This is a genomic window from Arcicella lustrica (assembly GCF_034930985.1).
GTDB classification, from domain to species: domain Bacteria; phylum Bacteroidota; class Bacteroidia; order Cytophagales; family Spirosomataceae; genus Arcicella; species Arcicella lustrica.
Genome location: NZ_JAYGIM010000025.1, coordinates 1 through 45,407, shown reverse-complemented (window position 1 = coordinate 45,407; position 45,407 = coordinate 1). Strand labels below are relative to the sequence as shown.

General features: G+C 35.0%; 41 protein-coding genes. 21 read left to right on the top strand and 20 right to left on the bottom strand.

Annotated features, from left to right (window positions below; translation table 11 throughout):
- Positions 1-189: 189 nt before the first annotated feature.
- Positions 190-1,296, bottom strand: a complete 1,107-nt coding sequence (locus tag VB798_RS23945; RefSeq protein WP_323689766.1) for a DUF2911 domain-containing protein — start codon at positions 1,294-1,296, stop codon at positions 190-192.
- Positions 1,297-1,507: 211 nt separating this feature from the next.
- Here VB798_RS23945 and VB798_RS23940 point away from each other — a divergent pair, with 211 nt between their 5' ends.
- The 3 genes from VB798_RS23940 to VB798_RS23930 all read left to right on the top strand — a co-directional run bounded on the left by VB798_RS23940 (position 1,508) and on the right by VB798_RS23930 (position 3,277).
- Positions 1,508-2,065 (top strand): hypothetical protein, encoded by a 558-nt coding sequence (locus tag VB798_RS23940; RefSeq protein WP_323689765.1) that lies wholly within the window; start codon positions 1,508-1,510, stop codon positions 2,063-2,065.
- Between the two features lie 161 nt (positions 2,066-2,226).
- Positions 2,227-2,736, top strand: a complete 510-nt coding sequence (locus VB798_RS23935) for a gamma carbonic anhydrase family protein (protein ID WP_323689764.1) — start codon at positions 2,227-2,229, stop codon at positions 2,734-2,736.
- Between the two features lie 148 nt (positions 2,737-2,884).
- Positions 2,885-3,277 (top strand): HIT family protein, encoded by a 393-nt coding sequence (locus tag VB798_RS23930; protein WP_323689763.1) that lies wholly within the window; start codon positions 2,885-2,887, stop codon positions 3,275-3,277.
- 75 nt (positions 3,278-3,352) lie between these two features.
- Here VB798_RS23930 and VB798_RS23925 read toward each other — a convergent pair whose 3' ends face one another.
- The 3 genes from VB798_RS23925 to VB798_RS23915 all read right to left on the bottom strand — a co-directional run bounded on the left by VB798_RS23925 (position 3,353) and on the right by VB798_RS23915 (position 7,199).
- The gene (locus VB798_RS23925) at positions 3,353-4,378 is read right to left on the bottom strand and encodes an NAD(P)H-dependent glycerol-3-phosphate dehydrogenase (protein WP_323327001.1); all 1,026 of its coding nucleotides are present in this window, start codon (positions 4,376-4,378) and stop codon (positions 3,353-3,355) included.
- Between the two features lie 756 nt (positions 4,379-5,134).
- A complete protein-coding gene (locus VB798_RS23920) occupies positions 5,135-5,512 on the bottom strand; it encodes a DUF779 domain-containing protein (protein WP_323689762.1) in 378 nt (125 codons plus the stop codon).
- A 136-nt stretch (positions 5,513-5,648) separates the two neighbouring features.
- A complete protein-coding gene (locus VB798_RS23915) occupies positions 5,649-7,199 on the bottom strand; it encodes an aldehyde dehydrogenase family protein (protein ID WP_323689761.1) in 1,551 nt (516 codons plus the stop codon).
- A 280-nt stretch (positions 7,200-7,479) separates the two neighbouring features.
- On the opposite strand from VB798_RS23915, the gene VB798_RS23910 reads away from it, so the two are divergent.
- Positions 7,480-8,433 carry an AraC family transcriptional regulator gene (locus tag VB798_RS23910; protein ID WP_323689760.1) on the top strand — a complete coding sequence of 318 codons (954 nt, stop codon included), beginning with the start codon at positions 7,480-7,482 and terminating at the stop codon, positions 8,431-8,433.
- 80 nt (positions 8,434-8,513) lie between these two features.
- On the opposite strand, the gene fusA is transcribed toward VB798_RS23910, so the two are convergent.
- The 3 genes from fusA to VB798_RS23895 all read right to left on the bottom strand — a co-directional run bounded on the left by fusA (position 8,514) and on the right by VB798_RS23895 (position 12,694).
- A complete protein-coding gene (gene fusA / locus VB798_RS23905; protein WP_323689759.1) occupies positions 8,514-10,607 on the bottom strand; it encodes an elongation factor G in 2,094 nt (697 codons plus the stop codon).
- A gap of 296 nt (positions 10,608-10,903) precedes the next feature.
- Entirely contained in the window at positions 10,904-11,449 is a 546-nt protein-coding gene (locus VB798_RS23900) for a hypothetical protein (protein WP_323689758.1), read from the bottom strand.
- Between the two features lie 291 nt (positions 11,450-11,740).
- Positions 11,741-12,694, bottom strand: a complete 954-nt coding sequence (locus VB798_RS23895; protein WP_323689757.1) for a N(4)-(beta-N-acetylglucosaminyl)-L-asparaginase — start codon at positions 12,692-12,694, stop codon at positions 11,741-11,743.
- A 343-nt stretch (positions 12,695-13,037) separates the two neighbouring features.
- On the opposite strand from VB798_RS23895, the gene VB798_RS23890 reads away from it, so the two are divergent.
- On the top strand, positions 13,038-14,294 hold the full coding sequence (locus tag VB798_RS23890; RefSeq protein WP_323689756.1) for a T9SS type A sorting domain-containing protein: 1,257 nt from the start codon (positions 13,038-13,040) through the stop codon (positions 14,292-14,294).
- A 46-nt stretch (positions 14,295-14,340) separates the two neighbouring features.
- On the opposite strand, the gene VB798_RS23885 is transcribed toward VB798_RS23890, so the two are convergent.
- Together VB798_RS23885 and VB798_RS23880 are read right to left on the bottom strand one after the other, a co-directional pair.
- Positions 14,341-15,483, bottom strand: a complete 1,143-nt coding sequence (locus tag VB798_RS23885; RefSeq protein ID WP_323689755.1) for an FAD-dependent monooxygenase — start codon at positions 15,481-15,483, stop codon at positions 14,341-14,343.
- Between the two features lie 5 nt (positions 15,484-15,488).
- Positions 15,489-15,914 (bottom strand): DUF3995 domain-containing protein, encoded by a 426-nt coding sequence (locus tag VB798_RS23880; protein ID WP_323689754.1) that lies wholly within the window; start codon positions 15,912-15,914, stop codon positions 15,489-15,491.
- Positions 15,915-16,069: 155 nt separating this feature from the next.
- On the opposite strand from VB798_RS23880, the gene VB798_RS23875 reads away from it, so the two are divergent.
- Complete coding sequence (locus tag VB798_RS23875) at positions 16,070-16,306, top strand: hypothetical protein (protein ID WP_323689753.1); 237 nt, start codon at positions 16,070-16,072, stop codon at positions 16,304-16,306.
- A gap of 60 nt (positions 16,307-16,366) precedes the next feature.
- Here VB798_RS23875 and VB798_RS23870 read toward each other — a convergent pair whose 3' ends face one another.
- The 5 genes from VB798_RS23870 to VB798_RS23850 all read right to left on the bottom strand — a co-directional run bounded on the left by VB798_RS23870 (position 16,367) and on the right by VB798_RS23850 (position 23,997).
- Positions 16,367-19,720 carry an efflux RND transporter permease subunit gene (locus VB798_RS23870; protein ID WP_323689767.1) on the bottom strand — a complete coding sequence of 1,118 codons (3,354 nt, stop codon included), beginning with the start codon at positions 19,718-19,720 and terminating at the stop codon, positions 16,367-16,369.
- Positions 19,721-19,838: 118 nt separating this feature from the next.
- Entirely contained in the window at positions 19,839-21,002 is a 1,164-nt protein-coding gene (locus VB798_RS23865) for an efflux RND transporter periplasmic adaptor subunit (RefSeq protein ID WP_323689752.1), read from the bottom strand.
- A gap of 57 nt (positions 21,003-21,059) precedes the next feature.
- Complete coding sequence (locus tag VB798_RS23860; protein ID WP_323689751.1) at positions 21,060-22,409, bottom strand: TolC family protein; 1,350 nt, start codon at positions 22,407-22,409, stop codon at positions 21,060-21,062.
- Between the two features lie 7 nt (positions 22,410-22,416).
- Positions 22,417-23,019 (bottom strand): TetR/AcrR family transcriptional regulator, encoded by a 603-nt coding sequence (locus VB798_RS23855; protein ID WP_323689750.1) that lies wholly within the window; start codon positions 23,017-23,019, stop codon positions 22,417-22,419.
- A gap of 456 nt (positions 23,020-23,475) precedes the next feature.
- Complete coding sequence (locus VB798_RS23850) at positions 23,476-23,997, bottom strand: cupin domain-containing protein (protein ID WP_323689749.1); 522 nt, start codon at positions 23,995-23,997, stop codon at positions 23,476-23,478.
- 146 nt (positions 23,998-24,143) lie between these two features.
- On the opposite strand from VB798_RS23850, the gene VB798_RS23845 reads away from it, so the two are divergent.
- Positions 24,144-24,629 carry an ElyC/SanA/YdcF family protein gene (locus tag VB798_RS23845; protein ID WP_323689748.1) on the top strand — a complete coding sequence of 162 codons (486 nt, stop codon included), beginning with the start codon at positions 24,144-24,146 and terminating at the stop codon, positions 24,627-24,629.
- 53 nt (positions 24,630-24,682) lie between these two features.
- On the opposite strand, the gene VB798_RS23840 is transcribed toward VB798_RS23845, so the two are convergent.
- The gene (locus VB798_RS23840; protein ID WP_323689747.1) at positions 24,683-26,758 is read right to left on the bottom strand and encodes a protein-disulfide reductase DsbD family protein; all 2,076 of its coding nucleotides are present in this window, start codon (positions 26,756-26,758) and stop codon (positions 24,683-24,685) included.
- 227 nt (positions 26,759-26,985) lie between these two features.
- Positions 26,986-27,552 (bottom strand): peptide-methionine (S)-S-oxide reductase MsrA, encoded by a 567-nt coding sequence (gene msrA / locus VB798_RS23835; RefSeq protein WP_407654188.1) that lies wholly within the window; start codon positions 27,550-27,552, stop codon positions 26,986-26,988.
- 237 nt (positions 27,553-27,789) lie between these two features.
- Here msrA and VB798_RS23830 point away from each other — a divergent pair, with 237 nt between their 5' ends.
- The gene (locus VB798_RS23830; RefSeq protein WP_323689745.1) at positions 27,790-28,548 is read left to right on the top strand and encodes a phosphatase PAP2-related protein; all 759 of its coding nucleotides are present in this window, start codon (positions 27,790-27,792) and stop codon (positions 28,546-28,548) included.
- A gap of 409 nt (positions 28,549-28,957) precedes the next feature.
- Complete coding sequence (locus VB798_RS23825; protein WP_323327086.1) at positions 28,958-29,773, top strand: phytanoyl-CoA dioxygenase family protein; 816 nt, start codon at positions 28,958-28,960, stop codon at positions 29,771-29,773.
- An 81-nt stretch (positions 29,774-29,854) separates the two neighbouring features.
- Here VB798_RS23825 and VB798_RS23820 read toward each other — a convergent pair whose 3' ends face one another.
- Both VB798_RS23820 and VB798_RS23815 read right to left on the bottom strand, forming a co-directional pair.
- Positions 29,855-30,496, bottom strand: a complete 642-nt coding sequence (locus VB798_RS23820) for a VTT domain-containing protein (protein WP_323689744.1) — start codon at positions 30,494-30,496, stop codon at positions 29,855-29,857.
- A 117-nt stretch (positions 30,497-30,613) separates the two neighbouring features.
- Positions 30,614-31,375, bottom strand: coding sequence for a phosphosulfolactate synthase (locus tag VB798_RS23815; protein ID WP_323326963.1), 762 nt, complete (start codon positions 31,373-31,375; stop codon positions 30,614-30,616).
- Positions 31,376-31,696: 321 nt separating this feature from the next.
- Between VB798_RS23815 and VB798_RS23810 the strand changes: the two genes are divergently transcribed.
- The 8 genes from VB798_RS23810 (at position 31,697) to VB798_RS23775 (ending at position 39,932) form a co-directional block, all read left to right on the top strand.
- Complete coding sequence (locus tag VB798_RS23810) at positions 31,697-32,119, top strand: DUF2147 domain-containing protein (protein WP_323689743.1); 423 nt, start codon at positions 31,697-31,699, stop codon at positions 32,117-32,119.
- 43 nt (positions 32,120-32,162) lie between these two features.
- Complete coding sequence (locus VB798_RS23805; RefSeq protein WP_323689742.1) at positions 32,163-32,777, top strand: TetR/AcrR family transcriptional regulator; 615 nt, start codon at positions 32,163-32,165, stop codon at positions 32,775-32,777.
- Positions 32,770-33,216, top strand: coding sequence for a PaaI family thioesterase (locus tag VB798_RS23800; RefSeq protein WP_323689741.1), 447 nt, complete (start codon positions 32,770-32,772; stop codon positions 33,214-33,216). Before VB798_RS23805 ends, VB798_RS23800 begins: the two co-directional genes overlap by 8 nt.
- Before the next feature lie 93 nt (positions 33,217-33,309).
- Positions 33,310-34,719 (top strand): TolC family protein, encoded by a 1,410-nt coding sequence (locus VB798_RS23795; RefSeq protein ID WP_323689740.1) that lies wholly within the window; start codon positions 33,310-33,312, stop codon positions 34,717-34,719.
- Positions 34,720-34,737: 18 nt separating this feature from the next.
- Positions 34,738-35,301 carry a glutathione peroxidase gene (locus VB798_RS23790; protein WP_323689739.1) on the top strand — a complete coding sequence of 188 codons (564 nt, stop codon included), beginning with the start codon at positions 34,738-34,740 and terminating at the stop codon, positions 35,299-35,301.
- Between the two features lie 32 nt (positions 35,302-35,333).
- On the top strand, positions 35,334-36,383 hold the full coding sequence (locus VB798_RS23785; protein WP_323689738.1) for an efflux RND transporter periplasmic adaptor subunit: 1,050 nt from the start codon (positions 35,334-35,336) through the stop codon (positions 36,381-36,383).
- A 145-nt stretch (positions 36,384-36,528) separates the two neighbouring features.
- Positions 36,529-39,591: an efflux RND transporter permease subunit gene (locus VB798_RS23780; protein ID WP_323689737.1), complete on the top strand. Its 3,063-nt coding sequence runs from the start codon at positions 36,529-36,531 to the stop codon at positions 39,589-39,591.
- Positions 39,592-39,683: 92 nt separating this feature from the next.
- A complete protein-coding gene (locus VB798_RS23775; RefSeq protein WP_184135108.1) occupies positions 39,684-39,932 on the top strand; it encodes an acyl carrier protein in 249 nt (82 codons plus the stop codon).
- Between the two features lie 131 nt (positions 39,933-40,063).
- On the opposite strand, the gene VB798_RS23770 is transcribed toward VB798_RS23775, so the two are convergent.
- Positions 40,064-41,335, bottom strand: a complete 1,272-nt coding sequence (locus VB798_RS23770) for an aminotransferase class V-fold PLP-dependent enzyme (RefSeq protein WP_323689736.1) — start codon at positions 41,333-41,335, stop codon at positions 40,064-40,066.
- 312 nt (positions 41,336-41,647) lie between these two features.
- On the opposite strand from VB798_RS23770, the gene VB798_RS23765 reads away from it, so the two are divergent.
- Positions 41,648-42,358, top strand: coding sequence for a pseudouridine synthase (locus tag VB798_RS23765; protein ID WP_323689735.1), 711 nt, complete (start codon positions 41,648-41,650; stop codon positions 42,356-42,358).
- A 7-nt stretch (positions 42,359-42,365) separates the two neighbouring features.
- Here VB798_RS23765 and VB798_RS23760 read toward each other — a convergent pair whose 3' ends face one another.
- Positions 42,366-43,073, bottom strand: a complete 708-nt coding sequence (locus VB798_RS23760; protein ID WP_323689734.1) for a hypothetical protein — start codon at positions 43,071-43,073, stop codon at positions 42,366-42,368.
- 230 nt (positions 43,074-43,303) lie between these two features.
- Between VB798_RS23760 and VB798_RS23755 the strand changes: the two genes are divergently transcribed.
- From VB798_RS23755 to rpsJ, 3 genes are all read left to right on the top strand, one after another.
- Positions 43,304-44,137: a helix-turn-helix domain-containing protein gene (locus VB798_RS23755; RefSeq protein WP_323689733.1), complete on the top strand. Its 834-nt coding sequence runs from the start codon at positions 43,304-43,306 to the stop codon at positions 44,135-44,137.
- Positions 44,138-44,221: 84 nt separating this feature from the next.
- Positions 44,222-44,725, top strand: coding sequence for an SgcJ/EcaC family oxidoreductase (locus tag VB798_RS23750; protein WP_323689732.1), 504 nt, complete (start codon positions 44,222-44,224; stop codon positions 44,723-44,725).
- 121 nt (positions 44,726-44,846) lie between these two features.
- Positions 44,847-45,152, top strand: coding sequence for a 30S ribosomal protein S10 (gene rpsJ / locus VB798_RS23745; RefSeq protein WP_184135098.1), 306 nt, complete (start codon positions 44,847-44,849; stop codon positions 45,150-45,152).
- Positions 45,153-45,407 lie beyond the last annotated feature (255 nt).

Sequence of the window (45,407 nt, the reverse complement as noted above, 5' to 3'; positions counted from 1 at the left end):
AAATGGATTGTTTAGACAAGAATCTCCTCTCATCACACAAATGCTAATTTCGGAATTTAATCTATTTGAACATGATTTTTAGTAAGACAAACATACGAGAAAAGAAAAGTAAGGACGAGGATAAATCCAAAGAACTTTGAAATCTCTTAAAACTTACTTTTAAAAACCTGAATTCGGGATAAATCATGTTCAATTAATATCTTTCCCTTCGCTAAGTGTTTTAATCATTTTGGCAACATTATCTTTTTCTACATCACTTGGTGCAATGGCTATGGCTAATTTTGCTTGTTTCAAAGCATTTTTATAATCTCCCAAAGCCGAATACCCTCTTGCTAAACCAACCAAAGGAGTGTATTCATTTGGATTTTTACTTGCATTGAGTTTAAATGCCTCAAAAGCTTCTTGTGTTTTTTTCTCTTTCAATAATGCTCTGGCATATTGATGGATTTCTAGCATATTTCCTTTGGGTAAAGCTTCTTTCATGACTGTTTCGGCTTCGGCTGTTCTGCCCAATAGTTTCAATATTTCAGCTTTTGTACTTAATGTGGTAAAATTAGCTTCGCCAATATACCGCTCTTTGATTGAGCGTTCTGCCCAAGATAATCCTTCTTCCAAATTTACTTTATTGGTTAAACAATAGTTGGCTGCTTGGTTAAATGCTCTCCAATCAAACACTTTCTCTCCTCTGACTTCATTTCTCATAGAAGCAAAAACGGTTTCGTGCAAATCTACTTCTACTTTAAAAGGAATTTTCCATTTTTCCCAAAGCAAGGCAATCGTTGCAGAAGCTTCTGTTTGGTCTAAAAATTCAAATTTCAATCTTTCTACCAAGGTTTGCTCTTTTTGTGGCTTTACTTTTACTCTTAAAGCATCTTCTTTTTCATCATAATAATAGCTTCCCCAAGAAGTAGTATTTTTAGTGAATATCACCGTAACTTCATTTTCTTGCACAGCCATCATCAAACCATACTTTCCTGCTGGCAAAGCTTGTCCTTCAATTTTCACTGGTGTTGAAAAACTTATCGTCGTGTTTTCATTAGCGCCTGCTCGCCAAGGTGCCGCCAGCGAAGTACCAAAACCCAAATCTGCAAAACCATAATGCACTAATTGTCCCCAAATTTTACCTTCACGCCCTTTTACTCCCGGACGATGATAATTAATTGTTACATCTGTTAAACCAATTCGTTCACTTACCGATGCCATTTTGTTGCCACCATTCGGCGGTACGGTCAATTGAGCAGTGATGTCAAACATCAAAAATGTTGACAAGAGAAATGATAAGAAGACTTTTTTCATGTTTTCTAGCTTTAAATTTTTCGACAAAAAAAGAGAATATTTGAGACTGAAATTTTTATTTATGATAGATGGTACCGACCAAACATATTTTACGTAGGTATTTGGGTTGAGAATCTTATTTTTAAAATAATTTAAAATAAATTTCTTAGATTAATACATTTTAATTAAAGATTATTTATAAATTCGTAGCGATAGATTAAATCGTTCATTTATGAGAACAAATCGTTACCTAATCATTCTGCTTACATTAGTATCACTCCTTAGCTGCGAGATGAACGATTATGTACAGCCAGAAGCATTACCAGCGGTTACTCAGATTGGCAAGCAAACTTTTGGTGCAAAAATTAATGGTACTATCTGGACGCCCTTCCAACGATATAAAGCTAATCCGAATTTCAAGCCTGTTCCTGTAGTGTGGGGAAAATATCAAAACGCTACGCTCAGGTTGTCTGTAACTAATCAGAATACTTTGGAGTCGATGAGCTTTATGATTAATAATGTGAAGGATACTGGCAGATACCAATTCATGCGATATTTCCCTAAAAATGCTGTTGAATTTACTCCTTTTGCGAGCGTCTATCAAAAATGTATTAACGGCAATTGCTCGCAATACGCTATTTGCCAAACCTGTGAAAACGAAGTGAACATTACCCGTTTTGATCCTGTTTCAAAAATTTATTCGGGTACTTTTAGCGTAACTTTTCAGAACAAAGAAAAGCCTCCTGAAATTTTGGCTTTGAAAGATGGTCGGTTTGACATCAAGGAGTAATCTAAAAATGTATTATTTTCAATCAAAAACAATTTATATTTTACGTTCATGCTAGGTTGTTCGGTGTTTCACTGAACAACCTTTTTTTATTGTCAAAGGGTTTTCGTTTGTATATTTGTCGCATCTTAAAGTTTTAAAATTTACGTTTAATCATTCAAAAAATGCCTTTAATAAAACCTGTAAAAGGAGTATCGCCTACTTTAGGTGAAAATTGTTGGCTGGCAGAAAACGCCACTGTCGTCGGAGATGTGAAGTTTGGGAAAAACTGTACCGTTTGGTTTAATGCTGTGGTAAGAGGCGACGTAAATTCAGTAATCATTGGTGATAATTCGAATATTCAAGACGGAGCAATTATTCATTGTACTTATCAAAAAACGAAAACAACTATCGGCAATTATGTTTCTATCGCACACAATGCCATCGTTCACGGTTGTACGATTGAGGACAAAGTATTAATTGGGATGGGTGCTATCGTAATGGATGGTGCTGTGATAGAAACAGGCTCAATCATTGCTGCTGGCGCTATTGTTACTCAAAATACTCGTGTTCCTGCTGGGACAATATATGCGGGAAATCCTGCTAAATTCTTGAAAAATGTTTCTCCAGATGCCGCTGAGGTATTTATGAGAACAGCCAATAATTATATCATGTATGCCGAATGGTTTAAATAGCTTTTTAGCTATTAGCTTTGAGCCGTGAGCTTTGAGCTTTTCTAAATTGCTATAAAGATTCGTTATTACAAAATATCATATATTATTCATTAAAAATCTCAAAGCTAGTGGCTCAAAGCTGATAGCTGATACCTAAACAAATTTTTCCATGCCAACTATATTCACAAAAATTGTTAATGGCGAAATTCCTTGCCATAAAATTGCAGAAGACGAAAACTATCTTGCTTTCTTAGATATTACGCCACTTGCCGAAGGACATACTTTGGTGATTCCGAAAAAAGAAATTGATTATATCTTTGATTTAGATGATGATTTATTGGCTGGACTAATGATTTTCGCTAAGAAAATTGCTCCAGCTTTACAACAAGCGGTGCCTTGTAGAAGAATCGGTGTTTCGGTAATTGGTTTGGAAGTACCGCACACACATGTTCATTTAATTCCTTTGAATTCTATGAATGATATTAACTTTACAAGAGAAAAGATGAAGGTTAGTCAAGAAGAATTGAAGGCAACAGCGGAGAAAATTACGAGCTTTTTATAATTTGAAAATTGGTTGATTTGAAGATTTGAAAATGAAAGAATTGTTAATCATTTTCAAATCTTCAAACTTTCAAATCTACTTCAAATGTGTCTTCAATATATTGATTTCGGCTACTGGGGCAGCTTTTTCGTATAAAATTCTATAAACGGCATCAATGATTGGCATATCTACGCCATATTTTTCATTGATTTGATGAATACTTTTTACAGCATAATATCCTTCTGCCACCATATTCATTTCTATTTGCGCTGATTTTACTGAATAACCACGCCCAATCATATTTCCGAAAGTACGGTTTCTTGAAAATTGTGAGTAAGCCGTCACTAATAAATCACCTAAGTATCCAGAATTATTCAAATCACGAGATGCCTGTGGATAAGCGTAATCTAAAAAACGCTTGATTTCCTGCATTGCATTTGAAACCATTACCGCTTGAAAGTTATCCCCAAAACCCAAACCATGCGTAATCCCGCAAGCCATTGCTACGATATTTTTAATAACAGCACAGTATTCCACGCCATATAAATCGGCAATTGGGTTCGCTTGAATGTATCTACAACTTAATAAATTCGAAAATTCTTGGGCTAAATTAATGTTGGGCGAGCCAATCGTTAAATATGACTGCTTTTCTAAGGCAACTTCTTCGGCATGACAAGGACCAGCAATCACACACATCTGTGTTAATGGCACGCCAAATACCTTTTCCATCCAGTCGGTCACCAACATGTTTTCATCAGGAATCATCCCTTTGATAGCCGATACTACTTTCTTTCCTGCAAAATGGTTACGAGTAAGATTCTTCAAAGCATCAGGCACAAAAGCCGCTGGCACAGCCAAAATCACATAATCTACCCCATAAAGCGCATCATACATTTTGTAATATGCCTTTACTTTTCTTGGATTCAGTAATGCGTCTGTCAGATAACTAGGATTATGATTATACTTTTTGATAAAATCTACATCCGATTTACGGCGAAGCCACCACTTCACTTTAACATTATTTTCAGTTAAAATTTTAATGATAGCCGTTGCCCAACTACCACCGCCCAATACAGCAATTTGTGTGGGTAAACCTTTTTTGAAAGCAGGTATTTCTGTCATATTAAATTTAAGGGAAGAAAAACTCTTCAAAATACTTTTACTAAGACAATTAGCGCAAGTATCAATTATTATTCTTTTTATCTAGGTCGATGTTGGCAAACATCTGATTGAGATGCAAAGGTTGATTTACAAATCTAACAAGGCTCTGAGCAAAAAGAAAACAAAAGCAAACAATATTTTGAAGAGTTTAGCCTAATAGGCTTGTAAAGCGTTTAATCTTCTCAAAGATTCTACAGATTTTTCGATACTCTTTCCTTCTTGAAATGTACACAATCCTAAAATAATTTTCCGCAATGGCTATTTCATCTTCCGCAATTCAATTTGAAAAGTACACAATCCTAAAATAATTTTCCGCAATGGCTATTTCATCTTCCGCAATTCAATTTGAAAAGCACACAATCCTAAAATAATTTTCCGCAATGGCTATTTCATCTTCCACAATTCAGTTTGAAAGTGCACAATACTAAAATAATTTTCCGCAATGACTATTTCATCTTCCGCAATTCAATTTGAAAAGCACACAATCCTAAAATAATTTTCCGCAATGACCATTTCATCTTCCGCAATTCAATTTGAAAAGCTCACAATCCTAAAATAATTTTCCTCTGAAACATTTATCACATACTCTTTTCTAATCTCATTATTAGTAATACAGATAAAACAAAAAAGCCTCAAACAATGGAGAAACACCACTATCTGAGACTTCTTGTAAAAATGGTTTGTCGATGCCTGTGTAAAAATTAGCGTCAAAACTTTCTAAGCTCCATTCGAAACAGGACTTAGGTTTTTTAATTCTTCTTCTGTATAAACTTGTGAACGAATGATAAAGCGTAAACCCAAAGGAATTTCTAATGAAAAACTAGCCCCTCTTCCCTCCACTACATCCAAAGTCAGTTGAGTATATTGCCAATATTCAAATTGGAAGGCACTCATATAAAACTCGCAACCATAAATTTCTCCCAACAAAACATCATTTCCCCCAGTTTTGAACTCCCCCACAGGAAAACACATCGGCGCAGAGCCATCACAACAACCGCCACTTTGGTGAAACATGATTGAACCATGTTCAGCACGAAGTCTATCAATCAGTTCCTCTGCTGCAGCAGTGAGTAATACTCTTGGGGTTTTGTCCATGATTTTTTGATTTTAAGCTGTCGGTCTTCAGCTTTCAGTCATCGGATTTGGAAGGTTAGTTTTTTTGGCTTTAACCCCAAAATTATATATTTAGATAACTGAAAACCGATGACCGAAAGCCGATGACCAATAGCCTCTAAAAGAATCCTAATGCCTTTTTATCATAAGAAATCAACATATTTTTGCAAGAACGATAATGGTCAAGCATCATTTTGTGGTTCTCACGACCAAAACCTGATTTTTTGTATCCACCGAAAGGAGCATGAGCAGGATAAGCATGGTAACAATTCACCCAAACACGACCCGCTTGGATAGCTCTTGGTACTTGATACAATTCATGCGCATCACGAGTCCACACACCAGCACCTAAGCCATAAAGAGTATCATTAGCAATTTCAATCGCTTCCTCCACTGTTTTGAAAGTCGTTAAAGCCGCCACTGGGCCAAAGATTTCTTCTTGGAAAACACGCATTTTGTTATGTCCTTTCAAAATAGTTGGTTGAATATAATAACCATTAGCAGCATCACCCTCTTGTAAATGTGCCGCACCACCACAAAGTGTTTCAGCACCTTCATCTGCACCGATTTTCAAGTACGATAAGATTTTTTCGTATTGATCATTAGAAGCTTGCGCACCAATCATTGTTGACATATCCAATGGATGACCTTTTTTGATAGCATTTACTCTGGCAATTAATCTTTCAATAAAAGCATCTGCAATAGATTCATGTACAAGAATTCTTGAAGGACAAGTACAAATTTCACCTTGGTTCAAAGCAAACATTGCTGCACCTTCCAGACATTTATCAAAGAATTCATCATCAGCCTCCATCACACTTGGGAAGAAAATATTCGGAGATTTTCCGCCTAATTCCATCGTCACAGGAATAATGTTTTCAGAAGCGTACTGCATAATTAAGCGTCCAGTAGTGGTTTCACCCGTAAACGAAACCTTTGCAATTCTAGTAGAACTTGCCAAAGGTTTGCCAGCTTCTAAGCCAAAACCATTTACGATATTTACAACACCTGCTGGTAAAACATCTTGCAATAATTCCATCAAACACATAATACCTACTGGTGTTTGTTCGGCAGGTTTCATCACAATGGTACATCCTGCGGCTAAAGCTGGCGCCATTTTCCAAGTAGCCATTAAAAGCGGGAAGTTCCAAGGGATAATCTGACCAACCACACCAAGTGGTTCATGGATAATTAAAGAAAGTGTATTAGGGTCATGTTCAGAAGCTGTTCCTTCATCTGTTCTGATACAAGCAGCAAAGTAACGGAAGTGGTCAACGACTAAAGGTAAATCTGCTAAAATCGTTTCTCTGATTGGCTTACCATTATCCACCGTTTCTACAACAGCTAAGTAATTGAGATTTTGTTCAATAATATCTGCAATTTTCAGGAGGATATTACTTCGGGTTGTAGCAGAAGTTTTCGACCAAGTTTTAAAAGCTTCATGTGCTGCATCCAAGGCTAACTCTACATCTTCTTTGGTAGAACGAGCAACTTTTGTAAATACTCTACCATCAATTGGCGAAGGATTTTCGAAGTACTGACCCTTCACAGGAGCAACCCACTGACCACCGATAAAGTTTTCGTATTGATTTCTAAAGATTGGTCTTGCTACAAGATTGTCGGTATTTGAGCTCTCTACAAGAGGAGCATCTATTTCAAGATTTTCCATAATAAAAATTAAATTCGTTTTGAGTGATTTATTTTTTACAAATTTATCTTGAATTATTACCATAAGTATTTACTTTTATATCACAAAACTTGATGATAGTATCATTATCATTAAATGCTGTAACTCAATAAGATGGCTAATAAATTGATGATACTCTCATAAAAATTGACAATCGTATCATTAGAGATTGGCACAATTGCATCGGTAATCTAGCTATTGTATTATTGTAAGAAAGTCTTAAAGAATTTGAATCCAAATAAACACAAAGTACAAAATCAACATGAGACAAATCCATAAACCCCAGTCGCCCACTTTAAAGCCGATAAAGGATTTACTGACACTCGTCGAGAACCGTACTGTATATTCATTAGATAATTTTGAATTGAATATTTTTGAAACGCATCAAAAGAGTGAAGATGTTCATTTGAAGTTCAATAGTTTTGTATTGACGACGATGTTCAGAGGAAAGAAAGTAATGCACCTTTTTGATAAACAAGGTTTTGAATACCTTCCGGGCGAATCTGTCATTGTGCCAGCGAATGAAGAAATGAAGATAGATTTTCCAGAAGCTGATTTTTCAAATCCTACACAATGTATGGCTTTGGCAATCAAAAGCGAGCAAATTAAGGAAACTGTAAATTTGTTGAATGAAAAATATGCCAAAGTAGAAGAGCACGAATCTTGGCAAATAGATTTAGACACTTTCCATTTAAAGAATTCTTTAGAAGTAACCAACACAATTGACCGTCTGGTAAAAGTTTCAACAGAAACCAATTCGGCAAAAGATTTATTTGCCAATTTTATGATTAATGAATTGTTAATCAGATTGATGCAGACACAAGCAAGAGTTTTAATTGTAGATAATTATAAAAAATACGCCAATACCAATCGTTTTGCTTTTGTGATTCAATACATCAAAGAACACATTACCGAAAAATTGAGTATTGAAAAATTGTGTGATTTAGCTTGTATGAGTAAACCCAATTTCTTTCGTCAATTCAAAAGAGAATTAGGCATTACACCGATTGATTTTATTAATCAAGAAAGGATTAAAATTGCCAAAGAATTATTAGCAGAAACCAGAAATGATATTAGCGACGCTTGTTTCAAAGCAGGTTTTGGAAGTACCAATTACTTTTTTATAATTTTCAAAAAGCATGTTGGCATTACGCCAGGGAAGTTTAAGGAAATGTGTATGTTATCGGGCGGAAAAAATATTTTAAAACTTACTTAGTAGAAGTTTTAGGTTAGAGAAAAGCAAAAAGCCCTCACTCGTTAAAGTGAAGGCTTTTTTATTGTTATTCTGAATGGTTATTACAAACCTTTCGCTTTTTTCACGATTTCTTCAGCCAAGTTTTGTGGCACGAATTCATAGTGAGAGAAAGTTAAGTTTGCAGTAGCACGTCCAGAAGACATAGTACGTAAATCAGTTACATAGCCGAACAATTCAGATAAAGGAATATCTGCTTTCAAGATTACAGCACCTTGTTTAGAATCCATACCTTTCATCATACCACGACGACGGTTCATGTCACCAGTGATAGGTCCAGTGTATTCGTCAGGAGTAACAACTTCTACTGCCATGATTGGTTCCATGATTTTAGCACCAGCTTGTTTAGCAGCTTCTTTGTAACCCATACGAGCAGCCATTTCGAATGACAACGCATCTGAATCGACATCGTGGAAAGAACCGTGGAATAAACGAACTTTCATTGAATCCATTGGGTATCCAGCCAAAGCACCGTTTTTCATTGCAGCTTCGAAACCTTTTTGGATTGAAGGGATAAATTCTCTTGGAATCACACCACCAACGATACCGTTAACGAATTCCAAACCTTCTTTACCATCTTCTCTTGGTCCCATTTCGAATACGATATCGGCAAATTTACCTTTACCACCTGATTGTTTTTTGTAAACTTCACGGTGTTCAGTAGATTTCGTCAATGATTCTTTATAAGCAACTTGAGGAGCACCTTGGTTTACTTCTACTTTGAATTCACGACGCATACGGTCGATGATGATTTCAAGGTGAAGCTCACCCATACCTTTGATGATAGTCTGTCCAGTTTCTTCGTTAGATTCTACTTGCAAAGTTGGATCTTCTTCGATTAACTTACCAATAGCTTTAGAGAAGTTATCTTGGTCAGCAGATTTCTTAGGCTCGATAGCATAACCGATAACTGGATCAGGGAATACCATTGATTCAAGAACGATTGGGTTTTTCTCATCAGATAAAGTATCACCAGTTTTGATGTCTTTAAATCCTACTACCGCAGCGATATCACCAGCTTCTAATCTTTCGATAGAATTTTGCTTGTTAGCGTGCATTTGGAAGATACGAGAGATACGTTCTTTGTTTCCAGAACGGTTGTTCAAGATATAAGAACCAGCTTCTAACACACCTGAATAAGCACGAACAAAACATAAACGACCTACGTAAGGGTCAGTTGCAATTTTGAATGCTAATGCAGAGAAAGGTTCTTTAGTCGAAGGTTGACGAATTACTTCAGCATCAGTACGTGGGTCAGTTCCTACGATATTATCTTTATCCAAAGGAGAAGGTAATAATGCCATCACATAGTCAAGCATTGTTTGAACACCTTTGTTTTTGAATGAAGAACCACATAACATTGGAACGATTTTCATCGCAATCGTAGCAGCACGAAGAGCAGCTAAGATTTCATCCTCAGAAATTGATTCTGGATCTTCGAAGTATTTTTCCATCAAAGACTCATCAAATTCAGCTACTGCTTCCAATAATTTCTCACGGTATTCAGTTGCTTCATCAATCATATCTTCAGGAATAGGCACAACTTCAAAAGTCATTCCTTTATCGTGCTCGTTCCATTTGATACCACGGAAGTTAACTAAGTCAACAACACCTTCAAATTTATCTTCAGCACCGATTGGTAATTGTAAAGGCACTGCATAAGAACCTAACATTTCTTTTACTTGACGACAAACGTTCAAGAAGTCAGCACCAGAACGGTCCATTTTGTTAACAAAACCTAAACGAGCTACGTTATAGTTGTTTGCCAAACGCCAGTTAGTTTCAGATTGAGGCTCAACACCATCAACAGCACTAAATAAGAACACAAGACCATCTAATACACGTAAAGAACGGTTTACCTCAACGGTAAAGTCAACGTGACCAGGAGTATCGATAATGTTAATATGGTAATCTTGTTCTCTGTATTTCCAGCTTACAGTAGTTGCAGCTGAAGTAATGGTAATACCTCTTTCTTGCTCCTGCTCCATCCAGTCCATTGTTGCTGCACCATCGTGTACCTCACCAATTTTGTGGCTTACGCCAGCATAGTAAAGAATACGTTCAGTGGTTGTTGTTTTACCCGCATCAATGTGAGCAGCAATACCAATGTTTCTTGTGTACTTTAAATCACGTGCCATTGTTAATATGTTGATTATTTGTTTTTTATCGTTTTTCTTAGGTTAATTATGACCAACAAAATATAATTTAAAAACTCTTTTTTAAATATGTTCGCCTTTATCCTAATAAATTAGGGTGCAAAATTACGCAATCTTAGTTAAATACAAAAACTTTGTGTGTTTTGTTTTGATTATCAGTCACATCTAAGCCCTTAAAAAAACAAAAAACGTCTGATGCAATTGCTACAGACGTTTTAGTATCACCTAACCACTAAATATAATATTGTTAAATGAGTGATATTAGTACTCATTATATGCTAAATCTTCGCTTTAAACCTTGCAGATTCTAATTGAGCTTGTTTTCCATCAGAATTATTACCGATAATTATCAGTTCTCCTTCTATTTCAGAATCAGTCAATTTTGTAATATTTACTCTACCTACTCCGTTTTTCAAACCCTCATCATTTGATAATGTTGTTTGATAAAAATTATTCAATTCTCTAAAACGGTTAACGTCTTTTATCAAATTCCCTATATTTTGTACTTTACCTTCACCCGGAATAAAAAACGTGCCTTTCTCTTGAACATCATAAAGCTTAACAAAAACGGATTCTGATGTTTTTTCATCAATTATTGCAATTGATAAGGTTTTTAAACCTCTTTCTGTCCCTTTTTTTACTTCTACTTTATCAGAGTAAATAACATGTTTATAGCTATCTCCAAAATTGATTTTTCCAGAGAAAAAACCTTTGTTAGCATTATTCAAGGCTTCAATATTTCTACTGTAGGTAATAACAGTTGCTATTGAAAGCAACAAAATTGAGATTACTACGATAGGATTGTTTTTTAAAATTCGTTTCATAGGTTTTATTGAAATCAATTGTTTTTACAAGCTATTAATTTCTTTTTTCAATAAATGTTAATTGTACTTTTCTTATATTTCAGCCACAAAATTACAAATTAATTTCCGAAAGTTACAAAAGACTTAACATTATGTCTTGTTTAATTTATTATGCGGTCATTATTTTGTTTAACGCTGTATTCAACAGTTAACTGCTCATAATTTTAAATTAACTATTCTACTCTGTACTAACAGTAAAGACGTGTAAAATTCCCAAATGGTTGTCTCAACACTTTACTTTTTCTTAAATACTTATTTCATATATGACGCAGACTCATACACTTTGGTCACTCCATTAGTTGTTAAAGTATAATTGAATCCCGGTTGGATAGCATAAGCACCATATTCTCCTTTTTTATTTAATGCCAAATAACCAATTTGGAATTCTTTGTAATTATATCTTTTTACAATTCTCATGATAGCTTCTTCACAAGCTTGCTGAGGCGTCTTTCCATTACGCATCAACTCTACGATTAGAAATGAACCAAGTGTTTTTAACACAAATTCACCAAGACCTGTTGCACAAGCGCCTCCAACTTCGTCATCACAAAAAACGGCAGCACCAATTACTGGGGAATCCCCTACTCTACCGTGCATCTTAAAAGCTAATCCACTTGTTGTACAAGCGCCTGAAATTTCTCCTTGATTTCCCAAAGCAAGTAAGCCAATGGTATCGTGGCGTTCAATGTTAATTTTAGGTTCATATTTAGATGTTTTCTTCCACTCTTCCCAAGCTTTTTTGGCGGTTTCAGTTAAGAGATTTTCTTTTTTGAAGCCTTGAGAAAGTGCAAACTGTAAAGCACCTTCACCCGAAAGCATTACGTGTGGTGTTTTTTCCATTACTGCTCTTGCTACAGAAATTGGGTGCATGATATGCTGTAAAAAAGTAACCGAACCAGCATTCCCTTTTTCGTCCATAATACAGGCATCTAAAGTAACATTGCCATCTCTGTCAGGAAAACCACCGTATCCTACCGAAGTATCATTGGGATCAGCTTCAGGGATTCTTGCACCAGCTTCAACAGCATCTAAAGCTCTTCCTGTTTTTTGGAGTGATTCCCAAGCAGCAGTATTGGCTTTTTCATTTTTCCATGTTGAAATAACGACAGGAAATTTAGCCACATTTTGACTATTGGAAGCTTTAGCACTTACTGAGGCAATTGCCGACAAAGCGGTAGTTTGTTTAATAAAGGTTCTGCGTTGCATGAAGTATTTGTTGATTAAAGGTAGTTTTTATTTCTACCAAAGATTTTAAAAGATAAGGATAATAATGCTACAAAGATAGCTCATCAATTTATCAAAAAATCTAATCATTTAAAACTCTTTCGCTTTGAAATATACAAATTCTATGCCTGATTATTGATTTCAAAATCTTACATAGCTCATAAAGCATTTATTGAGATACTTAATCGTGCATTTGTTTACTCAACCTTCCAAAATGGCACAATCAATTGATTTTCAGAGATAAAAATTAATAAAGATATTCTACAAATATTTTTTTTGATTATTTTAGTGTAGAAAATCTACAAAGTCAAAACCAGTTCTCTTCATGAAATCAACACTTATATTACTTATTTGGGGATTTTTTTTCTCAATCTGTCAAGCACAAACTATTTACTTTAGTCAAAACTTCAATACTGCTACCACTAGCTCGCAAACTCCATTTGAAAATGCCACAGCTCCAACAGTTGGTCAATTCAATTACATTACCAATGCTTTGATTACACCAACTGGCGAGAAGTTTTTAAAATTCATCGGTAATAATTCTATTTGCAGAGCTACTAGAAGTACCGAATTTTCTCCCATTCCTTCCACCTTATATGTACAGTTTTCGGTTAGAGCCAGTAGTATTGGTGCAGAAAACGCCGATGCTGTAGAATTCTATTTCGGAAACGGTGCTAATTTTGATAATACTACGGCGGCTCCAAGTACTCCTGTGATGAGTATCAAATTTGGCGTCAATACTCCTTCAAGCTTGATTATTCAAGGCAGTAGTCAACTGGCTACCCAATTTTTGACGGTTACTTTATTCATTAACAATGATAATCGTTCGATGACTTACAACGATGGAACAAGAAGTGGAACAGTTGCTGCAAAAAAGTATGATTTGTATGTTGGAACAGCACTAATCAGTAATGACGTATCAGTCAATAATACCTTGGGCAACTTAAGCCAATTCAAGATTTTAACGAAAAGTATTACAGGTTCACCTACTTTAGATTTTGATAATTTCATCATTAAAAATGATTTCGTGGTACTTCCAATCGAGCTGATTTTTTTCAAAGCTCAACACTCAGGAAATCAGCAAGTAGCACTCACTTGGGCAACTGCCACTGAAATTAATAGCGATTTTTTTGTTGTGGAAAGAAGTAGAAACGCCATTGATTACACCGAAATCAGCAAAATAAATGCTGTTGGAAACTCTTCAAAAACGGTTAACTATCAATTTGTTGATGAAAATCCTTTGTTCGGAACAAATTATTATCGTTTAAAACAAGTAGATAAAGATGGGAAAGAGCAAATTTTTCGTCCTCAATCTGTCATTATTTCAGATGAAAAAATTCCTTTCGGAGTATTTCCCAATCCAACAAATACCTCAGAATTTTATGTAAAAGTGGAAGATGTTGATGAAGCCACACTTATTCTTTTTGATTTGTATGGCAAAAATATCAACTTTGAAAGAATCAATGTCACACAAACTTTAGTTAAAATTATTCCTTCGTCTGTACTTCCAGAAGGCACTTATTTGATAAAAGTAAAAACCTTTGGTGACATCAAAGAACATAAATTGGTAGTTTCGAAGTAGCTGAAAATATTTCGTCCAGTTAAAACAATTTCAAGTGTACGAAATATCAATATTCTACTTCATACAAAAATTTATACTGCTTTTCGCTAAGGCTTTCTGGTGTGTAACGGACAATCAAATTCCTTAACTTTATCAAGGTTGGGTTTTCGAGTTGAGCCATTTTCCCAATACTCCAAGAACGATTTACCACTTCGGTTGTTCTTGGTAAACGATTGGTTTCAAAATCAGTGAAGACGCTTTCAATGGATTTTCCGTTGCTAATGTATTTTCTTAAAATCATTGCATCCTCAATCGCCTGACATGCTCCTTGTCCCATGTTTGGAGTGGTAGCATGAGCGGCATCTCCAGCTAAGAGTACTTTCCCAAAAGCAAATTGTTTAATTGGTTTTAAATCAACAATATCATTCAAAAGTATGTTTTCATCCTTGGTTGCACCCAATACTTGTGGAATCGGAAAGGCATATTGTTTGAATCTTTCCTGTAAATCTTGTGCTTTTAAGTGTTTAAAATCTTCATTTTGCTCGCTTGTATTCACACAAAGAAACCAATAAATATGTGTGTCGGAAATAGGTACAAAGCCGAATCTTCCTTTGGCACCCCAACATTCAAAAGCCTTTTTAAAATCACAATCAATATCACGGACATCAGTTATTGCTCGCCAGCAAGTATAACCAGCGTAACGTTTCTGAGCATTAGGTAATAATTTTTGACGAATTTTAGAATTAATTCCATCTGTAGCAATGATGGCGTCACAAATTTCAGTTGAACCATCTATAAAAGTAACAGAACACGATTTTTCATCTTGTTCAAAATCTATTACTTGTTTTCCTAAAAACAAGGTTTCAGGCTTTAGTTTATTGGCTAAAATATGGTGTAAATCATAACGAGCAATGGTGAAATTACCAATTCCGTATCGTTCAAAAAAACGTTTGGCATATACTTCACTAAGCGTATTGAGTTTTTCATCGACAATGCTAAAAGTATCAACAATGTGTCCTTTCGCCATAATTTCATCTTGCAAACCCAATATTTGCAATCCTTTCATCGCATTGGCGGCAAGTACAATACCAGCACCTACAGGACGAATCTCTGAAGCACTTTCAAATATTTTTACGTCAAATCCTTTTTGTTGAAGAGCTATCGCTGTCGTGAGTCCACCGATTCCAGCTCCAATAATGGCAATCTTCATAAGTTTTAAGGTTTAATGATTAAATACATTGAAAAGGCAATGCCCGCTATCAGCAAACACAAAGGTGAGAAAAAGTAAGTATCATTTTTGGCAAAAAGAGTACCTTTTACTTGCTTGAAAAATCCTACATAATTAAAATCTCCGATGGCACGCAAGCAAAACACAATGGCAATTCCCAAATTTCCATAAACTAAAACCGTAGCATTATTTGTAAGAAGGGGCATCCACGAAAAATAAGATGCCAGTAACATGGCAATTGCTACAGCTATCGTAGCGATGGGCGATGGTGAAAAAACTGCTTTATCTTTAATGGATGGAATAACGGATGTTCCTCCAAATTTTCCACCAAAAGCCCAATAAAAATGAAAGCACGCAATCACTACAAAAATAAAAGTATTAATAAATTTAAGTACGAAGAAAAGTGTATCCATGATTTCAAGGTTTAGTAACAACAAAAGCCTAAGTAAATGTACTTATTCTATCCTAATTCTTGTTAAAACACAAAATATAAACAGTCAAGAAACGGTAAAATATGTTATATTTGATTAAACAACCGCCGATGAAATCCATTTAAATAATCACAATTATGGCACTACAATACTTATCAGACACCCACGGGAAAACGACCGCTGTTGTTATACCAATAAAAATCTGGGAAATTATAACAGATAAACACCAAGATTTGAAAAAACTGGAAGGTGCTTTTACACAAAATAAAGAAACCGAACCACTTGAAGATATTGAGAAAAGTTTCAAAGAAATGCAACGAGTAAAAAAAGGTAAATTACTCAAGAAAACCTTCGTTGATTCTTTTCACAAATAGTCCGTCTGTAATTTTTTGAAAATTAAGAAGCCACAACTTTTGCTGTGGCTTCTTTGTATTTTATACTTCTGGAACTACTGGTTTTCCAAAGTATTTTTGTCTGATTCTTTCGTTGATGTAATACATGCAAGGAACAATAACAAGGGTAAGAATCGTAGAGAACGTAAGTCCGTAGATAATTGTCCAAGCCAAAATATTCCAGAATGCAGCACTGTCGGAACCCGTATGAATATGTGGATTTAGTTCAGTAAACATCGCCACAAAGTCGATACTTAAACCAATCGCCAAAGGTACTAAACCTAAAACTGCGGCAGCAGCCGTTAAGATTACTGGTGTTAAACGAGTACTTCCAGCTTCGATAATGGCTTTTTTCAATGGATAACCTCTGTGAACTAGCTCGTCAGTAAATTCGATAAGAAGAATACCATTTTTTACCACAATACCAGCCAGTGCGATAATACCAACACCCGACATGATGATTGAGAAAGTTTGACCAAATGCCATGAAGCCCAATAATACTCCAATAAACGAAAGTAAGATGGTTACAAAAATGATAATTGGTTTCGAGATAGAGTTAAATTGCATCACCAATACCAAGAAAATCAATAATACCGCAGCGATAAGTGCTCCTCCCAAGAAGTCTCCTGTTTCTTTTTGGTCTTCTTGTTCACCACCCATACGAAGAGTATAACCACTTTTTACTTCCATATCGTCAATTAAAGTCTGAATTTCTGCTACAATTTCATTAGCATTATATCCTTGAACAACGTTTGAACTTAAAGTAACCACACGCTCTTGGTTCTTACGGTTAATCTGACTGTATGATGTTGAATATGAAATATTAGCAATAGAATTCAAAGGTACTTGTCTCAAAGCTCCGTTCATTACCATATCTCTGTAAGTAATGTTCAAACTCAATAGTTTTTCAATCTGATTCCTGTCTTCAGATTTGATTCTTAATTGAATTGGATACTCATCTTTATCATCTCTGAATTTAGAAATCTCAGTACCAAACAAGGCTGTACGAACTGCCATCGCTACTTGTGCTGACGATATTCCTTCACGTTGTGCTTTTTCTTTGTCAACGTCAATAATAATTTCAGGCTTGTTCGTAATTAAATCAGATTTTAGTTCTTCAATTCCTTTGATACCAGATTTATCAATGGCTAGACGAACTTCTTTTTCTAACTTCACCAATTCGTTGAAATCATCACCAGCAATTTCAATGGCAATTGGTGCACCAGTTGGTGGTCCATTATTTTCCCTATCAACCGAAATGACTGAACCCGGCAAAGGCAATGCTTTGATTTCTTTGCGTACTTTATCTAAAATTACTTCTGAAGAAATTCCTCCACGATTAATTTTACTGACAAAAGCAATCGTAACTTTTGATTTATGTGGGGTTGGCGCTCTATCTGGATTAAAAGGGTCACCAGCATTTTTACCAACGTTTGAAATCACCGAGTTAACAATTCCTTCGGCATTTTCTTTTTTCAATACTTCAAAAACCTTTTTCTCAATTACTTTAGTGACAGAATCTGTTACTCTAGCATCTGTACCAATTGGCATATTGTTGTAGATATAAACATAGTCAGGGTCGCCACTTGGGAAGAAAATCACTTTAGGCTGTACAATTCCCATCAACACAAAAGTAAAAATCAATAAAGCCACCATTCCGATTACCGCAAAAACTGGACGATAACCTGTAATTACCCAAGAAATCAATTTTTGATAATTATTCTTGAAAGCAGGTAATGATTTTTCTTGGAAAGGAATAATAATTCTTGGCGTAAGGATAAAGTGGTTGAAAGCATACAAAAGAATTATCAACACAAAGAAATTACCCAAACCAACATTTACCAAATAACCCAACAATGCACAAACACCCAATATAATTAAAGGCTTTTTCAAGGAAACCACGCTTGTATCAACGTGTTCATTTTCGTCATGACGTACCATGAATGAAACTGCAAAAACAGGGTTCATTACATAAGCAACAATCAAAGAAGCAATCAAAGTACAAATCAAAGTAATTGGTAAGAATTTCATGAATTCACCAACAATACCCGGCCAAAAAAGTAATGGTACAAAAGGCATTACCGTTGTAGTTGTTCCTGATAATACAGGAATAAATACTTCAGAAGCTGCTAATTTCACCGCATCTACAATTGAAATATGACGATAGCGATTGAAGATACGGTGCGAGTTTTCGATAACCACAATGGCATCATCCACTACAATTCCTAATCCGAGTAAGAAAGCAAAAAGTACGATTGTATTCAAAGTAAAGCCCATGAAATACAATGGAATAAATGCTAACAAAGCCGACAAAGGAACTGATAAGCCTACGAAAATAGCATCACGAACACCCATGAAGAACATCAAAACCAATACTACGAAGATAAAACCTAGAATTACGGTATTAATCAAATCGTTAATATCGCCTTTTGTTCTTTCGGATGAATCGGCGGTGATTTTTACTTCTAAACCTTGTGGTAAACGGCTTTCTTTCGCTTCTTCAATAATTTTTTCAATTCTTTCAGATGCCGCAATCAAGTTAGCACCACCACGTTTGATGACGTTCAATGTAACAACTTTTTTGTTGTTCAAACGAGCGAAATCTTGTTGCTCTTCACTACTGTCGATTATTTCGGCAACATCACCCAAACGTACTGTAGCACCTAAAGAAGAGCGAAGACGAATGTTTTGGATTTGCTCCATCGACTTAAATTCACCTTTTACTCTTAGCGTTCTACGAATACCTTCTACACTGAGTTCACCGCCTGAAATGTTCACGTTTTCACCTTGAATCGCCATTTGAACATCATTAAATGTAAGTCCAGCAGATTGCGTTTTGTATAAATCAAGGTTAATCTGAATTTCACGAGTTAATGCACCAACGATATCTACACGAGTAATTTCTGGTAAACCTTCAATCTCATCTTGTAAATCTTCGGCAAAATCTTTCAACTTCGACAATGGAAAATTTCCCGCCAAGTTGATGTTCATAATTGGAAACTCTGAAAAGTTAACATCCTGAACAACAGGCTTTTTTGTTAAATCTTTGGGTAATTCTACAATATCAACTTTATCTTTTACTTTTCTTAAAGCATCGTCAACTTTTACATCAGGATTGAATTCTATAAGAATAATCGAGAAATCTTGTAAGGAGTTAGACTTTACTTTTTTCACCCCTGCAATCGTCTTGATTTGCTTTTCAATGGGTTTAGTAATGGTATTTTCAATATCTCCAGGCGTTGTACCAGCATAAATTGTTTGAACATAAATTTGCGGTACTTTAATATCTGGAAATTGTTCTTTCGGTAAAATATTATAAATCACTATACCGACGACGAACAACACTACGGTGAATAAGTACACCGTTTTTTGATTAGTTGCTAACCAACCAATCATGTCATATATAGCACCTGAACCGTGTTTTTCGTTGGTGAGGGCTTCGTTTTCTTCTTGTTCTTTCATGATAAAACTTGAGTGATAGTATTGTTAATGGTGGTTCAGACAATTGTTATTGTTAATAAGCCACAGGAGTACCATCTACTAGTTCTTGATAACCTTGTGTAATTACCAAATCACCAGCAGCAAGTCCTTCTAAAATTTCAATACTTCCGTTGTATGCAATACCTTTCTTAACAACTTTACTACGAGCTATTTTCTTGCCGTTTTCAGTCACTGCTACATATACAATATCACCCAATTCTGTTTTTTGAATAATGTTTTGATTCACAACCAATGAATTCGCTTTTGTTAAATCATTGATATTTACAATGGCTACTTGGTTTGGTTTTAAATTTCCTCCTAAATTCGGAATGTTAGCTTCAATACCAAATGTTCTTGACAGAGGGTCAACCAAAGCATTTACCACAGAAATTCTTGTGTTTAATTCTTTATTGATGTCAGGAAATTTCACTGTCATACTAGCACCTTGTTTTACAGAACCTACATAAGTATCCGCAATTTTAGCCGTAATTTTCAAGTCGCCTACATTAACAATCTGAGCAATTGCTACACCCGGAGAACCCATCTCTCCTGCTTTCTGATTAACTTTTTCAACCGTTCCAGAAATCGGTGCATATACTTTGCTCATTGCCAATTGTGCATCCATCGTTACAATACGCTTCTCCAAAGATTCCTTATTAGCTTTAGCTTGAAGGTATTGCACTTCAGTACCAATTTGTTGATCCCAAAGTGTTTTTTGCTTATTGTATAAAGTAACTGCCAATTCTAGCTGATGCTTAATTTCAGCCAAAGATTCTTTCAGTACATTATTATCAATCGTTGCAACCAATTGTCCTTTTTTCACAGATTGACCTTCTGCAATCAATAAACTTGTAATTGTACCAGCCATTTGTGGTGTAACTTGAAGAATATTTTTAGAAGTAACTACACCTTGTACTTCTACAAAATGTTTGAAGCTTTCAGCTTGAATTGGCGTTACTGCAACCGTAACTATTTTAGCTTCGGTTTTTTCTGAACTTAAACCTACTTCTTTTTCAAGTGCTTTGATTTTAACATCAAGTTCTTTTTGTTCGGCTTTCAATGCAGCCAATTCAGCTTTTTTATCAACTGGTTTGCTACAAGATGTCAAGAATAAAGTACTTGTTAACATACTCCCCACCAATAATAATTGAAGCCCAGCGAGCTTAGAGGTATTTGGTTTATTCAATAAAGATTTCATGTTGATATGAGGGTAAATTTCTTTTATAATCTAAATTATTTAATGTTTTTGTTGAATTTATTCACTGTAAAGACGACCAAGTGCTTTATCTAAATCTACTTTTGCAACCAAGGCATCATAGAAAGTAGTAAAATAATTTACTTGTGCTTCTTTGTACGAGATTTCAGCATCAACAACTTCCAAGTTTGAACCAACACCTTGTTGATATTTTATTTTAGAAACTCTTACAACTTCTTTCGCCAATTCCATATTAGACTTTTGCTCTTGGAGAGTTTCGTAAGCATTTTTCAACGAAATATGACCTTGCTTGATTTGTAAGTCAATCGAGTTTTCTAATAAGCCGAAGTTATTTTTGATTTGCTGCAAACTATTTTGCGACTGAGCAATCTTGTATTTTCTTTGGAAACCATCAAAAATTGGTACTTGTATCGCAAAGCCAAGTGTTGCAGCATTTACCCAAGGTTTGGTAATTAAATCTGTGAACTTCGGACGACCCGCAGAATAGTTATAACCACCCGTTAGCATAACTCTTGGAAAATAACCTACTTTTTGGTTTTTCAAATCCAATTCAGCCAAACGGTTTTGCGTTTCCAACATCGAATATTCAATACGATTTGCATATTTGAAATCTTGAGGTATTTCAGGCATTACTTCAGCCATATTAATATCACTCAATTTATCTGTCAAAGTAATACTGTCATTGATTTTATTGCCCATTTGAAATTTCAAGAGATTGTAAGTTAAATCTTGTAAACGACTTACATTTTTCATTTCAATTTTCAAATTATTCAACTGTACTTCAAGGCGTTGAACGTCTATTTTTTCTACAAACCCTTGTGCATTCAATGCTCTTGTATCACGCAATAACGAATCTAAACGACCAATGTTCAGGCTAAACAATTTAATTCTCTCATCATTCACCAAGATAGCATAATATGTTTTCGTCACATTTTCAGCTGCTTGAAGCTTAGTTTGCACCAAAGATTTTTTAGATAATTCTTTGTAAACATCTGCTGCTTTTAAGCCCAATAAGTATGACCCATCAAATAAAATTTGGCTAAGGTTTATACCCGCTTGCCCGCTATTAGCAACACCAAATTCAGCCGCTATTACATCACCTTCTTTAGCATTTGGGTCAAATGTTTTAGCAGGAATAAATACTTTAGGAATGATAATGTTATTGGTATAACCAATATTAGCACTTACTTGAGGTAAACCAATCCCCTTTAACTCACTTACTCTCGCTTCTGCGCTTAGAATATCAATTTGAGCATTTTTAATAGAGGTATGATTCTTAACAGCATAATCTACTGCTTCACGAAGAGAGTAGCTTTGCTGAGCTTTTACGATTTGCGAAGTAATTAAGATGCTAAATAACAGCAAATTACCTCTTAGAAATTTTCTCATTGGAAGTTTACTTGGGTTGGTATTCATTATAAATTTGTGTTCCTTTATTCGTTAAAACGCCTCGAATAAAATGGTCTAAAAGTTCTAATTGTACTTCTACTAAAGTATGTTGGGTAATGGAAAAAATATGAGGATCAAAACCCATTTCAATTTGTTCTAACCTCATTTTTGCCAGAATATCTATTTTGATTTCTGGTCTAAAATAACCTTGTTCAATACCTTCAACTAAGTCTTTTTTAAGGTTTTCAAAAATAAAGCGTTGCTTATGTTCTTGAAAAATATTCCATGATCTGGGATGATACTTCTTAATGTCAAACAATGTTGTAGGATTTACCTCAGAAAATGCCTGCTTCATTAACTCCATTGATTTTACCATTCTTTCAATGACATTGCTGGTATTATTGTATAAATCGTCCCATTCGCATTTATCTTCTTTCATTTCACCCAGAAACAATTGATACACAATATCATCTTTGTCTTCAAAATGTAGATAAATTGTTTTTTTGGAGATTCCCAATTCGTTTGCAATATCATCCATCGTAACGGACTTCACCCCGTAACGGAAAAAAAGTTCTTTCGACTTTTTGATGATTCTTTCTTTAATTTCCAATTGATATAAAAAATTTGGTACGGAAACTTTAGAAACATTAAAAGTTTCTTATTGCAAAGCTATGGAAACTTTCATCTGTCGCAAAGTTTTTTATGATTTTTTTTAGAAAAGGCGAATGACTATGATAAACGGCTACAACTTTCTGGAATCACTATAGATTTAATATGTGTAGGTTATGTTAAATAATTGTAAAGTAAAGTCCTTTAATCACTCGAAAATTATTTGTATTTTTTTTATATCCCTCTCTGTCCTGATTATAAATATTTTCTCCAAAATGTATTTTTTCAAAATTTTAATTTCAAAAAACGTACCAATTTTATCATATCTCGCTTTCTTTTTTAAAAGCTTAGAACACAAAAAAGACCGTCAGAAAACTTCATGTTCTTGACGGTCTTTTTTATTGTTGGTTTATACTCTGATAAATCAGTGACGTAATTTATGAAATAATGGTTGGAATTATCTTCCAAAATCATCTTGTAATCTAACAATATCGTCTTCATCAGAAGGTTTTTCAGGGTCACTATGTTGCCAAATTTCTGCAACAATACCCCAACCAGATAAACCGATTAAACGGTGGCGTTCACCAGTATCCATTTGAATAAAACTTCCAGATTCTAACACTTTTACTTCTTCTGATTCTTCGTCGGTATCACTAATTTTTACTCCGACAGTTGTGCCTGCGATTACTTTCCAGATTTCAGCACGACGGAAATGGTATTGCCAAGACAAACGTTTCTCTGGTGCTACTACCAAAATTTTAGGTGATAATTTATTGGTAATTTGAATTTCAGACATTTCCAAATGTGGAAAATACTTCGCTGCAAAAGCTGGTGCTTGTGCTTCATCAATCACAAAAAAACCTCCCCAAGGGCGAGTTTGGTCTTGCTTTACAACAGTAAAATTATCCTCTGCCAAAGCAGCAGCAATTTGTTCAAAGATAGATGCCTTATCAGCATCTTGAGAAAGGGTAAGATTCATAAGGTTTGACAGTTTTTTGAGCCACAAAGTTAAACGTTTTGAATAAATTCCTTTTCAAAGGGAAAAACTATTTGCAGATTCTGGGCTTATCTTTGTTGAAGACTTCTATCAAATAAGAATAATAAATTATTAAATAGTATTTTAATATGAATGGATTACTGATTGTGATGGCTGATACTAATACTTACGATGGTAATCTTTCTCCGATTGCAATTGATAGAGTATTGGGTGCTTTAAAATTCCTGAAAAATAATCCTGAATTTCATGTGCTTTGTACGGGTGGTTTTGGAAGTCATTTTAATACTTCAGAATATCCGCACGCACAATATTTGCAAAATTTCTTGTTAGAAGAAGGGATTGCCCATAATCGTTTTGTAGAGTTTGCCCTTGGCGAAAATGTGATGGACGACATTCAACTTTGCCAAAGAATTATCAATCGTTATGAGCCAGACATTGTTGCTGTTATTACTTCGGATTTTCAAGTAGAAAGAATCCGTTTTACTTTCCAAAAGTATTCAGATTACCAATTCTTTATTTTCTTAGAAGTAAAATCAAATTTGTATGAAGAAGAAATGGAAAGATTAGTCAGACTTGAACAACAAGCCTTAAATCGTTTGAGGTTTTTGCCATAAAAAAAGAGAGGTTTGTCGATGCAAACCTCTCTTCATTTTATCTAATAAAATTATTACTTCGAAGCATACTTAGCTTTTCCTTCATCCAAAAACTTTACAAAGTTTTCAACATTCAAATCAAATGCTTTTGGTGAAGCCAAAGTACCTTTTTCATCATTAGGATTGACCAAACAATAATATGGCTGTGCATTTCCGTTGAATCTTACAATCTGAAAATCTAAATTCTGGTCACCCATCGACGTTTTTTCTTGTCCGTCATCTTTAGAAGTGTACCATTTTTCTTTGGCTAACTCCGTTTTGTCATCCACGTACAAAGCCACCACTACGTAATCTTCTTTCAAACGTTTCAACACTGCTGGGTCTGACCAAACGTTTTCTTCCATTTTTCTACAGTTCACACAACCGTGACCTGTAAAATCTATAAAGATTGGTTTATTTACTTTTTTAGAATATGCTACTGCTTCTTCATAATCAAAAAAACCTTGAAGTCCATGTGGCAAAGTAAGGAACTCACTATACTTCGGTTTTGGGAAATTTGCATCGCCTTCAGTTTTTACCGATGCACCAGACGAAACAAAATCTTGCGTAGTAAGCGGAGGCAACCAACCAGCCAAAGCCTTTAGAGGCGCTCCGAACATTCCAGGAATCATATAAACGACAAAAGAAAAAACTAAAATTGCCATCAACATCTTTGGAACACTTACTTTTTCAGTTTTATCGTCATGAGGTAATTGGATTTTTCCTAATAAATAGAAGCCAATCAAAGCGAAAATCACAATCCATAAAGCCAAATATACTTCTCTGTCTAAAATTCCCCAGTGATATACTTGGTCGGCTGTACTTAAAAATTTAAGGGCTAAAGCTAATTCTAAAAAGCCTAAAATTACTTTCACTGAATTCATCCAACCGCCAGATTTTGGCAAGTTTTTCAACCATTGTGGAAAAATAGCAAACAAAGTAAATGGAATAGCAAAGGCTAATGAAAAGCCCAACATTCCAATAACAGGCTTAATAATTTCGCCTTGGGCAGAAGCAATCAAAATCGAGCCAGCCACAGGACCAGTACAAGAGAAAGAAACTAAAACCAAAGTAAATGCCATGAAGAAAACCCCGATGATTCCACCTCTATCTGACTGTGCATCTATTTTATTGACAAAATTGGAAGGCAAAACAATTTCAAACCAGCCCAAAAATGAGATTCCGAAGAAAACAAAAATGACAAAAAACAGCATATTAGGAATCCAATGCGTACTTAGCCAATTGGCAAAGCCCGGACCAGCCAAGGCAGCGATTAATGTACCGAATAAAACATAAATCGCTACAATCGAAAAGCCATAAAGAAATGCTAATTTTCTACCTCCTTTTTGTTTAGTGAAAAAGCTCACCGTCATCGGAATAAGCGGATACACACATGGCGTTAATAATGCCAATAAACCTGCCCCAAAAGCTACCCAGAAAAAAGCAAAAAGTGATTCTTGTACTACAGGCCTTTCTTCAATGTTTGTTTCAACTATCGCATCGGTTTTGGCGGAAGTCAAAGTATCAGCTTTAGCGACAGAATCTGTTTTTGCTAAAACCGTATCTTTACTAATAACGGGCGGAACAACAGTTGTTTCAGTTGGCTTTACAAGCTTTTCTTCGACTTCATTACTGTTTTTTTTTTCAGCTCCAGCTAAAGAGAAAACACCTTTTACAGGTACACATTGACCTGAAGCATCTGAACACGACTGGCTATCGTAAGCACCTTCAATCAGAAATTTCTCTTTTAAAACCTTGACAGTTTGGCGAAAGGTTGCTTTGTGCTTGAAGTAAGTATATTCTCCATTCCAGATTTCCTTGTCGAATTTCTTTATGGGATTAATAGCTTTCAAGCCACCAACGGCTTCATAAGTATCGTTCGCTTTTAATTTAATCGTCGTAACGGTTGGGCCTAAATCTTCACTAAAATCTGAAGAATACAAATACCAATCATCTTGAATATTGACTGTAAAAACGATGTCAACCGTTTCTCCAACAGCAGGATTTGCTTTTGATAAAGCCCAAGACCATTTGGCAGGTGTAATTTTTTGAGCAGAAATTGCTACTGAACAAATAAGTAAAATAAATAAACTAAAAAGTAACTTTTTCATCTGTTGATGGATTGTATAATATGCTTAATTTTCTAAACAGTAATTTGTGACTGTGAGTTCTATCTTTTAAAAATACAATTTATTAACGCTTTGTATTCATTCAAACTCAAATTTAAAGTACATCAATATTGATAAATGTCTTATTAATGACTTTCTTAATTTTTATTCAAAATAAAAAAGGCTAAATTTTCTCAAATTTAACCTTTTAAATAATTGTCTCTGTTGAACTAGTTCATTTTCTTCAAATTCTCTTTGAAGACCTTCGTAAATTTTTCCAATTTTGGTTTTATCACTACTTGACAATATGGATTATGCCCATTCAGTTCATAATAATCTTGGTGATAATCTTCAGCAGGATAAAATACTGTAAAAGCTGTAATTTCTGTAACAATTGGATTCGGAAAAACATGTTCGGCATTCAATTTAGCTTTCCAAATTTCTGCTGTTTTCTTCTGAGCTTCGTTATGATAAAAAACCGCCGAACGATATTGCGGACCTTCATCAGCACCTTGACGATTCAAGGTAGTAGGATCATGTGTTTTCCAGAAAATTTCTAAAATTTTATCGAAAGAAATTTTCTTTGGGTCGAATGTTACTTGCACAACTTCTGCATGACCAGTAAGTCCCGTACAAACTTCTTTATAAGTTGGGTTTTTAACTTTTCCGCCAGAATAGCCAGACTCTACTTTTACAACACCTTCTACCTGTTGAAAAATGGCTTCTACGCACCAAAAACATCCCGCTCCGAACGTCACTACTTCTGTTCCTTCAAGATTGACTTTTTCATTGTTCATTTTTTCTGTATTTTTCTGATTATCAGAACCTTTAGCACATGATATATTTACTAGCAATGTAAATATTCCAAGAAGTACGACATTAATTTTCGATTTCATTGTTGATAACGTTTAAAACTTGATGTAAGTTTGTATTTTTTATGAAAGAATTCTTTCGATGAAGATTCAAATCGATAAAGAACACTTTAATCTAAAAGAATATCCAAAGATAATACCAATTAAAAATTAGATTGTCTGATGAATGACATACTTACGAATACAAAACCACCAAAGATGCCAAAAAGTTATCTTCAAGTTGTTCAACAACGTTGGCAAGATGCTTTAAAAACGAATGGATTTATTATTAAATTACTGACAACCCTTGGTATAGCTACTTTGGCTGCCCCACAATTTCCTTCATTTTTTATCAATATTCAAAAGCGTGATGGCGCTTATCTTTCCGATTTTGTATTAAATCATCTTCCTGCGATTGATGTTTCAACACCAATTTTTGCTCTTATTTATGGAATGTTGGTTTTCTTGCTTTGTAGAGTATTGGTCAAACCAAAGTTATTTCTACTTTTTACGATAACGTTTGTGATTGAAACCGTATTGAGGATGTCAACCATTTATTTTTTTCCATTGAATCCTCCACTAGATTTAGTTCCACTTCACGATACTTTTGCCGAATTACTCATTTACGGAGATACAGAACCTATCACAAAAGATTTATTTTTTTCGGGGCATACTGCAACGATGGTGATGATTTGGTTGTTTCTTGAAAAACCTTGGGAAAAAGCTTTAGCGGCTGTTACAGGCGTTTCAATTGCTATTTTATTATTAATTCAGCACGTTCATTATACAGCAGATGTAATCGGTGCATTTTTCTTTACTGCACTTTCTTATGTAATTGCTCGTTATCTCAACAAACAGCAATGGCAAATTACTTGTAGTGTGTTATTATTGTTTTTATTACTTTTAGAAACACTTTTCTGGTTTAGCAATAAAATCGTTTAAGTCCAAAAATCATAATCCTTTGTATTTTAAGGAAATGATAGAAAATATATTAATTAATCCTTTAATTTTGCAAGTCATAAATTAGTACATTCTGGAGAGTTATTCATCTTGAAACTAATGATTGTGAATTATCAGAGGTAAATTGTAAATTTTCTAATGAAAAATTTACAATTTCATTACATTCAATTAATTTGCATTGTTTTACCAGAAAAAAGGAAACTTTTTCTTTTTTCTAAAACTAAGTAAAGGTGGTTCTGCCCAACTACGTTTACGAAGCGATTGTCAAAATCGTTTAACTTTATTTTGTACAATTTTTCATAAAACTGGTTTGGTTGAACAAATTAGTTTTGTACCAGGAACTTTTTATCAAATATAGTTCTTGCAAACCACTTTAATTCAGGGTAAAAATATGGTAAAGTTTGAGTCGAAAACCTTCCAATTGGGAGAGAAACTAACACAAGAGCAGAAAGAGTATTTCCGCAAGTATGGTGTAATTCAATTTAAAAATTTCATTAATGCTGAAACGATTCAAACGTTTATCAGCGAATTAGATAAAATTGAAAAGCAATGGTTGGCTGATGGCATTGAGAAAATCAATGGTATTCCGTTGAAGTTTGGTAAAGACGAACACGGCAACAAGATGATTCAAAGAATGTGCTTTACAAACAAGTACAGTACTTTCTTAGGCGAATTTTTGAAAGACCCACGTTTACAATTATTGGTTGAATTATTAGCTCCTTATGACGGTCGTATTAGCGATAACGAAAAAGATGGACTGGTTTTTAACCACTATGTAAATGCACCAAACAGTAAATTCACACAAATGGGATGGCATACAGACAGCCCACGTGATTTATTTTTAGGACAAAAAATTCTTCCGATGTTAAACGTTGGTGTACACTTAGATAATTGCCCAAGCACAAATGGTGGCTTGAGAGTATTGCCAGGTACACAAAACCAAAGTGTTTTAAAACTTTTATTTGGTAAAAAACAGTTTATCGATCATACTCCAGATGCGAGAGAAGTAGGTTTTGAAATTGAAGCTGGAGATTTAACGGTACATGATGGTCGTTTATGGCACCGAGTAGAAGTTTCTCCTAATTTCGGAGAAAAGTCTCGTCGTAGAGTGATGTATGTGCCAATTATTACTGGTAAATACATGCCGAAAAACGAAAACAGCAAAACACCATTTTATCACCGTTTTGCAAAAGTAGTTCAGAAATAAGGAATTGTTTGAATATAAAAAAGCCTGCGAAAATCAAATTTCGCAGGCTTTTTTGATGTTTTGTTATCAATGAAGCTTTACTTACTTCGATAGCTTTGATTTCACAAAAGCAAAAATCATTGGTAAAACAGAAACCGCAATAATGCCTAAAACTACTTTTTCAAAATTGTGTTTTACCCATTCGTTATTTCCTAAAAAATAGCCCAATAAAGTAATTGAAGTAACCCAAAGCACAGCACCTAAAACACAAAAAGTAATATAAGTACTGTATTTCATACTTCCAGCTCCTGCTACAAATGGCGCTACTGTACGAACAATCGGAACAAAACGAGCCATAATAACAGTTTGTCCGCCATGTTTTGCATAAAATTCTTCAGTCTGCGTAATATGTTCACGTTTCAGAAATAGAATTTTATCTTTCGACTTCACAAATTCACTAAAGTACTTTCCAATAAAATAATTCACATTATCGCCCAAAAGTGCGGCGCCAATCAAAAGAGGAATAACAAACGTAATTTCAATTTTACCCGTTGCTGCTGCCAAAACACCTACCGCAAAAAGTAGAGAATCTCCCGGTAACAAAGGCATTACGATTAATCCAGTTTCAACAAAAATAATCAAGAAAAGTAATCCGTAAGTAACTGTTCCATGTTCGCTGATAAAATCAGAAAGTGCGGTTAATGGGTCTTTGAGGAGTTGTAAAAAAAAGTTGATAATTTCCATTGTGTTCGTTGGGTTTGTTAGTAAGTATTATACATTAAAAATCAGTTATGAGAAAAGGGACTTTTTGAACTCGCCTTGACTGATAACTGATTCTACATGTTTGTCGATGTGATGTGTTTACTTATCTAAGAAATGAGTGAAAGTATCACCTCTTAAGCCCAAACGAATGGTTTCTAAAGAAATTACTTCGTGTGGTGCAATGTTTCCAACGTTTACGTTAGCTCCTACTAATTTCACAAACCAAACTTGTTGAGATTTTTGTGGAGCTTCCCAAATGATTTTTTCTTCAGGAATTTCAGTTAGAATTTCTTCTACCAATCCTTGACGAACTTCACCAGATGCACGGAACAAACCAACGTTTCCGCCTTCACGAGCTTCGCCAATTACTTTCCAAGCACCAGCTTCTAATTCAGCTTTCATCAATTTAATCCATTTGTATGGAGGAATGATTTTCGCCTCATCTTTAGAACCTACTTCTGAAAGTACAGTTACTTGTTTAGCTAAAGTTCTGATATATTCACATTTATCATCTTGTTCCATTTCTAAAGAACCATCAGAAACTTCGGCATACTCCATTCCGAATTCGTCTAAAATACGACGGTACTCATCAAATTGTTTACGAATAATAAAAGCTTCAAATAAAGTACCGCCAAAGTAAACTGGAATACCTGCAGACTTGTAAACGGCTAATTTTTCCTTCAAGTTTGGTGTAACGAACGAAGTAGCCCAACCCAACTTAACGATGTCGGTATAAGCAGCACTCGTTTCCAAAAAATCCTCTATTTGTCTGATACTTAGACCTTTGTCCATCACCATTGTGTATCCTTTTTGGCGTGGCTTAGTAGTTCTCTCAGGAATTTGAGTAAGTGGATAATTCATATTTTTGCTATCGGTTATCAGTTGTCACCTATCGTTTTTCTTACCTTAATTCCTCCATAAATCCTTTTAAAAAAGCATATTATTGAATCAAGACAAGAACGTGAATTGCAAAATTAAATATATCCTTTTTATCCCGCAAATTAGAATGTTAATATATTGTGTTAATTCAATACCTATAGCACATAAACTACTCAATAACAGATACTTAATATTTTTTGAAAAATAATTTTTCTTAGATTTATTAAATTTTAACAAAAAGGTGTTTTTTTAATGAACAGTGTTCATTACTTTTGCAATGACTAATCTTTAACTTATCTAAAAATGAAAAAAATCATCAATACACTTGCCGTGTTCCTTTTTATAATAAGTGTGGGAAATGCGCAGTCTATCACGAAAGACGCCATCTTAGGTGAATGGCTATCGCAAGAGAAAGACGGGAAAGTATTAATTTTCAAACAAGGTGAGAAATATTTCGGAAAAGTAATTTGGGGGAAAGCGACTGGCAGAAAAGATGAAAAAAATCCAGATGCTTCTTTAAGAAACAGAGATATCATTGGTTCTACTATTTTAAAAGACTTTGTTTTTAAAGGAAAAGCTTGGGAAGACGGCAGTGTTTACGACCCGAACAATGGCAAGACGTACTCTTGCAATATGAAATTAAAAAGTATTGACGAATTAGAAATAAGAGGTTTCATCGGTTTTTCTTTGCTAGGAAGAACAACCGTCTGGACAAAAGTTAAATGATTCTTGTGGAAATTGTATCCACATTTTAATCGAAATTGAAAATATGGGTATTACCGAGAGAAAAGAAAGAGAAAGACAAGAAGTTCGGTCTTTGATTTTAGAAGCCGCACAGCAAGCCTTTATTGAAGATGGTTATGAAAAGGCTTCTATTCGTGCGATTGCCGACCGTGTGGAGTACAGTCCAGCGACGATATATCTTTATTTTAAAGACAAAAGTGAAATTTTCTTTGCTGTACATGAATTAGGTTTTGAAAAATTAATAAATCAACTGTTGGATGCGGTTGAAGGAATTGAAAATCCAATCGAAAAACTTCGACAACAAGGTTATGCTTACATGAACTTTGCTTTGGAAAACCCTGAAATGTACGATTTGATGTTTATTCAAAATGCACCGATGGAAGCCATTTTTGAAAACGAAGAATGGGTTTGTGGACATAGATGTTTTGAGCATTTATGCGATACGGTACAACAATGTATTGACAACAAACTCATTAAAATTTCAGTATTAGGAGTAGCAACGATGTCAATCTGGTCGTTTATGCACGGCTTGGTTTCATTGAAAATCAGAAATAGATTTAAAACTTTTCCACAAGAACATATACAAAATTTAATGTCGGCATCTGTAGAACAAATGATCGCACTTTTACAAAATGACTAATCCAGCATTTGAGTTTTTTAAAAATAATCTTGGAAAACCTATCGCCGAAAATAGTCCATCGCCTGTTTCAAAATGGTTAGATGGTGTTTTAGTAGCATTAGAAGAAGATTCTCTTTCGGTAGAATACATTATCAGAAAAGATATGTGTAATCCAGCCCACATCCTTCACGGAGGCGTTGCCGCTACCATGATGGATGACATCATCGGAATGACAATTTTCAGCATGGGCCACACTGCTTTTTACGCTACCGTTAATCTTTCTATTGATTACTTATTTTCAGCGAAAATCGGCGAAAAAGTAATTTCAAAATCAAAGATTATCAGGGTTGGTAAAAAAATTGCACATGCTGAAGGAGAAATCAGAAATGAACAAGGCAAAATTATCGCAAAATGTACCACCAATTTGGTATCAACCAGCAACGAGATAAAATCTTTATAAAACATTACCAAACAAGCACGATAAACCTTTCGAGACTAAGTGCTTTTTATTTTGCTTAACAACTAAACACTGTTTATATTTTAAATAACGTTTATGAAAACCCTCAGAAACTTCAAAAAAATGCTTCAATTTTTCCATCATGCTTATTCAAAATTGGCGATGATGCTACTATTAGCAATGTGCTTTTTCACTGATACTTTGGCACAGTCAGATATTTTAAATCGATATGTTCAAGAAGGTTTAAATAATAGCCAGACACTCAAGCAACAGCAATTTTCTTTGCAAAAAGCCGTGTATGCGCTTGAAGAAGCCAAATCGATGTTCAAACCCAATGTGAGTTTCAACACCACCATCTCGGCAGCTCAAGGCGGTAGAAAGATTGAAATTCCAGTCGGAGATTTAGTAAATCCAGTTTACACCACGCTAAATGCTTTGACGAACTCGACAAAATTTCCACAAATCTCAAATACTTCTGAGCAACTTGTTCCTAAAGATTTCTATGATTTACGTTTCAAAACCACCATGCCCATTTTGAATGCTGAAATCAGGTACAATCAAGCCATCAAAAAAGAACAAATCAGCGTACAACAAACTGAAATACAAGTTTATAAAAGAGAATTAGTACGTGATATTAAAATTGCATATTTCAACTATTTGAAAGCGACAGAAGCCGTAAAAGTTTATGAAAATGCTTTAAAAATTCTGCAAGAAAGCGAAAGAGTCAATGAAAGTTTAATAAAAAATGGTTCGGCAAATCCAACGGTTTTGGTGCGTACTCGCAATGAAATTTCAAAAATTGATGCTGAAATCAGCAATGCAAAAGGCAATCAGTTGAACGCTTCTGCTTACTTCAATTTCCTTTTGAATAAAGATTTCAATGCCAAAATTGAAATTGACAATTTGGACACTTCAGTACTGAACTTAAATTTAGAAGAAGGACATCGAGAAGAATTAGACAAAATTCAAGCGGGAATTAATATCAATAAACAACTTGTAGGATTGAGTCAATCTTATAAAAAACTCAAAGTAGGAGCTTCTTTAGACCTCGGCTCGCAAGGGCGATTTGCCCAAATTGCCAATAGTGATAAAAACTTTTTCAATCCAAATGCTTTTGTTTTACTCGGCGTTTCATTCGATTTACCCGTTTACTCTTTCGGCAGAAATCAATTGAAAGTAAAACAAGCTGAAATGGATTTAGCAGCTTTAGACACGCAAGCGCAACAAGTAAAAAATCAATTAGCCTTACAAGCCGAAACGGCACAAAATTCTCTGAATTCAGCCAAGAAAGTATTTGAATCAAAAGCTTCGCAGATTTCAACGGCGGAACGCTATTACCGTGATATGTTGCGTCGATACAAAGAAGGAAACCTGAATTTCATCGAACTTTTAGACGCTCAAACACAAATCACGACCGCACAATTACAGCAATCCATTTCTTTATTTGATGTTTGGCAAAAATGGGTGGAAGTAGAAAGAGCCAAAGCCAGTTATGAACTAAAATAATCCTTAAAAAACAAAATCATGTTTAAGACCATCAAAAGTATTTTTAGAAATATTACCGAAAAAGATAATATCATCACCAAACCAAGCAATTCAAAACCTGCTAAAAAATCATTTTACGATTTAAAAATCAGCAATTTAACAGGAAAACAAGAAATCAACTTTGCTGATTTTGCAGGAAAAAAAGTACTCTTAATCAACACGGCTTCAAAATGTGGTTACACGCCACAATATGAAGATTGGCAACAATTCCATGAAAAATTTGGTGATAAAGTAATTGTAATCGGTTTGCCTGCTAACAACTTTTTAGCACAAGAATCTGGAACGGCTTCGCAAATTGAAGAATTCTGCCAAGTAAATTATGGTGTTTCGTTCACAATTACTGAAAAAGTAAGTGTTTCTGGCAAAGACAAACATCCTGTTTACCAATGGCTTTCGGAAGAACAAAAAAACGGCTGGAACAATATAGAACCAAGCTGGAATTTCTGTAAATATTTAATCAACGAAAAAGGAGAATTGACACATTTTTTTGGCTCGAATATCAAGCCAGAACATCCTTCTTTCAAAAAAGCAGTAGGAATCTAAATCAATATTTAAAGTATAAATACGCTAAAGAAATGAAAAAAATTATCTCTTATTCTCTTGGCTTCTCGTTTATGTTTTCCTTGCTGTTGGCTTGTGGAAAAAAGGTAGAAGAAAAAAAATCGCTGGCTGATGAAGACGTAATTGCCGTAAAAGTAATCAACGTTAGTCAGGCGAATTCTAACGAAGTAATCAAAGCTTCGGGCTTAGTGGCATCTTTACAGGAAGCTCGTTTGTCATTCAAAACGGGAGGAATCATCGCCAAAATTTATGTAAAAGAAGGTCAAAATGTTTCAAAAGGGCAATTATTGGCTTCATTGAATCTGACCGAAATCAATGCACAAGTACAACAAGCTACCGAAGGCGTACAAAAAGCAGAGCGTGATTTACGACGTGTAACCAATCTTTACAAAGATTCCGTTGCTACTTTAGAACAAGTACAAAACCTCACGACGGCACTGAACGTCGCCAAACAAAACTTAGAAATTGCGAATTACAACCAAGGTTTTTCAAAAATCTACGCTACTTCAAACGGCGTAATTGTTAAAAAACTAATGAACGAAGGCGAATTGGCTGGTCCGGGAACACCCGTATTTTTCATGAACGCAACAGGTGCAAACGACTGGGTTTTAAAAGTTGGTGTTGCCGATAAAGATTGGACTCGCCTACATTTGGGCGACAAAGCTACCCTTCAATTAGATGCTTTTCCTGATACTCCTTTTACGGCTTCTGTTTCCAATCTTTCGCAAGGTGCTGACCAAAGTTCGGGTTTGTATCAAGCTGAATTGAAATTGAATACACAAGGCAAAAAAATGGCAACTGGGCTTTTTGGTAATGCTTTGATTACTCCTAATCTTACCCAGCAAAATACTTCAGTCCCGGTTGATGCCGTGATTGAAGGCAACGGAAACGATGCTTTTGTTTATGTAATTGAAAATGGCAAAGCCCACAAAGTAGCCATAAAAATCCTTTCGATTGATAACGACAAAGTATTTATCCAAAATTCTTCAACAGTTATCACGCAAGTAATTACAGACGGTTCGGCTTATTTGGTGGAAGGAAGTAAAGTAAAAATCATTCAATAAAATGGTGAGTTGTGAATGGTGAGTGATGAATTTTGAATTTTGAGTACGGGTAGAAAATTATTAATTAACTATATAAAATCCTTATTCATAACTCACCAAACTCCTCACTCACCATTCACAACTCAGCATTTATAAAGATATTAATATGAAAATCTCTGAATTCTCAGTTAAAAATTACCAATTCACGCTGGTCGTGTTTTTAGGTATTCTTTCAATAGGGATTTACTCTTTATTGAATATGCCTCGTGGAGAAGACCCTGAGTTTTCTTCTCCTCAATTTGGCGTTACGGTGATTTACCCCGGTGCATCGCCCAAAGATGTTGAGCAATTAGTAGCGGATGTGGTTGAAAAACGCATCAACGAATTAGATAATATTGAACGAATCAGAACAAGTATTTTTGATGGTGCTGCCATTTTTCAGGTAGAATATGCTTTTGAGTCTGACCCAGAAGAAAAGTACCAAGAAATTGTGCGTGAAATGAATGCCGTCAGGAAAGAATTGCCTGCCGATGTGTTGGATGTTCGTATCGAAAGGTATCAGCCCGATGGCGTCAATATTTATCAATTTGCTTTAGTTTCTGAAACACTCCCTTACTCTAAATTAGAAAAGTATGCCGATGATTTAGAGAAAACTTTAGAGAAAAATCGTTCGCTCAAAAACATTAAAAGTTGGGGTTTTCCAGAACGTAAAATTTCGATTGAGCTGAATCAAGCGAAATTGGCGCAAGATAAAATTCCAGTAAACAGAGTTTTAGGAGCGATTCAGTCTGAAAATGTGAATATTCCTGGCGGTTCATTGAATCTTTCAAACAAAAAATTCAATGTGAAAACTTCTGGAAATTTTAAAGATATTGAAGAAATAAAAAATGTAATTGTCTTTACAAACGGTACGAAAATCGTTTATTTAAAAGACATCGCCGAAGTAAAATACGCCTACGAAGACGAAACGCATAAAACTCGTTTGAACGGACATAGAAGTGTTTTTGTAACGGCTTGCCAGAAATTCGGACAAAACATTATTAAAGTAAGAGCCCAAACCGATCCAAAAATTGAAGAATTTAAAAAGACTTTACCAAAATCGGTAGATTTAGTAAAAGTATTCGACCAAGCGGAATCTGTGGATAAACGTTTGATGCGTTTTGCCAAAGATTTCGGCATTGCTATTCTTTTGGTTTTGATTACGCTTTTGCCTTTGGGTTCAAGAGCGAGTTTGGTCGTCATGATTTCAATTCCACTTTCGCTGGCAATTGGTTTGGCATTACTTTATGCTTTGGGCTTTACTATTAACCAACTTTCAATCGTTGGGATGATTGTCGCTCTGGGGATTTTGGTGGACGATTCTATCGTGGTCGTAGAAAATATTGAACGCTTTATGCGGATGGGCATTCCGAAAAAGCAAGCCGCCATTGATGCTACCAAACAAATTAGTTTGGCGGTTGTAGGTTGTACGGTTTTATTGATTTTCGCCTTTTTGCCCGTTGCCAATTTGCCAGAAGCGGCTGGAAAATTCATCCGAAGTTTGCCGATGGCAGTAAGTGTTACTGTACTTGCTTCAATGTTTGTGGCTTTGACGATTGTGCCGTTTTTATCAAGTGTTATCTTGAAAAATCATGAAAATGCTGAGGGAAATTTTATTTTAAGAGGAATGAAACGTTTGATTTCAGCCACTTATGGGAAATTGATGGATTGGTGTTTACAACATCCAAAAACTACACTTGCAGGAGGAATGGGAATTTTCGTCGGAGTAATGTTGATTGCTAAATTCTTTTTGGGCTTCTCGCTTTTCCCAACTTCCGAAAAACCAATGTTTTTGGTAAACGTTTCAACACCCGTTGGAACAAACCTAAAAGCAACCGACGAAGTAGTGCGTTTTGTAGAAAATGAACTTAAGAAAGAACCAGAAATCAAAAATATTGCTGCCAATATCGGTAGAGGAAATCCAAGAATCTATTATAACGTAATTGGCGGAGCAGAAGCTGAAAACTTTGGTCAACTTTTCGTGCTTTTGCATGACGTGGAAACCAAAGAGAAAAAAGCAATTATCGACCGACTGAGAGGAAAATTAACGAACTATCCAAATGCCAAAATTGAAGTGAAAGATTTTGAGCAGGGGCCGCCTTTGGAAGCTCCAATTGCCTATCGTGTTTTCGGAAATAATTTAGATAGTTTAAGAATCATTGCTGGACAAATTGAAAATATTTTGTCTGCTCAGGAAGGTGCTATTTATACAGACAATCCGTTAAAAGTACAGCCAACCGACCTAAGAGTACACATCAACAAAGAAAAAGCAGGTTTAATGGCTGTCAATATTTCGGACATTGACCGTACTGTTCGGATGGGAATTGCAGGTTTGAATGTTGGTACTTATCGTGAAGAAGGACAAATTGATGATTATAACATTAATGTTTCAATTCCGAGAATTGGAGCCAAACAAGGTTTTGAAGTATTTGATAATTTGTATGTAAACAATACTTTAGGAACAGCTATTCCTTTGAAGCAATTGATTGAAGTAAAATTTGAAACTTCTCCGAATCAGATAAAGCATTATAACAAAGACCGTTACGTAATGATTTCTACTTTCTTGAAATCAGGTTATAACACTGCGAAAGTAAACCAAGAGTTGATTCAGAAGTTGAATAAATTCAAATTTCCGAAAGGATTTTACTACACCGTTTCTGGTGAAGCAGAAAATGCAGAAAAATCTTTTGGAGGCATAGGGGTAATTATCCTGATAACTGTCTTTGGCATGATTGCGATTCTTATCCTTGAATTTAGGAATTTTAAATCAACGCTTATTGTACTTTCTGTGATTCCTTTAGGGATTGTTGGTGCGATTGTCGGACTGTTAATTGCCGGAGAAAATTTATCATTTACAGCCGTAATTGGTTTTATCGCCTTAATTGGTATCGAAATCAAAAACTCGCTTTTACTCGTAGATTTTACCAATCAGTTAAGAGAAGATGGAATGGAATTAGATGAAGCCATTCACCAAGCAGGTGAAATTCGTTTTGTACCTATTTTGTTAACTTCTTTCACGGCTATCGGAGGCTTAATTCCATTAGTCATTGAATACTCTGATTTGTATTCACCTTTAGCAATTGTATTAATTGGCGGTATTACAAGTTCTACTTTATTGGCTCGTTTGGTTACACCAGTAATGTATAAATTGCTTCCACCAACTATTCATAAAAAAACTGCGCTGGCATAATTATTTTCACAATCATTCGAGGAATACTATTTCAATATCATTGAGCGTTCTAACAGAGAGAATTTTATCTATTAAATTAAAATTTAAAATCAATGAAATTCAGCACGAGTAAACTAATTCAATTTTTATCACGGCATTTCTATATTAATCCGAGATTAATTGCACCACAGAAACGCTTTTATGCAGATTTGGGTATGAACTCGTTGGAGTTCCTTGAATTGATTGTGCATTTAGAAAATACTTACGGAATTGTTTTGCCAGACAATGAAGTGGATAAAATTCAGACGATAAAACAACTCTCTGAAGTAATGGAAGCGAATCTTGTTCGTGTAGAAGCTTAATCAGCTAAGTATTAAGCAAGTTACATGTGTTTTGGAATAGTTTAATATAAATTTAATCTTATCCAAAATCATTCAATAATCATCAAAAAGGGTTAGCGATTCATTCGTTAACCCTTTTTTGATAATAAAACTTACCCCGCTATTTCGTTCAACGCTTTCACAAAAGCGTCTAATTCTGCTGTTGTTGTATATAAATGCGGTGTCACTCTTACACCCATTACATCAGCTTTGGGGTTTGCAATCGCTACGGTGAAGATTTTATATTTCTCAAAAAGTAGTTTAGATAATTCCGAAGGCGTTTTTCCTTTTACGCCTACATTGGCAATGCCACAGCAACGAAAAGCTTCTTTTGGCGTATTCAGAATGATATTTGGGTTGTCACGTACTTTATCTGTCCAGTATTTTTGAAGGAATCTCAAGCGTGCTTCTTTGCGTTGAATACCAATTTTTTGATGAAATTTAATGGCATCTTGTATCGCCAAATCAGTTGCTACTGGAATCGTTCCTGTATGATTGAGCTTACGAATATCATCATCGGCAAAACCCATATCACCGTACAGTTGCCAAATTTGTTTGATTTTATTTTTCCTTACATATAAAATTCCAGCTCCGAGCGGATTGCCGAGCCATTTATGTAAACTACTTCCATAATAATCACAACCGCCAAGGTCTTCAATTTTAAAATCTAAATGTCCGAAAGCGTGAGCTCCATCCACCATTACTTCTACTCCGTGGCGATGTGCCATTTCTACGATTTTTTTTACTGGCAAAATTTGTCCTGTGATATTGATTAGGTGACAAATCATCAGCAAACGAGTTTTGGACGTAATGGCTTTTTCGTAAACCTCCACAATTTCTTCATCTGAGTTTGGATGATTGGGTACAGAAACCATTTTATTGACGATGCCATATCTGCGAGCTTGCAACTTGAACATATCTAACATCGCACCATAATCTTGCTCTGCCATAATGGCTTCGTCGCCTTCTTTCCAAGAAAATCCTGCGATAATCGTGTCCAAAGATTCGGTCGTATTTCTGGTAATAATCAATTCTTCATGCGAACAGCCCAATAATTCCGCCAATTGTTTTCTGGAAACCAATTTATCGTCAAACTGACGAGTACGCATATAATAAGAAGATACCTTATTTACGTCACGAATATGCTGAATGTACGCCTCTAATACTTCGTTGGAAGCCAAAGAATAATAGCCATTTTCGAGATGAATAAAATCATGCGTGAAATTGTAGGCAGTTCTGATTTGTTGCCAAAAAGCCTCATCTTCCGCCAATTTTTGGGCTGGAATCTGTACAGATTTGGCTAAAAGGTTTTCAATATCAAGCATTGAAACCGCAGAAATACCTGTGAATGTTTTAAGAAACTGACGTTTGGAGAGATTTGGCATTGTTTGAAGTGAAGGATTTTTGGAATTATGAGTTATGAATTTTGAATTATGAGCAGTTTGCCGCTGCGATGATGAAATCAAAGCATTAGGATATAAATGCCTCTCTTGAAATTACAGAATTTATGTAAGAAGACAAAATAAGTAATCTATGTAAGAAGACTTGATTATATTGATTCAGCATTTTGTAGAGATGTCTAAATTCATAAACGCAACGGCGGACTGCTCATAATTCATAACTCATCATTCATAATTAGCATAAGCTTTCAATAAAAGCGTCGTAAATTGCAGGAGTATTTTGTAATCTTATTCTGAATGTCCCAAGAATTTCCGCCACTTCCCATACTTTTTCAAGACGAACATTTTGTTGCCATTAACAAACCGCATAATTTATTAGTCCATCGTTCTTCTATCGCTGCCGATGAAAGTGTTTTTGCCTTGCAATTACTCCGTGACCAGTTGAATTGTTGGGTAAGTCCATGCCATAGATTAGACCGCAAAACTTCGGGAGTTTTACTTTTTGCGCTTTCTTCCGAAGCCGACAAAGAAGTTAAAAAGCAGTTTGAAGCCCATAACATTCAGAAAAAATATTTGGCTTTAGTAAGAGGTTATTTGCCGTCATCGGGCATGACCGACCGACCATTGGAGCGAGAAAAAGGAGGTTTTCAGGATGCCATTACGCACTTTAAATGTTTACAACAAGTAGAATTGCCAATTATGGTAAGTAGATACCCTACTTCTCGATATTCATTGGCAGAAATTTCGCCAGAAACGGGAAGAATGCACCAAATCAGAAGACATTTTGCACAATTGAGGCATTATTTAATTGGTGATAAAACTTACGGCGAATGCAAACAAAATAAAATGTTTGAAGAGAAATTTGATTTACACACCATGCTTCTGCACGCCAGAGAATTGGTTTTTGAACATCCTTTTACCAAAGAAAGTACCCGAATTATTGCTCCGATGAACGAAGAATTTATCCGAGTACTTTCAGCAATTGGAATGAATACCGATGGACTTTAGGAAAAAATTATATATTCCCGTTTACTTCTTGAACTGTCGCAGCCAAACGAGTGTAGTACAAAGTCGTTGTAGCTTCAAAGCCAGAATCAGTTCCTAAAATCAACCAAAGGTTTCCATTGGCATCAGCTTTACCTGTAGCTACTCCTGTTTTTCTGATTAATTTGTACTCACTTTTTTCTGTACCATTGGCAATATTTCCATATACTTTCATATCATCACCATTGGCAGCTTGTTGCATTTTTTTAATATTCATGGTATAATGCTTCGAAGTACTGTCAAGCACTTTTTTAGGTTCAATACCCGTAAAACCTAAGCCAAAATAAACACTTTCACCTGGTGCACCACCCACACCAACCGCATTTGAAGGAGCATTAGAGGCAAGTTCTACTTCAAAGCTAATCGTGTATTTTTGATTAGCTTTAAGCCCTGAATACTTTCGGCTCAAGAACATAAACAAGTCGTCACTGTGGTTATTACCCGAAATTCTGAGTGCTTTTTTAGTCGTATCCAAAGGCATTGGTAACTTGGCTTGGCTGAACTTTAATTCATAAAAATTCTCCTCACCAACAGGATAATCAGCGAAGTCACCTTTCCATCCTTCTATGGAAGTATTGAAGTTTTCATTGATATAAAACGTCGGAACGTAAGGTGTACTTTCCAAGGCACATGAAGATAGAATAGAGGCTACGAATACACTTAAAATGATTTTTTTCATGATATTTTTTAAAAGTTTGTTTCATCAATGACCCTACTCTTGTAGAAATAGTTGGAAAATATTTTTATATTTTTTTGAAATAAATATCTATCTTTATGATAATCAATAACATATAAAATATTAAATTTCATACATATACAGAGTTATTGATAAGCGTCCTTCAATGCACAGTAAATAATTTTAGCGTAGTAATGTCATGTTGTATCTGATTATTCTTTCAAAATAAAGGTATGTTTTACAAAGTTTTTCAGCCACATCCAGCTCTGCGAGAGTTTGTCAATAACATCATGGTTTTTCAATTAGACATTCCTCTACATGAAAAACCACCTACTATTTCGTTTCCTCCTTTGGCTGAACAATGCCTTTATTTTTATCCTTTTGAAGTACCAGAAAGTGAATATTTAACCAGCCACAAAAAAGTAATTCTTCCGCAAAGTATTCTGGTTGGGCCGCAAGTAAATCGGATAAAATTGAAAATGCCTCATCGGAATTTTACGATTAAAGTAGGTTTTCAGCCGGGCGGATTATATCGTTTATTGGGAATACCTATGAACGAAATGATTATGGATGAATCTTTAGAAAGTACTTATTTTTTAGACAAAAATATCAGGTTCATAATTGAACAATTACAAGAAACGGCTTCTTTAGAAAAGTCGCTCGAAATTATTCAAAACTTCCTTTTGAGCAAGTTGAAATTACTAAAACCCAAACTTCCGCTGGATGATGTATTACCGCTAATAAGTAAAAGTGGAGGCTTGGTAAATATTGATACAGTAGCTTCGCAAGCTTGTGTGAGTACTCGTCAATTAGAACGTTTGTTTCTACAACGCTTGGGACTTCAACCCAAATTTTTTGCCAGAATGACACGCTTCGCAAAGGCTTGGACGATTAAAGAAAAATTTCCTGACACAAAGTGGACATCAATTGCCTACCAATGTGGCTATTTTGACCAAATGCACTTGATTCGAGACTTTAAAGCTTTTTGTGGAATATCACCATCCGTTATCGAAGATGAATTCAAAAACTCTCCATATTATCTCGGAAATCAATTTTATGATGAGTAGCCTATCGCCAAAGATGTCGCATTTGTACTATTCTTAGGCAAAGCCTCAGCCTAATTTTGTAATCATAAACTTAAAAATATGATTATGAAATCTTTACTCCTCTCCTTTTTCTGGGTTGCAAGTCTATCTTTTGGCTTTGCTCAAGACCGTTCACAAGATAAAATTGCTATCGAAAAACAAGTCGATGCCGTAATTAATAGTTGGAATAATCACAATTATGACGACATGAAAGAGTATGCTACCGAAGATGCCGACTGGGTAAATGTGGTAGGAATGTGGTGGAAAAACCGAAAAGAAGTACAATATGCCCATCAGGTTTTTCACAAAGTAATGTTTCAAAACACGCCTTTGAGCAAAACAAGTGTACATACCCGATTTATTACCAACGACGTAGCCATAGTTCATCTCTATTGGCACATGGGAGCTTATACTTCGCCAAATGGCAATTACTACAAAGAAGCAGAAAACTTAGCCCTGATGGTTTTCGTGAATAAAGCTGGTAAATGGCTTTTAAGCTCCGCTGAAAATGTAATTATCAACGAAGCTGCACAACAGAGTAATCCTATCAATAAAATGCCTAAAGAATAATTCAGAATATTTTTTATTCTTATCGTTCTGAATATTAATAAATTCACTAATTTTGCAGTCCCGGAAATGAAGCTAATGGTACTTTCGTTGCGGGAATTACAAATTTTAACGTACCAATGCAATGAATCAAAAAATCAGAATCAAATTGAAGTCATTTGACCACACTTTAGTGGACAAATCGGCTGAGAAAATCGTGAAAGCGGTTAAAGCTACAGGTGCAGTAGTTTCAGGTCCAATTCCTTTGCCTACTAAAATTGAGAAATTCACAGTTTTGCGTTCACCACACGTTAACAAAAAAGCTCGTGAGCAATTCCAATTATGTACTTATAAGCGTTTAATTGACATTTTCTCATCATCTCCAAAAACAGTTGATGCGTTAATGAAATTAGAATTGCCTTCAGGTGTTGATGTTGAAATCAAGGTGTAGTTTTCCTTGCTTAGAACATAAAAAAATCCCTTTTAACATTGTTAGAAGGGATTTTTTGTTAAAAATAATTATGACTTTAAATTAACACATATAAGTAATAGCATATTATTTGGCTATCAACGTCTTACTTTTCTTGTCTCGTATGTTTGTCTTACTAAAAATCATGTTCAAATAGATTAAATTCCGAAATTAGCATTTGTGTGATGAGAGGAGATTCTTGTCTAAACAATCCATTTGGATATGTACATTTCAAGG

Coding starts and splice junctions, on each gene's coding strand:
- VB798_RS23945 (WP_323689766.1), bottom strand. CDS start 1,296: ATGAAAAAAGTCTTCTTATCATTTCTCTTGTCAACATTTTTGATGTTT.
- VB798_RS23940 (WP_323689765.1), top strand. CDS start 1,508: ATGAGAACAAATCGTTACCTAATCATTCTGCTTACATTAGTATCACTC.
- VB798_RS23935 (WP_323689764.1), top strand. CDS start 2,227: ATGCCTTTAATAAAACCTGTAAAAGGAGTATCGCCTACTTTAGGTGAA.
- VB798_RS23930 (WP_323689763.1), top strand. CDS start 2,885: ATGCCAACTATATTCACAAAAATTGTTAATGGCGAAATTCCTTGCCAT.
- VB798_RS23925 (WP_323327001.1), bottom strand. CDS start 4,378: ATGACAGAAATACCTGCTTTCAAAAAAGGTTTACCCACACAAATTGCT.
- VB798_RS23920 (WP_323689762.1), bottom strand. CDS start 5,512: ATGGACAAAACCCCAAGAGTATTACTCACTGCTGCAGCAGAGGAACTG.
- VB798_RS23915 (WP_323689761.1), bottom strand. CDS start 7,199: ATGGAAAATCTTGAAATAGATGCTCCTCTTGTAGAGAGCTCAAATACC.
- VB798_RS23910 (WP_323689760.1), top strand. CDS start 7,480: ATGAGACAAATCCATAAACCCCAGTCGCCCACTTTAAAGCCGATAAAG.
- fusA (WP_323689759.1), bottom strand. CDS start 10,607: ATGGCACGTGATTTAAAGTACACAAGAAACATTGGTATTGCTGCTCAC.
- VB798_RS23900 (WP_323689758.1), bottom strand. CDS start 11,449: ATGAAACGAATTTTAAAAAACAATCCTATCGTAGTAATCTCAATTTTG.
- VB798_RS23895 (WP_323689757.1), bottom strand. CDS start 12,694: ATGCAACGCAGAACCTTTATTAAACAAACTACCGCTTTGTCGGCAATT.
- VB798_RS23890 (WP_323689756.1), top strand. CDS start 13,038: ATGAAATCAACACTTATATTACTTATTTGGGGATTTTTTTTCTCAATC.
- VB798_RS23885 (WP_323689755.1), bottom strand. CDS start 15,483: ATGAAGATTGCCATTATTGGAGCTGGAATCGGTGGACTCACGACAGCG.
- VB798_RS23880 (WP_323689754.1), bottom strand. CDS start 15,914: ATGGATACACTTTTCTTCGTACTTAAATTTATTAATACTTTTATTTTT.
- VB798_RS23875 (WP_323689753.1), top strand. CDS start 16,070: ATGGCACTACAATACTTATCAGACACCCACGGGAAAACGACCGCTGTT.
- VB798_RS23870 (WP_323689767.1), bottom strand. CDS start 19,720: ATGATTGGTTGGTTAGCAACTAATCAAAAAACGGTGTACTTATTCACC.
- VB798_RS23865 (WP_323689752.1), bottom strand. CDS start 21,002: ATGAAATCTTTATTGAATAAACCAAATACCTCTAAGCTCGCTGGGCTT.
- VB798_RS23860 (WP_323689751.1), bottom strand. CDS start 22,409: ATGAGAAAATTTCTAAGAGGTAATTTGCTGTTATTTAGCATCTTAATT.
- VB798_RS23850 (WP_323689749.1), bottom strand. CDS start 23,997: ATGAATCTTACCCTTTCTCAAGATGCTGATAAGGCATCTATCTTTGAA.
- VB798_RS23845 (WP_323689748.1), top strand. CDS start 24,144: ATGAATGGATTACTGATTGTGATGGCTGATACTAATACTTACGATGGT.
- VB798_RS23840 (WP_323689747.1), bottom strand. CDS start 26,758: ATGAAAAAGTTACTTTTTAGTTTATTTATTTTACTTATTTGTTCAGTA.
- msrA (WP_407654188.1), bottom strand. CDS start 27,552: ATGAACAATGAAAAAGTCAATCTTGAAGGAACAGAAGTAGTGACGTTC.
- VB798_RS23830 (WP_323689745.1), top strand. CDS start 27,790: ATGAATGACATACTTACGAATACAAAACCACCAAAGATGCCAAAAAGT.
- VB798_RS23825 (WP_323327086.1), top strand. CDS start 28,958: ATGGTAAAGTTTGAGTCGAAAACCTTCCAATTGGGAGAGAAACTAACA.
- VB798_RS23820 (WP_323689744.1), bottom strand. CDS start 30,496: ATGGAAATTATCAACTTTTTTTTACAACTCCTCAAAGACCCATTAACC.
- VB798_RS23815 (WP_323326963.1), bottom strand. CDS start 31,375: ATGAATTATCCACTTACTCAAATTCCTGAGAGAACTACTAAGCCACGC.
- VB798_RS23810 (WP_323689743.1), top strand. CDS start 31,697: ATGAAAAAAATCATCAATACACTTGCCGTGTTCCTTTTTATAATAAGT.
- VB798_RS23805 (WP_323689742.1), top strand. CDS start 32,163: ATGGGTATTACCGAGAGAAAAGAAAGAGAAAGACAAGAAGTTCGGTCT.
- VB798_RS23800 (WP_323689741.1), top strand. CDS start 32,770: ATGACTAATCCAGCATTTGAGTTTTTTAAAAATAATCTTGGAAAACCT.
- VB798_RS23795 (WP_323689740.1), top strand. CDS start 33,310: ATGAAAACCCTCAGAAACTTCAAAAAAATGCTTCAATTTTTCCATCAT.
- VB798_RS23790 (WP_323689739.1), top strand. CDS start 34,738: ATGTTTAAGACCATCAAAAGTATTTTTAGAAATATTACCGAAAAAGAT.
- VB798_RS23785 (WP_323689738.1), top strand. CDS start 35,334: ATGAAAAAAATTATCTCTTATTCTCTTGGCTTCTCGTTTATGTTTTCC.
- VB798_RS23780 (WP_323689737.1), top strand. CDS start 36,529: ATGAAAATCTCTGAATTCTCAGTTAAAAATTACCAATTCACGCTGGTC.
- VB798_RS23775 (WP_184135108.1), top strand. CDS start 39,684: ATGAAATTCAGCACGAGTAAACTAATTCAATTTTTATCACGGCATTTC.
- VB798_RS23770 (WP_323689736.1), bottom strand. CDS start 41,335: ATGCCAAATCTCTCCAAACGTCAGTTTCTTAAAACATTCACAGGTATT.
- VB798_RS23765 (WP_323689735.1), top strand. CDS start 41,648: ATGTCCCAAGAATTTCCGCCACTTCCCATACTTTTTCAAGACGAACAT.
- VB798_RS23760 (WP_323689734.1), bottom strand. CDS start 43,073: ATGAAAAAAATCATTTTAAGTGTATTCGTAGCCTCTATTCTATCTTCA.
- VB798_RS23755 (WP_323689733.1), top strand. CDS start 43,304: ATGTTTTACAAAGTTTTTCAGCCACATCCAGCTCTGCGAGAGTTTGTC.
- VB798_RS23750 (WP_323689732.1), top strand. CDS start 44,222: ATGAAATCTTTACTCCTCTCCTTTTTCTGGGTTGCAAGTCTATCTTTT.
- rpsJ (WP_184135098.1), top strand. CDS start 44,847: ATGAATCAAAAAATCAGAATCAAATTGAAGTCATTTGACCACACTTTA.